This is a genomic window from Geodermatophilus sp. SYSU D01119 (assembly GCF_054049975.1).
The window spans coordinates 54,917-110,790 of record NZ_JBJGYL010000012.1 but is presented as its reverse complement, the minus strand read 5'-3'; the positions used below and the strand labels follow the sequence as shown (position 1 = coordinate 110,790).

At 76.2% G+C, this 55,874-nt stretch carries 58 protein-coding genes and 1 tRNA gene (1 of these 59 cut by a window edge); 32 read left to right on the top strand and 27 right to left on the bottom strand.

Features of this window, described 5'->3' with window-relative positions; genetic code table 11:
• Nucleotides 1–297 precede the first annotated feature (297 nt).
• The 4 genes from ACI79X_RS11900 to ACI79X_RS11885 all read left to right on the top strand — a co-directional run bounded on the left by ACI79X_RS11900 (nt 298) and on the right by ACI79X_RS11885 (nt 4,208).
• Complete coding sequence (locus tag ACI79X_RS11900; RefSeq protein ID WP_457025604.1) at nt 298–1,269, top strand: M23 family metallopeptidase; 972 nt, start codon at nt 298–300, stop codon at nt 1,267–1,269.
• Between the two features lie 102 nt (nt 1,270–1,371).
• A tRNA-Ala gene (locus ACI79X_RS11895) sits at nt 1,372–1,444 on the top strand.
• 167 nt (nt 1,445–1,611) lie between these two features.
• Entirely contained in the window at nt 1,612–2,592 is a 981-nt protein-coding gene (locus tag ACI79X_RS11890; protein WP_457025603.1) for an anti-sigma factor RsbA family regulatory protein, read from the top strand.
• Nucleotides 2,593–2,654: 62 nt separating this feature from the next.
• On the top strand, nt 2,655–4,208 hold the full coding sequence (locus ACI79X_RS11885) for a phospholipase D-like domain-containing protein (RefSeq protein WP_457025602.1): 1,554 nt from the start codon (nt 2,655–2,657) through the stop codon (nt 4,206–4,208).
• Nucleotides 4,209–4,218: 10 nt separating this feature from the next.
• On the opposite strand, the gene ACI79X_RS11880 is transcribed toward ACI79X_RS11885, so the two are convergent.
• From ACI79X_RS11880 to ACI79X_RS11870, 3 genes are all read right to left on the bottom strand, one after another.
• Nucleotides 4,219–5,520, bottom strand: coding sequence for a hypothetical protein (locus ACI79X_RS11880; protein WP_457025601.1), 1,302 nt, complete (start codon nt 5,518–5,520; stop codon nt 4,219–4,221).
• Entirely contained in the window at nt 5,517–5,795 is a 279-nt protein-coding gene (locus tag ACI79X_RS11875) for a hypothetical protein (protein ID WP_457025600.1), read from the bottom strand. Before ACI79X_RS11875 ends, ACI79X_RS11880 begins: the two co-directional genes overlap by 4 nt.
• Nucleotides 5,796–5,947: 152 nt before the next feature.
• On the bottom strand, nt 5,948–7,783 hold the full coding sequence (locus tag ACI79X_RS11870; RefSeq protein WP_457025633.1) for a hypothetical protein: 1,836 nt from the start codon (nt 7,781–7,783) through the stop codon (nt 5,948–5,950).
• An 80-nt stretch (nt 7,784–7,863) separates the two neighbouring features.
• On the opposite strand from ACI79X_RS11870, the gene ACI79X_RS11865 reads away from it, so the two are divergent.
• On the top strand, nt 7,864–8,637 hold the full coding sequence (locus ACI79X_RS11865) for a MerR family transcriptional regulator (protein ID WP_457025599.1): 774 nt from the start codon (nt 7,864–7,866) through the stop codon (nt 8,635–8,637).
• Here the strand turns inward: ACI79X_RS11865 and ACI79X_RS11860 are convergent.
• Nucleotides 8,591–8,821 (bottom strand): hypothetical protein, encoded by a 231-nt coding sequence (locus ACI79X_RS11860; RefSeq protein ID WP_457025598.1) that lies wholly within the window; start codon nt 8,819–8,821, stop codon nt 8,591–8,593. The genes ACI79X_RS11865 and ACI79X_RS11860 overlap by 47 nt on opposite strands.
• A gap of 73 nt (nt 8,822–8,894) precedes the next feature.
• On the opposite strand from ACI79X_RS11860, the gene ACI79X_RS11855 reads away from it, so the two are divergent.
• The 5 genes from ACI79X_RS11855 to ACI79X_RS11835 all read left to right on the top strand — a co-directional run bounded on the left by ACI79X_RS11855 (nt 8,895) and on the right by ACI79X_RS11835 (nt 13,156).
• The gene (locus ACI79X_RS11855) at nt 8,895–9,782 is read left to right on the top strand and encodes an arginase family protein (protein ID WP_457025597.1); all 888 of its coding nucleotides are present in this window, start codon (nt 8,895–8,897) and stop codon (nt 9,780–9,782) included.
• A gap of 40 nt (nt 9,783–9,822) precedes the next feature.
• Entirely contained in the window at nt 9,823–10,596 is a 774-nt protein-coding gene (locus ACI79X_RS11850; RefSeq protein WP_457025596.1) for an SDR family NAD(P)-dependent oxidoreductase, read from the top strand.
• A 10-nt stretch (nt 10,597–10,606) separates the two neighbouring features.
• Nucleotides 10,607–11,131 (top strand): methyltransferase domain-containing protein, encoded by a 525-nt coding sequence (locus ACI79X_RS11845; protein ID WP_457025595.1) that lies wholly within the window; start codon nt 10,607–10,609, stop codon nt 11,129–11,131.
• Nucleotides 11,132–11,166: 35 nt separating this feature from the next.
• On the top strand, nt 11,167–12,354 hold the full coding sequence (locus ACI79X_RS11840) for an acyl-CoA dehydrogenase family protein (RefSeq protein ID WP_457025594.1): 1,188 nt from the start codon (nt 11,167–11,169) through the stop codon (nt 12,352–12,354).
• A gap of 106 nt (nt 12,355–12,460) precedes the next feature.
• The gene (locus tag ACI79X_RS11835) at nt 12,461–13,156 is read left to right on the top strand and encodes a response regulator transcription factor (protein WP_457025593.1); all 696 of its coding nucleotides are present in this window, start codon (nt 12,461–12,463) and stop codon (nt 13,154–13,156) included.
• Here the strand turns inward: ACI79X_RS11835 and ACI79X_RS11830 are convergent.
• From ACI79X_RS11830 to ACI79X_RS11810, 5 genes are all read right to left on the bottom strand, one after another.
• Nucleotides 13,138–13,353 carry a hypothetical protein gene (locus ACI79X_RS11830; RefSeq protein WP_457025592.1) on the bottom strand — a complete coding sequence of 72 codons (216 nt, stop codon included), beginning with the start codon at nt 13,351–13,353 and terminating at the stop codon, nt 13,138–13,140. The two genes, ACI79X_RS11835 and ACI79X_RS11830, sit on opposite strands and share 19 nt — an antisense overlap.
• A 72-nt stretch (nt 13,354–13,425) precedes the next feature.
• The gene (locus ACI79X_RS11825; RefSeq protein ID WP_457025591.1) at nt 13,426–14,631 is read right to left on the bottom strand and encodes a sensor histidine kinase; all 1,206 of its coding nucleotides are present in this window, start codon (nt 14,629–14,631) and stop codon (nt 13,426–13,428) included.
• 142 nt (nt 14,632–14,773) lie between these two features.
• Complete coding sequence (locus ACI79X_RS11820) at nt 14,774–15,475, bottom strand: DUF3618 domain-containing protein (protein ID WP_457025590.1); 702 nt, start codon at nt 15,473–15,475, stop codon at nt 14,774–14,776.
• Between the two features lie 39 nt (nt 15,476–15,514).
• Nucleotides 15,515–16,111, bottom strand: coding sequence for a phage holin family protein (locus ACI79X_RS11815; protein ID WP_457025589.1), 597 nt, complete (start codon nt 16,109–16,111; stop codon nt 15,515–15,517).
• Between the two features lie 3 nt (nt 16,112–16,114).
• Complete coding sequence (locus ACI79X_RS11810; protein WP_457025588.1) at nt 16,115–16,993, bottom strand: hypothetical protein; 879 nt, start codon at nt 16,991–16,993, stop codon at nt 16,115–16,117.
• Between the two features lie 332 nt (nt 16,994–17,325).
• On the opposite strand from ACI79X_RS11810, the gene ACI79X_RS11805 reads away from it, so the two are divergent.
• Complete coding sequence (locus ACI79X_RS11805; protein WP_457025587.1) at nt 17,326–18,168, top strand: siderophore-interacting protein; 843 nt, start codon at nt 17,326–17,328, stop codon at nt 18,166–18,168.
• A 1-nt stretch (nt 18,169) separates the two neighbouring features.
• On the opposite strand, the gene ACI79X_RS11800 is transcribed toward ACI79X_RS11805, so the two are convergent.
• From ACI79X_RS11800 to ACI79X_RS11785, 4 genes are all read right to left on the bottom strand, one after another.
• The gene (locus ACI79X_RS11800) at nt 18,170–18,958 is read right to left on the bottom strand and encodes an enoyl-CoA hydratase/isomerase family protein (protein ID WP_457025586.1); all 789 of its coding nucleotides are present in this window, start codon (nt 18,956–18,958) and stop codon (nt 18,170–18,172) included.
• A 4-nt stretch (nt 18,959–18,962) separates the two neighbouring features.
• Nucleotides 18,963–19,889: a KPN_02809 family neutral zinc metallopeptidase gene (gene ypfJ / locus ACI79X_RS11795; RefSeq protein WP_457025585.1), complete on the bottom strand. Its 927-nt coding sequence runs from the start codon at nt 19,887–19,889 to the stop codon at nt 18,963–18,965.
• A gap of 231 nt (nt 19,890–20,120) precedes the next feature.
• Nucleotides 20,121–21,749, bottom strand: coding sequence for a helicase HerA-like domain-containing protein (locus ACI79X_RS11790; RefSeq protein WP_457025584.1), 1,629 nt, complete (start codon nt 21,747–21,749; stop codon nt 20,121–20,123).
• A 26-nt stretch (nt 21,750–21,775) separates the two neighbouring features.
• Nucleotides 21,776–22,621 (bottom strand): formate/nitrite transporter family protein, encoded by an 846-nt coding sequence (locus tag ACI79X_RS11785; RefSeq protein ID WP_457025583.1) that lies wholly within the window; start codon nt 22,619–22,621, stop codon nt 21,776–21,778.
• 125 nt (nt 22,622–22,746) lie between these two features.
• Between ACI79X_RS11785 and ACI79X_RS11780 the strand changes: the two genes are divergently transcribed.
• From ACI79X_RS11780 to ACI79X_RS11765, 4 genes are all read left to right on the top strand, one after another.
• Nucleotides 22,747–23,136, top strand: a complete 390-nt coding sequence (locus tag ACI79X_RS11780; RefSeq protein WP_457025582.1) for a hypothetical protein — start codon at nt 22,747–22,749, stop codon at nt 23,134–23,136.
• Between the two features lie 4 nt (nt 23,137–23,140).
• Nucleotides 23,141–24,364 carry a glutathionylspermidine synthase family protein gene (locus tag ACI79X_RS11775; protein ID WP_457025581.1) on the top strand — a complete coding sequence of 408 codons (1,224 nt, stop codon included), beginning with the start codon at nt 23,141–23,143 and terminating at the stop codon, nt 24,362–24,364.
• Nucleotides 24,365–24,405: 41 nt separating this feature from the next.
• On the top strand, nt 24,406–24,852 hold the full coding sequence (locus tag ACI79X_RS11770) for a nitroreductase family deazaflavin-dependent oxidoreductase (RefSeq protein ID WP_457025580.1): 447 nt from the start codon (nt 24,406–24,408) through the stop codon (nt 24,850–24,852).
• A 72-nt stretch (nt 24,853–24,924) separates the two neighbouring features.
• A complete protein-coding gene (locus ACI79X_RS11765; RefSeq protein WP_457025579.1) occupies nt 24,925–25,905 on the top strand; it encodes an ABC transporter substrate-binding protein in 981 nt (326 codons plus the stop codon).
• Here ACI79X_RS11765 and ACI79X_RS11760 read toward each other — a convergent pair.
• From ACI79X_RS11760 to ACI79X_RS11740, 5 genes are read right to left on the bottom strand one after another with little or no spacing between them, the layout of a single operon-like run.
• A complete protein-coding gene (locus tag ACI79X_RS11760) occupies nt 25,890–27,377 on the bottom strand; it encodes an FUSC family protein (protein WP_457025578.1) in 1,488 nt (495 codons plus the stop codon). The genes ACI79X_RS11765 and ACI79X_RS11760 overlap by 16 nt on opposite strands.
• Nucleotides 27,378–27,435: 58 nt before the next feature.
• A complete protein-coding gene (locus ACI79X_RS11755; RefSeq protein WP_457025577.1) occupies nt 27,436–28,407 on the bottom strand; it encodes an aldo/keto reductase in 972 nt (323 codons plus the stop codon).
• Nucleotides 28,408–28,448: 41 nt separating this feature from the next.
• On the bottom strand, nt 28,449–29,522 hold the full coding sequence (locus ACI79X_RS11750) for a winged helix DNA-binding domain-containing protein (protein ID WP_457025576.1): 1,074 nt from the start codon (nt 29,520–29,522) through the stop codon (nt 28,449–28,451).
• Nucleotides 29,523–29,563: 41 nt separating this feature from the next.
• On the bottom strand, nt 29,564–30,202 hold the full coding sequence (locus ACI79X_RS11745) for a hypothetical protein (RefSeq protein ID WP_457025575.1): 639 nt from the start codon (nt 30,200–30,202) through the stop codon (nt 29,564–29,566).
• A gap of 15 nt (nt 30,203–30,217) precedes the next feature.
• Entirely contained in the window at nt 30,218–30,748 is a 531-nt protein-coding gene (locus ACI79X_RS11740; protein ID WP_457025574.1) for a GNAT family N-acetyltransferase, read from the bottom strand.
• A 56-nt stretch (nt 30,749–30,804) separates the two neighbouring features.
• On the opposite strand from ACI79X_RS11740, the gene ACI79X_RS11735 reads away from it, so the two are divergent.
• From ACI79X_RS11735 to ACI79X_RS11715, 5 genes are all read left to right on the top strand, one after another.
• Nucleotides 30,805–31,383, top strand: a complete 579-nt coding sequence (locus ACI79X_RS11735) for a class I SAM-dependent methyltransferase (RefSeq protein WP_457025573.1) — start codon at nt 30,805–30,807, stop codon at nt 31,381–31,383.
• A 41-nt stretch (nt 31,384–31,424) separates the two neighbouring features.
• Nucleotides 31,425–31,550: a hypothetical protein gene (locus ACI79X_RS11730; RefSeq protein ID WP_457025572.1), complete on the top strand. Its 126-nt coding sequence runs from the start codon at nt 31,425–31,427 to the stop codon at nt 31,548–31,550.
• A 10-nt stretch (nt 31,551–31,560) separates the two neighbouring features.
• Nucleotides 31,561–31,986 (top strand): DUF1801 domain-containing protein, encoded by a 426-nt coding sequence (locus tag ACI79X_RS11725; RefSeq protein WP_457025571.1) that lies wholly within the window; start codon nt 31,561–31,563, stop codon nt 31,984–31,986.
• Nucleotides 31,987–32,082: 96 nt separating this feature from the next.
• Nucleotides 32,083–32,283, top strand: coding sequence for a hypothetical protein (locus ACI79X_RS11720; RefSeq protein WP_073419000.1), 201 nt, complete (start codon nt 32,083–32,085; stop codon nt 32,281–32,283).
• Nucleotides 32,284–32,340: 57 nt separating this feature from the next.
• Entirely contained in the window at nt 32,341–33,945 is a 1,605-nt protein-coding gene (locus tag ACI79X_RS11715; protein WP_457025570.1) for an ABC-F family ATP-binding cassette domain-containing protein, read from the top strand.
• Between the two features lie 57 nt (nt 33,946–34,002).
• Here ACI79X_RS11715 and ACI79X_RS11710 read toward each other — a convergent pair whose 3' ends face one another.
• A complete protein-coding gene (locus ACI79X_RS11710; protein WP_457025569.1) occupies nt 34,003–34,860 on the bottom strand; it encodes a DUF4190 domain-containing protein in 858 nt (285 codons plus the stop codon).
• A 190-nt stretch (nt 34,861–35,050) separates the two neighbouring features.
• Here ACI79X_RS11710 and ACI79X_RS11705 point away from each other — a divergent pair, with 190 nt between their 5' ends.
• Nucleotides 35,051–35,440: a hypothetical protein gene (locus tag ACI79X_RS11705; RefSeq protein ID WP_073419003.1), complete on the top strand. Its 390-nt coding sequence runs from the start codon at nt 35,051–35,053 to the stop codon at nt 35,438–35,440.
• Nucleotides 35,441–35,462: 22 nt separating this feature from the next.
• On the opposite strand, the gene ACI79X_RS11700 is transcribed toward ACI79X_RS11705, so the two are convergent.
• A complete protein-coding gene (locus tag ACI79X_RS11700) occupies nt 35,463–36,659 on the bottom strand; it encodes an amino acid deaminase/aldolase (protein ID WP_457025568.1) in 1,197 nt (398 codons plus the stop codon).
• 101 nt (nt 36,660–36,760) lie between these two features.
• On the opposite strand from ACI79X_RS11700, the gene ACI79X_RS11695 reads away from it, so the two are divergent.
• Nucleotides 36,761–38,083 (top strand): D-arabinono-1,4-lactone oxidase, encoded by a 1,323-nt coding sequence (locus tag ACI79X_RS11695; RefSeq protein WP_457025567.1) that lies wholly within the window; start codon nt 36,761–36,763, stop codon nt 38,081–38,083.
• 18 nt (nt 38,084–38,101) lie between these two features.
• Here the strand turns inward: ACI79X_RS11695 and ACI79X_RS11690 are convergent, their stop codons facing one another.
• The 3 genes from ACI79X_RS11690 to ACI79X_RS11680 all read right to left on the bottom strand — a co-directional run bounded on the left by ACI79X_RS11690 (nt 38,102) and on the right by ACI79X_RS11680 (nt 41,515).
• On the bottom strand, nt 38,102–38,995 hold the full coding sequence (locus ACI79X_RS11690; protein ID WP_457025566.1) for an aldo/keto reductase family oxidoreductase: 894 nt from the start codon (nt 38,993–38,995) through the stop codon (nt 38,102–38,104).
• Nucleotides 38,996–39,036: 41 nt separating this feature from the next.
• On the bottom strand, nt 39,037–40,251 hold the full coding sequence (locus tag ACI79X_RS11685) for an MFS transporter (RefSeq protein WP_457025565.1): 1,215 nt from the start codon (nt 40,249–40,251) through the stop codon (nt 39,037–39,039).
• A gap of 133 nt (nt 40,252–40,384) precedes the next feature.
• Nucleotides 40,385–41,515 carry an alcohol dehydrogenase catalytic domain-containing protein gene (locus ACI79X_RS11680; RefSeq protein WP_457025564.1) on the bottom strand — a complete coding sequence of 377 codons (1,131 nt, stop codon included), beginning with the start codon at nt 41,513–41,515 and terminating at the stop codon, nt 40,385–40,387.
• Nucleotides 41,516–41,864: 349 nt separating this feature from the next.
• Here ACI79X_RS11680 and ACI79X_RS11675 point away from each other — a divergent pair, with 349 nt between their 5' ends.
• The 3 genes from ACI79X_RS11675 to ACI79X_RS11665 all read left to right on the top strand — a co-directional run bounded on the left by ACI79X_RS11675 (nt 41,865) and on the right by ACI79X_RS11665 (nt 45,281).
• A complete protein-coding gene (locus ACI79X_RS11675; protein ID WP_457025563.1) occupies nt 41,865–43,175 on the top strand; it encodes a M23 family metallopeptidase in 1,311 nt (436 codons plus the stop codon).
• A 107-nt stretch (nt 43,176–43,282) separates the two neighbouring features.
• Nucleotides 43,283–44,200, top strand: a complete 918-nt coding sequence (locus tag ACI79X_RS11670) for a cation diffusion facilitator family transporter (protein WP_457025562.1) — start codon at nt 43,283–43,285, stop codon at nt 44,198–44,200.
• 85 nt (nt 44,201–44,285) lie between these two features.
• A complete protein-coding gene (locus ACI79X_RS11665; RefSeq protein ID WP_457025561.1) occupies nt 44,286–45,281 on the top strand; it encodes a cytochrome c oxidase assembly protein in 996 nt (331 codons plus the stop codon).
• Nucleotides 45,282–45,311: 30 nt separating this feature from the next.
• Here the strand turns inward: ACI79X_RS11665 and ACI79X_RS11660 are convergent, their stop codons facing one another.
• Nucleotides 45,312–46,898, bottom strand: coding sequence for an MFS transporter (locus ACI79X_RS11660; RefSeq protein WP_457025560.1), 1,587 nt, complete (start codon nt 46,896–46,898; stop codon nt 45,312–45,314).
• Between the two features lie 80 nt (nt 46,899–46,978).
• Between ACI79X_RS11660 and ACI79X_RS11655 the strand changes: the two genes are divergently transcribed.
• The 3 genes from ACI79X_RS11655 to ACI79X_RS11645 are packed head-to-tail and all read left to right on the top strand — an operon-like array spanning nt 46,979 to nt 49,574.
• Nucleotides 46,979–47,482 (top strand): metallophosphoesterase family protein, encoded by a 504-nt coding sequence (locus ACI79X_RS11655; RefSeq protein WP_457025559.1) that lies wholly within the window; start codon nt 46,979–46,981, stop codon nt 47,480–47,482.
• On the top strand, nt 47,479–48,723 hold the full coding sequence (locus ACI79X_RS11650; RefSeq protein WP_457025558.1) for an MFS transporter: 1,245 nt from the start codon (nt 47,479–47,481) through the stop codon (nt 48,721–48,723). The genes ACI79X_RS11655 and ACI79X_RS11650 overlap by 4 nt, the downstream gene beginning before the upstream one ends.
• A 26-nt stretch (nt 48,724–48,749) precedes the next feature.
• Entirely contained in the window at nt 48,750–49,574 is an 825-nt protein-coding gene (locus ACI79X_RS11645; RefSeq protein ID WP_457025632.1) for a putative RNA methyltransferase, read from the top strand.
• Between the two features lie 86 nt (nt 49,575–49,660).
• On the opposite strand, the gene ACI79X_RS11640 is transcribed toward ACI79X_RS11645, so the two are convergent.
• Nucleotides 49,661–49,942: a GlsB/YeaQ/YmgE family stress response membrane protein gene (locus ACI79X_RS11640; RefSeq protein WP_245794289.1), complete on the bottom strand. Its 282-nt coding sequence runs from the start codon at nt 49,940–49,942 to the stop codon at nt 49,661–49,663.
• Between the two features lie 201 nt (nt 49,943–50,143).
• Between ACI79X_RS11640 and ctaD the strand changes: the two genes are divergently transcribed.
• Together ctaD and serB are read left to right on the top strand one after the other, a co-directional pair.
• The gene (gene ctaD, locus ACI79X_RS11635; protein ID WP_457025557.1) at nt 50,144–51,901 is read left to right on the top strand and encodes an aa3-type cytochrome oxidase subunit I; all 1,758 of its coding nucleotides are present in this window, start codon (nt 50,144–50,146) and stop codon (nt 51,899–51,901) included.
• 165 nt (nt 51,902–52,066) lie between these two features.
• On the top strand, nt 52,067–53,326 hold the full coding sequence (serB, locus tag ACI79X_RS11630; RefSeq protein ID WP_457025556.1) for a phosphoserine phosphatase SerB: 1,260 nt from the start codon (nt 52,067–52,069) through the stop codon (nt 53,324–53,326).
• Nucleotides 53,327–53,481: 155 nt separating this feature from the next.
• Here the strand turns inward: serB and ACI79X_RS11625 are convergent, their stop codons facing one another.
• Nucleotides 53,482–54,048: an isochorismatase family protein gene (locus ACI79X_RS11625; protein ID WP_457025555.1), complete on the bottom strand. Its 567-nt coding sequence runs from the start codon at nt 54,046–54,048 to the stop codon at nt 53,482–53,484.
• Nucleotides 54,049–54,061: 13 nt separating this feature from the next.
• Nucleotides 54,062–55,345, bottom strand: coding sequence for a nicotinate phosphoribosyltransferase (locus tag ACI79X_RS11620; protein WP_457025554.1), 1,284 nt, complete (start codon nt 55,343–55,345; stop codon nt 54,062–54,064).
• Nucleotides 55,346–55,419: 74 nt separating this feature from the next.
• Between ACI79X_RS11620 and clpS the strand changes: the two genes are divergently transcribed.
• Both clpS and ACI79X_RS11610 read left to right on the top strand, forming a co-directional pair.
• Nucleotides 55,420–55,716: an ATP-dependent Clp protease adapter ClpS gene (gene clpS / locus ACI79X_RS11615; protein WP_073419019.1), complete on the top strand. Its 297-nt coding sequence runs from the start codon at nt 55,420–55,422 to the stop codon at nt 55,714–55,716.
• On the top strand, nt 55,713–55,874 hold the start of the coding sequence (locus ACI79X_RS11610; RefSeq protein ID WP_457025553.1) for a DUF2017 family protein. The gene runs 336 nt beyond the window's last position; 162 of the gene's 498 nt are visible here — the first part of the coding sequence; the start codon lies at nt 55,713–55,715; the stop codon falls past the right edge of the window. Before clpS ends, ACI79X_RS11610 begins: the two co-directional genes overlap by 4 nt.

Genomic DNA, 55,874 nt, shown 5'->3' with positions numbered 1-55,874 from the left:
CGGCCCGGCGGGAGGTCACGTCGGACCGGCGCGGGCTGTTCCACGCCGGGAGAGGTCCTGTGCCCGGACGGCCGTCCCGCCAAACACACCGGCCCCTCGTGACACAGGGCACACGGCGTGTCGCTCACGGACACGCCGCACGTGGGGTCACGAACTGGTCACGGTGTGTTTGGATCGCTGTCGACTCGATCGGGCCCGCCGGGCCACTTCCCACGAACGAGCGGGGTACGTGCATTGGCCAGTCACCGGAGCGACGCGGGTCTGCTGACCCGCCCCTCGAGCGGCTCTCCCGCGGGCGTGCCCGCTCCGCGGTCGGGCGCCCACCGGCGCCCGGCGGGCCGGCCGGTGTCCCCGCTGCGCGGCTTCCCGCCCGTGCCCGCCGCCGACGAGACCGCACCTCCGGCCGTGCTGCCCGCCCCGCGTCCGGCCGCCGACGAGCTCGACCGCGAGTTCGCGGCGCTGGTCACCACGGTGCTGCCCGTGGAGGCCGCTCCCGTCGCCGCACCCGCCGCCGAGGTCGCAGCGCCGGTCGCCGCGCCCGCGACCGAGGCCGTGCCGGCGGTCGCGCCCGTCCGACGCCCCCGTGGCCTGCGGGACCGCCGTCCCTACGCGCTGATCGCCGCGCTGGTCGCCGGTGCGATCGGGGCCGCCGTCGTCGGCGTCCCCGGCTCGTCGCAGGCTCCCGCCGAGCCCACCTCGGTGCTCGGGGCGCAGATGGAGCTCGCCACCGGCGAGGAGGTGATCGAGGCCATGCCCATGGCGTCGATCACCGAGGCCGAGGCGCAGGCCCGTCTGCAGGAGGTGGCCGCCTCCCGCGCCGAGCGCGCCGCGGCCGAGGCCGCCGCCGCGGAGGCCGCCGCCGAGGCGGCCCGGCCCAAGACGGTGCTGCCGGTCAGCGGCGCCCGGTTCACCAGCGGCTTCGGCTCCCGCTGGGGCACCTTCCACTACGGCATCGACCTCGCCGCCCCGATCGGCACGCCGGAGTACGCGGCGGCCGACGGCGTCGTACTGCGCGCGGGCGCGGCCAGCGGCTTCGGGCTCGCGGTGTACATCCTGCACGAGAACGGCGACGTGACCGTCTACGGCCACATGGAGGAGATCCTCGTCGAGGTCGGCCAGTACGTGGACGCCGGCGAGACCATCGCCCTGCTGGGTAACCGCGGCCAGTCCACCGGCCCGCACCTGCACTTCGAGGTGCACCAGGGCGGCATGGACGGCCGCCGCATCGACCCGGTCGACTGGCTGGCCGAGCGCGGCGTCGAGATCTGACCGGCCCGCACGGGCGACGCGCGGCCACCCCCTCCGCGGGCGCCCTCGGAGGGCGATGTACAGTTCTCCCTGGCTCGAACGGAAGCGGTCGGGCCGGGAAACGGGGCTGTGGCGCAGCTGGTAGCGCACCACACTGGCAGTGTGGGGGTCAGGGGTTCGAGTCCCCTCAGCTCCACCCCGATGACACAGGGCGTCCTCCTCCGGGAGGGCGCCCTGTGTCGTTCCGGGACGGCGGAGGTGGCGTGGGATGCCCCCTCCGGGGTACACCGGACCGGAACCGTCCGGATCGGACGCCGTCCCGTCCGGACCGGCGCCGCCGGCACGACCACGGGACGAGACGCGGTGCACCTGGACGAGACGGGCTCCCCGGCCGGCACGGCCGGTCGCGGAGCCGTGCCCGGGTTCCGGCACGACGCGCTGGTCCACGACTCGGTCGACGACGTCGTCACCGTCGCCGTGCCCTGGCTGCGGGAGGGGCTGGACGCCGGCGACGCCGCGGTGGTCGCCGCCGGCCCGCGGACGAGCGGCCCCCTGTGCGACGCGCTCGGTGACGACCCGCGGGTGGTCGTGGTGGAGCGGTCCGCGCTGTACCGGGCGCGCACGCCCACGGCGATCACCGCGTTCCGGCGCTACGCCGAGGAGCACGCGGCCTCCGGCCGGTGCGTCCGCGTGGTGGGCGAGGTGGACTTCGGCACGACCGTCGCCGACCGGCGCGAGTGGCAGGCCTACGAGTCGGTCATCAACCACGCCTTCGCCCCGCTTCCGCTGTGGGGCCTGTGCGTCTTCTCCGCCGACCTGCCCGCGCCGGTCCTGGAGGCCGCCCGCCGCACCCACCCGCACCTCGTGACCCCCGCGGGACGGGCCGCCAACCCCGACTACGTCGACCCGGCCGCCTACCTGCGGTCGCTGCCGGTCCCGGACGAGCCGCTCGAGCGGACGCCCCCGGTGTTCGCCGACGACGACGTGACCGACCTCGCGCCGGTGCGCCGGGCCGTCCGGGAGGTGCTCGACGGCGTGCCGGGGCCGCCGGACGACCTCGAGGACTTCCTCATGGCCGTCGACGAGATGACCTCCAACGCGGTGCGGCACGGCAGCCGCCCCGCGGCCGTGCGGCTGTGGACCGCGCCGGGCCGGCTGGTGTGCACCATCCGCGACTCCGGTGCCGGCCTCGACGACCCCTTCGCCGGCTACGGACCGGCGCACGGGGAGGACCTGTCGCACGGCGGCATGGGGCTCTGGCTGGCCCGCCAGCTGTGCGACCACGTGGCCATCCGGCACGACGGGAGCGGCACCAGCGTGCGGTTGTCCACCTCCTGGGCCTGACGCGCCGTCACCCGGTCCGGCGAGGCGCCGGGCAGGGCGCTTGCGCGGCCGGGGAGACTGCCGTGGTGATCGAGAGCGCCGACGCCGCCGGGACGACCTCCCGCGCCCCCGCCGTCCCGGCGCCCCGGACCGAGCCCCTCCCGCGTCCCACCGACGACACACTGCTCGTGCCCGGGGAGACCTGCTGGCGGATCGAGCGGGCCGACCGGCACGCCGTCTTCGTGGACGCGGCCGACTACTTCGCCACCCTCAAGCGCGCCGTGCTGGCCGCCGAGCGGCGGGTGTTGTTCATCGGCTGGGACTTCGACCCGCGGATCCGGCTGGACCCCCGCACCCCGGGACGGCCGCGCGAGGACCGCCTGGGCCACGTGCTCGAGCAGGCCGTGGCCGCCAACCCGCGGCTGGAGATCGGCGTCCTGCAGTGGGACCTCGGGATGGTCGTGGCGCTCAACCGGCGCATGGCCCCGATCGTGCTGCTCAACCGCCGCACGCCCGACCGGCTGCGGTTCGCCGTCGACACGCACCACCCGCTCGGCGGCGCGCACCACCAGAAGATCGTCGTCATCGACGACTGCCTGGCCTTCGCCGGCGGCATCGACGTCACCGCCGACCGCTGGGACACCTCCGAGCACCGCGACCGGCACCCGCTGCGCCACCGGCCGCACTCCACCCGGCTGCGCGGGCCGTGGCACGACGTCACCAGCCTGGTGTCGGGGCCGGCGGCCCGGGCGCTGGGCGACCTGGCCCGCGAGCGGTGGGAGAGCGGCACCGGCGAGCACCTGGAGCCGGTCGAGGACGTCGAGGCGTGCTGGCCCGAGGGTGCCGAGGTCTTCCTGACCGACGTCGACGTCGCCATCTCCCGCACCCGCCCCGAGCACGGGGGCACCGAGCTGGTGCACGAGATCGAGCTGCTGTGGCTGGCCGTCATCGCCGCCGCCCGGCGCACGGTCTACATCGAGACGCAGTACTTCGCCAACCGCCGCATCGCCGAGGCCATCGCCGACCGGCTCCGCGAGGAGGACGGGCCGGAGTTCGTCGTCCTCAACCCGCTGACGGCCGACAGCTGGCTGGAGGTGAAGTCGATGGACACCGCCCGCGTCAAGCTGCTCGCCCTCGTCCGCGAGGCCGACCGGTACGACCGCTTCCGGCTGCTCGTACCGGTGGCCGAGGGGCGCCGGCCGATCTACGTGCACGCCAAGGTGACCTGCCTCGACGACCGGCTGCTGCGGATCGGCTCGTCCAACCTCAACAACCGCTCGATGGGCCTGGACACCGAGTGCGACCTGTCGATCGAGGCGCGCACCGGCGACCCGCGGGAGGAGGAGCTGCGGGCGGCGGTGCTGGGCATGCGGCACCGGCTGCTCGGCGAGCACCTCGGCGTCGAGCCGGAGCGGGTGGCGGCGGCGGTCGAGGAGCACGGCGGCTCGCTGGTGCGGGCGATCGACGCGCTCATCCGGCCCACCGGCCGCTCCCTGGTGCCCTTCGAGCCGCCGGAGCTCGACGCGGTCGAGCGGTTCCTCGCCGAGACCGAGCTGCTCGACGCCGAGCACACGCCCAACCGCTGGCGGCGGGTGAAGCAGGCCTTCGCCGGCCGGCGCCGGCGGCAGCGCGGCTGAGCGGGGCCGCTCAGAAGCCGAAGAGCAGGCCGAGCCCGGCGACGGTGAACAGCACCATGACCAGCACGAGCGGGAGCTGGTCCGACGCCGGGGCCCGGGGCGCCACCCGCAGCGCCTTCTCGTGGGCGAGCAGCACGCCCACGACGTGGCCGAGCACCACCGCGCCCACCTGCACCCAGGCGATGAGGTCCGGGCCGACCGCCCGCAGGTCGACGACGTTCGCCGCCGTCCCGAACAGGTCCGCACCGGTGCCGAACGGGTCGCTGGCGAGGATCCACGTCGTCTGGCCGTCGAGGAGCAGCAGCGAGAAGTAGTGCGCCACGGTGTAGCCGACGGCGATGGGCACCACCGAGGCCGCGTAGAGCCGCGGCTGCGGGCCCAGCGGCAGCCGGCCCAGCCGCCCCGACAGCCGGGTGCCGAGCAGGTACAGGCCGGCGACGAGCGCGGTGCAGGCGGCCAGCCCGAGCGTGCCCGACAGGGTGTCGTCGGCGGCGCCGGGACCGGTCTGCCACCACACCGTCCGCGACAGCCCGTCGAATCCGGTGGAGCCGAGCAGCACCACGACGACGGCGGCGAGCCCGCGCTCGTCGGGCGTGGCCATCGCGTTCGACAGCGGCGACCGGACGACGACCACGCCGTCGTCGCGGCGGGCGAGCGCCGACAGGCGGGCGAGCAGCGTCGACCAGACCTCGAAGCCGTCACCGCGGGCGATCCACTCCTCCCCGAACCAGGCGGCCGCGGCCAGGTGGGCGGCCGCGTACGCGAGCAGGAACACCGCCACGGTGGCCGGTTCCGCGCGGCCGGGGAACACCAGCTCCAGCCAGACGAACACCAGCAGCGAGGCCGCGGCCGGCCACACCCCGAGCGCGGGCAGCCGGGCGGCGCCGCGCGGCGGCCCTGTGAGCGGGCGGAGCGCGCGGGACAGCAGCCGCAGCGGGTTGAGCACCCGCCACACCGGCCCGAGCAGCAGGCTCGCCGGCACCAGGCCCACCCAGCCGGTCACGTACAGCGCCCAGGGGGCGAGGTTGCGGTCGGTCTCCGCGGGGCCCGCGAGCGCCACGAGCAGCACGAGGACGGCGACGGCGAGCGCGGCCGCCTGCAGGCCGCGGCGCAGCGGCGCGCTGCCGGCGGCGCGCTGCACCCAGGACGGCAGCGGGTGCCCGGAGTGCGCGCCGCCGAGCCTCGGCCGCCGCCACAGGAGCAGTAGGACGGCGAAGCTGACCAGGATCGCCGCGCCCGCGCCGTAGAGGGCCAGGCCCAGCGGGAGGGGCAGGTCGGTGCGCGACCCCACCCCGTGGGCGAGGACGGTCACCCGACCTGCAGCGACAGCAGCACCGTGCCCGATCCGTGCAGCTCCGCCTCGAAGACGCCGGGGAGGTCGGCGGTGAACTCCACCGTCGCGGGCCTGCCCGGGGCCAGGTCGGCGGTGAGGTCGTAGCCGTGCAGGTGCAGCTCGTCGGCGACGTCGCTGGTGACGGTCAGCGCCACCTGCTCGCCGGCGGCCACGACGACCCGGCCGGTGTCGCCGGTGACCTGCCCGCCGGCCACCTCGACGACGATCGCGCGGACGGCGGGGGACGACGGCACGGGAGACGCCGGTGCCGGTGCCGGGGCCGAGGTCGTCGACGAGGGCGAGGGGGTCGTCGCCGACGGCGTGCCGGCCTCGGCCGGGGCCGTCCCCGCGCACCCGCTCAGAGCGAGCACGAGGACGGCCGTGGCGAGCGGGAGGGCGCGGCGCATCAGCGGCCGCCCACGCCGGTCGGGGCCGGGCGGTCGACCGGCCGCCCGGGGGAGCGCTCGCCGACGCCGCCGCGGCGGGAGTACCGCCCGACGCCCCAGGCGATGGCGCCGACGAGCGCCAGCGTGCAGGCGAGCACCACCAGGTTCGCCACGGTCCACAGCCCGCCGCCGGAGGCCTCCAGCTCGCGCTGCAGGACGTCGATCTCCGGGATGGCCGGGCGGGTGACGCCGTCGGTGGCGGCGACCTCGTCGGCCGGGATGGCCGGGTCGGCGGGCAGGTAGATCGGCACCGCGGTGAGCACCCGGCCGTCGTGGAGGCGCAGCAGCGTCTTCCAGTCGTCGTCGACCGGCACCGGCTCGGTCGTGCGGTACCGCCCCGGCCCGGTGCGCTCGAGGTCGGTGACCACCAGGCCCTGCCCCTGCCAGGCGGTGATCTGGACCCAGGCCGGGTCGTCGACCGCGTCGGCCGGGCTGAGGGTCACCGTGACGTCGGCGGTGCGCGGGTCGGCGGTGACCTCCTCGATGCCGAAGGTGGCCTGCAGGTCGTCCGGCACCGTGGCGACCAGGCCGTTGGCGACGCCGCCGGCGAGCGCGGCCAGGGCGAGCGCCAGGACGCCGCGGGCGACGGCGGGGCGGGGCAGCCGGCGCCGCAGCCCCAGCGCGAGCAGGGCGCCGAGCAGGCCGCCGGCGACCCCGCCGGTCACCGCCATGAGCGTGCCCTCGACCAGGACGTCGCCGTTCCACTCCAGGACCTGGGTGAGGCGGGTCCACAGCCCCTCGACGAGGGTGCCGGCGGTGCCGACGAGCACGCCGGCGACGGCGCCGAACGCGAGGGGGCGGCGGGCGGGCGGCCAGGCCAGCGCGAGCAGCTCGACGAGCAGTGCGGAGCCCAGGTAGAGCGGGAACTGCGGCGTGATCTCGCCGAGCACCGGGCCGACGACGACGGCGATGGTGCCGCGGACGAGGAGGAAGAACGCGGCGGCGGCCAGGGCCCCGCCGCGGCCCATCCAGAGCCGGGCGGCGACGAGCGCGGCGCCGGCGGCCGCGGCGATCATGAACGGCTCGAGGACGAGGCGGAACTGCGGGACGCCGAAGTCGAACTCGCCCTGGAACACCGACAGGCCGAGCAGCAGGCCGCCCATCGCCGAGGCCTGGCGCAGGAACCGGGCGCGGTCGCCCACCCGGCGGTCGCCGTCGTCGGTGGACAGGCTCCCGTGGCCCTCCATCTCCAGCACCAGCAGGCCGACGATCGACAGGCCCGCACCGCCGATGAGCATCAGGTGGGTGGGGCCCCACAGCGTCACGTCCTGGCCGAACAGGCGGTGCCAGACGTCGTCGAGGGGGAAGCCGAGCAGGGCGTAGAAGCCCGAGGCGGTGAGCAGGACGCCGCCGACCGGGACGTCCCAGCCGCGCAGGAAACGGACGGCGGCCGGGCCGGGGCGCCCGCCGAGCGGCATCGAGCAGGCGAGTACGCCGCCGGCGAAGACGCCGAACAGGCCGAACAGGATGAGGTAGTGCGCCGGGTTGGCCAGCGGCCCCTCGTCGCGGCCGACGCCGATGTGCAGCGCGATGTCCCAGAGCATCCCGAGCAGCGCGGCCAGCAGCGACGCGGTGGTGAGCACGGTGGGCAGCGCCACCCAGCCGGGGACGCCGGTGGCCCGGCCGAGCGCGTCGCCGGCCCGGGCGAGGACGGCGGTGCGCCGCGTGCGGTGCGCCCAGACGAGGGCGAGCAGGGCGGCCACCAGGGCGGAGCCGAGGGCGGTGGCGAGCGCGACCTCACCCAGAGCGGCCCCTCCGGCGGGGCGGTCCTCCACGGCGAGCAGCGCTGGTCCCATGGACGTCACGGCGGTATGAGACACCATCTGACGTCACATCAGCAAGTGACACATGCGGATCCCGTTACGATGCCGTCCTGATGGAGGCACAGGAATCGACCCCCGGCCCCGCCGCGGACGACGGCGACCGGGAGTTCACGGTCGACGAGCTCGCCGCGCGGGTCGGCATCACGGTGCGCAACGTGCGCGCCTACGCCGCCCGCGGCCTGCTGCCGCCGCCGCGGCTGGTCGGGCGCACCGGCTACTACGGCCCCGAGCACGTCTCCCGGCTGCTGCTGGTGCGCGAGATGCTCGCCGAGGGCTACTCGCTCGCCGTCATCGAGCGCACGCTGGCCACCGCCCCCGCGATCGGCGGCTCGGCGTCGCTGGCGCTGCACCGGGCGCTGCTCGCGCCCTGGCTGCCGCCCGAGCCCGAGGACACCACCGCCGGGGAGCTCACGGCGCGGGCCGGCGTGGCGATCGACCCGGCCACGGTCGAGGAGCTGGTCCGCCTCGGCCTGGTCGAGCGGCTCGACGGCGACCGGCTGCGGGTCACCGACCCGTCGCTGCTGACCGCGGGCCTGCAGGTCATGCAGCTCGGCGTGCCGCCGTCGGCGCTCATCACGGCGCAGGCGCGGGTGATCGAGCTGGTGCGGGAGATCGCCGGCACCTACGTCGGGATGTTCCTCGAGACCGGCTGGCGCACCCTGCTCGAGTCCGGATCGCCGCCCGAGCAGCTCGACCGGGTGCGCGACATGATGTCCCGGCTCCAGCCGGCCGCCGCCCAGGCGCTGCTGGCCAGCTTCCGCACCGAGATGGCCGCGGCCGTCAGTGCGGCGGTCGAGGCCGAGCTCCGGGCGCTCGCGGGGGACTGACGGCCCGGGCGCCCTCGAGGCGCTCGGTGCGCCCGTCGAGGTCGTCCCGCTCCCGGGCGGCCAGCCGCCGGTCGCGCACCACGGCGGCGACGACCCCCGCGACCAGGATCGCGGCGGGGACGGAGAACCCGGCGGTGGCGATGAGGCTCAGCCCGTCGGTGGCGAGGACGGTCGGACCGGACACCCCTCCATGTGACACCGACCGGTGTCACGTGTCAACCGGTCGTCCTGTCGGCAGCGGGCGGTAGGACCGCGGCATGACCCCGCGCCCGCTCGACCTGCTGGCCGCCCCCTCGAGCGCCGCGGCGCACTGGCCGGGGCAGGAGCGCTCCTGGGCGGCCCTGGCCGACGCCGGCCTGCCCGCGGCACTGGCCCGTACGCGGGAGGTGGCGGCGCGCGAGCTGTTCGCCCCGGCGCGCTGGAGGGCGGGCCGGGGCCCGGAGGGGCGCGTCCGCGACGCCGACCGGGTGGCCGCCGGCCTCACCGCCGTGCGCGACGCGGTGGCCGGCTCCCTGGCGGCCGGGCGGCTGCCGCTCGTCGTCGGCGGTGAGTGCACGACCACCGTGGGGCTCGTCGCCGGCGCCCGCGCCGCCGGGCTGCGGCCGGGCCTGGTCTACGTCGACGGCGGGGTCGACCTGCGCACCCCGGCCGACAACCCCACCGGCGTCGCGGACTCCATGGCGCTGGCGCACGTGCTCGCGCTGCCCGGGTGCGACCCCGGGCTGCTCGCCGTCGGCCCGGCCCGGCCGCTGCTCGCGGTGGACGACGTCGTGGCGGTCGGCGTGCGGGCCGCCGAGCCGGACGCCACGACGGCGGGCCGGATCGGCCTGCGCATGGTCCGGGCGCAGGCGGTCGCGGCCGACCCGGAGGGCACCGCCGCGCGGGCCGCCGCGGCCGTGCGCGGGCCCGACGGCTTCCTCGTGCACCTCGACGTCGACGTCGTCGAGTTCCTCGACCTGCCGCTGGCCGACGTGCCCGACCACGGGCAGGGACTGCCGCTCGACGTCGTCGCCGCGGTGCTGCGCCGGCTGTGCGCCGACGACGGCTTCCGCGGCCTGTGCGTCACCGAGGTCAACCCCGACCATGCGCCGGACCCGGGCGAGATCGGCCGGCTCGTGGCGGTCCTCACCGCCGCGCTGGGCTGATCCGCGGTTCCGCGCGCCCGCGGCGGGGGAGGAGCAGCCCATGGCGACCACCACGTTCGACTTCAGCGGCTCCGTCGTCCTCGTCACCGGGGGCGGCACCGGCATCGGCCTGGCCATCACCCGCGCGTTCCTCGACGCCGGGGCCACCGTCGCGGTCACCGGCCGCCGGCGGGAGAAGCTGGAGGCCGCGCTGGAGAGTGTCCCGGAGGACCGCGCCGTGGCGCTGCCGGCCGACGTGTCCGACCCCGCGCAGGTGCGGCAGCTCGTCGCCGACGTGGTCGACCGGTTCGGCCGGATCGACGTCGTGGTGAGCAACGCCGCGGCGTACGAGAGCGGCGAGATCACCGACCTCGCCGACGACGCCTGGGAGCACCTGCGCGCCACCAACGTCGACGCCTTCTTCCACCTGGCCAAGGCCGCGCTGCCGGTGCTGGCGGAGTCGGGCGGCAACCTGGTCGCCGTCTCCTCGGTCTCCGGCCTGCGCGGCGACTGGGGGCAGGCCGCCTACAACGCCTCCAAGGCGGCGGTGACCGTCTTCGTCCAGTCCCTCGCGCTGGACTGGGGCGGGCGCGGCGTGCGGCTCAACGCCGTCGCCCCCGCGTTCACGTTCACGGAGATCAACGCCGGCGTCCCGCGCGACGAGGCCTCGCTCGCGCCGCACGTCAACCGGGTGCCGCTCGGCCGCATCGGCGAGCCGGAGGACATCGCGCCCGCCGTGCTCTTCCTCGCCAGCGGGGACGCCCGCTACGTCACCGGCGCCGTGCTCGCGGTCGACGGCGGCACCAGCGCCTCCACCGGCCAGGCGCACGTGTGAGCGGGCCCCGGTGACCGCCCGCGCCTCGGACCGGCTGGCGTTCGTCGCCGGCGTGGTCGCCGCGGCGCCGGGGGAGCGGGTGCTGGAGGTCGGCTGCGGCGCCGGCGTGCTGGTCACCGAGCTGGCGGCCGCGGTCGGCGAGGGGAGCGTGGTCGCCGTCGACCGGTCGGCGCGGATGGCCGCCGCCACGGCCCGCCGCAACCGGGCGGCGGTCGAGGCGGGACGGGTGCGGGTGCACGCCGCCCCGCTCGTCGACGCCGGCCTGGACGGGGAGCGCTTCGACGCCGCGGTCGCCGTGGACGTCCGGGCGTTCTGGACGCCGCCAGCGCCGGAGTGGGACGTCCTCGCCCGCGTGCTGGCTCCCGGCGGGCGCGTGGTCCTCGGCTTCTCCGTCATGCGCCCGGAGGACCGGGACCGCGTGCCGGCGGCCGTGGCGGAGGCGGCGGGGCAGCGCCGGTTCGCCGTCACCGCGACGGCGGAGGCGCCCACCGTGCCGTTCCCGACGGCGGCGGTGCAGCTGCGCCGTCCCGGGTAGGGAGGGGAGCACCCACCGACGGGAGGACCCCTGCGATGAGCGACGACACGACCGGCGCGCTGACCGGCGACCTGTACGGCTACGAGACCCTGCTGGACGACGACGAGCGCAAGGAGCTGGCGGGCATCCGGCGCTTCCTCGACGAGGAGGTCCGCCCGCGGGTCAACGACGCCTGGGCGTCCTCGGAGTTCCCGATGGACCTCGTCCCCCGCTTCGCCGAGGAGGGGATGGTCGGCCGCAGCTACGACCTCGAGCACCGGCCGCGCGCCTCGCGGCTGTTCACCGGCTTCATCGCGCTGGAGACCGCCCGCGTCGACCCGTCGATGGCCACCTTCCTCGGCGTGCACAACGGCCTGTCGATGGGCTCGATCGTGCTGCTGGGCTCCGACGAGCAGCGCGCCCGCTGGGTGCCCGACATGGTGTCGCTGCAGACCATCGGCGCCTTCGCGCTCACCGAGCCGCACGGCGGCTCCGACGTCGCCCGCGGCCTGGAGACCACCGCCCGCCGCGACGGCGACGGGTGGGTCATCGACGGCGCCAAGCGCTGGATCGGCAACGGCACCATCGCCGACGTCGTCGTCGTGTTCGCCCGCGACGTGGCCGACGACTCGGTGAAGACCTTCGTGGTGGAGAAGGGCACGCCCGGCTTCACGCCCACGAAGATGGAGGGCAAGTACGCGCTGCGCACCGTGCAGAACGCCGACATCGTCTTCGAGGGCTGCCGCGTGCCGGCGGAGAACAAGCTCGAGCACGGCAACTCCTTCAAGGACGTCAACCGGGTGCTCAAGCTGACCCGCGGCGGCGTCGCCTGGTCGGCGGTGGGCTGCCAGATGGGCGCCTTCGAGGCGGCCATCGCCTACGCCAAGGAGCGGCAGCAGTTCGGCCGCCCGATCGCCGGCTTCCAGCTGATCCAGGACCTGCTCGCGCGCATGGCCGGCAACGTGACCGCCAGCCTCGGCATGGCGGTGCGGGTGTCCCAGCTGCAGGAGGAGGGCGTGTTCCGCGACGAGCAGGCGGCGCTGGCCAAGGCGTTCGTCACCGGCCGGGCCCGCGAGACCGTCGCCCTGGCCCGCGAGCTCTTCGGCGGGAACGGGATCCTGCTGGAGAACGACGTGGTGCGGTACTTCGCCGACGCCGAGGCCCTCTACTCCTACGAGGGCACCCGCGAGATCAACAGCCTGATCGTCGGGCGCGCGCTGACCGGCGTGAGCGCCTTCGTCTGACGCCACCCCGCGGGGTGAGGCGGGCACGGCCCGGGTGGAGTCCGGTCGGGCCACCGCCGTTGCTCCTCCCGGGGCGGCCACCGTGGCCGCCGGGACGGGAGGCGCGGTGGGCGCGCAGTCGGTGCTCGTCGTGGAGGACACCGAGGAGATCCGCGAGCTCGTGGTCACGGTGCTCGAGCGGGCCGGTCTGGACGTCCGCGCCGTCGGCACGGGCGCGGACTGCCTGGCGGAGGTGCGCCGGTCGGCGCCCGACCTCGTCGTCCTCGACCTCGGGCTGCCCGACGGCGACGGCACCGAGGTGTGCCGGCAGCTGCGCGCCGGGAGCGGCTGCTACGTCCTCATGCTGACCGCGCGGGCCGAGGAGGTCGACCTGCTCGTCGGCCTCGCCGTCGGCGCCGACGGCTACATGGCCAAGCCGTTCTCCCCGCGGGAGCTGGTGGCGCGGGTGCAGGCGCTGCTGCGCCGGCCCGCGACCGGCCCGGTGCCGCCGCAGCCCGACGACGCCGTCGTGCGGCTGGCCGACCTCGAGGTCGACGAGGACGCCCGCGAGGTGCGCGTCGACGGCGCGCTGGTCGCCCTGACCCGCACCGAGTTCGACCTGCTCGCCGCGCTCGCCGCGCGGCCGGGCCGGGTGCTGCAGCGCGAGACGCTGCTGCGCGAGGTGTGGCGCACCGACTGGGCCGGGAGCCTGCGCCTGGTCGAGGCGCACATGTCCAACCTGCGCCGCAAGCTCACCGCCGCGGGGCTGTCCGCGGCCGAGATCCGGACCGTGCGAGGAGTGGGCTACCGGCTGGTGGCCTGACCCCGCCGCGGCTCGGGCACCACGCGGGTGCCGGCGCAGCCGGTGGCGCGGGCGCGCAGCCGCCGCACGAGGACCGGGTCGGCCGTGGGCAGGTCCGGGGCGGGGGAGTCGTCGAGGAAGGCCAGCAGCCGGGCCGGCAGCTCGCCGTCGGGGCCCGGGGTCCTCCGCGCCGTGTCGCCGTCCTGCGTGGTGCTCACGATCATCAGCCTGCCACCGCCCGCGCAGGCCCCCCGCGGGACCCCCGCACGATCAGCGCAAGGGCGGTGTGCTCAGCGCGGCAGGACCAGCGTCGCGGTGGTGCCGCGGCCCTCCGTGCTGGCCAGCTCCAGCCGCCCGCCGTGTGCCGCCGCGATGGCATGCGTGATCGACAGGCCGAGCCCCGCGCCGGGCACCCCGGCGCGCACGGCGGTCGCCGCGCGGGTGAAGCGGGTGCCCAGCCCCGCCCGCTCCGCACCGGGGATGCCGACGCCGGTGTCGCGGACCTCGATGCACACCTCGCCGTCCCCGGGACCGCCCGCCGTGCCGAGCCCCAGCTCCACCCGCCCGCCGCGGGGCGTGAACTTCACCGCGTTGGAGACCAGGTTGTCGACGGCCTGGCCGAGCCGCAGCGCGTCGCCGGGCACGACCGGCCCGGACGCCGGTGCGGTCACCGCCAGCGTCACCCCGGCGCCGTCGGCGGTCACCCGCGCGGACTCGCCGGCGGCCCGCAGCAGCGCGGCCAGGTCGACCTCGCCGGGGGTCAGGGAGAACCGGCCGGCCTCGACCTGCGCGGTGAACAGCAGGTCGCCCACCAGCCGCTCGAGCCGGGAGGCGTTGCGCTGCACGACGGCCAGGGAGCGTCGGGTGCCGGCGCCGAGCCCCGGGTCGTCGAGCACGAGCTCGAGGTAGCCGAGCACCGAGGCCAGGGGCGTGCGCAGCTCGTGGCTGACCAGCGCGACGAACTGGTCCTTGAGCCGCTCGGCCGCGCGCACCTCGGTCATGTCGGTGCCGACGAAGGTCCAGCCGTCGTGCGCGCCGCCGTCGGGGGAGCGCGGGGTGACGGCCACCGAGACGGTGCGGCGGGTGCCGTCGGCGGCCACGTAGGTCCAGTCGCGGACGTCGCTGCCGGTCTCGGCCGCGGTGCGCACCAGCGCGGCGAGCCCGTCCCCGCCGAGCTCGGCGGGGTCGTGGAAGTCGGTGATCCGGCGGCGGCGCACCACCGCGGCGCGCGGGGCGCCCAGCAGCCGCTCCGCGCCGGGGTTCCACACCCGCACGACGCCGTCGAGGTCGGTGCCGACCACCGACTGGCGCGTGATCGCGTCGACGACGCCCGTCATCGTGGCGGCGCGGGCGCGCAGCATGCGGGCGGCGACCTCGAGCTCCTCGCCGCGCGCGTCGACCAGCGCAGTGAGCCTGGCCCGCTCGGCCTCGAGTCCGGCGACCCGGGCCTCGAGCGCGCGCAGCCGCGCGGCGTCGGGGGTCGTCGCCGTCGTCACGGGGGAGGGATCGGCCGGCGGAGGGCGGTGGTGCAGCCGGCCGCCGGGCCGCTACCCCCGGCGGGGGAGCCCCGGACGCGGCAGCGCCCCGCCGGGTCGGACCCGGCGGGGCGCTGCAGGGGGTGGCGCGGTGGTGCGGGTGTCAGCTGCTGCTGGCCTGGCTCTGCACCGACTCGCGGGACTGCTGGGCCTGGCCCTGGACGTCCTGCGCGGCCGACTGGCCCTCGTTCTTCACCGTCTGGGCAGCCTCCTGGGCGGTGCCCTTGACCTCCTGGACGGCCTGCTCGGCGGCCGGGCGCAGCTGCTCGCCGACCTCCTGGGCGGCCTGCTTGGCCGGGGCGAGGAGCTGGTCCTTGTGCTCGCGCAGGGCCGACTCGGCCTGCTGGGCCAGCTGCTGCTCCTTCTGCGAGGCCGGCAGCAGGCTGGAGACCAGCCAGCCGACGCCGAAGGCGATGAGCCCGGCCGCGAGCGGGTTGCCCTGCGTCTGGCGGACCACCGCGTCGGGGGCCTGCTGGACGGCGTGGGCGGCCTGCGAGGCGGCGTCCTGCACGGTGCCGGCCGCGCTGCTGGCCGCGCCCTGCACCGAGCCGACCGCGTCGTGCGCGGTGCCCTGCACCGAGCTCATCGCGTTCTGCGTGGTGCCGCGGGCCGAGGACCGGGTGTCGTGGGCCGAGCCCATGACGCGGTCCTTGACGTTGGCGAACCGGCCCTTGGCCGAGGCCATGCGCCGGTCGACGACGCGGGCCGGGTTGACCTTCTCGTTGAGGGCGTCGACGTCGTAGCTGAGCTCGCGCCGCGTCTCCTCGATCTGCCGGCGGATGACGTCCGGGTCACTGCTGGTCATGTCTGCTCCAGGGAGGGTGAGGGGCCCGCAGGGCCGGGGTCAGTGGGGCTTCAGGGCGCCGGGGACCTGCTGGAGGGTCTCCACGGTGCGTTCGGGCTTGGGGTTGACCTGCCGGAACTTCTTGCGCCCCATCACGAAGGCGACGGCGCCGATGACGCCCCAGAGCACGGCCACGATGAGGGCGGCGAGGCCGGCGTCCATGACGTTCTCCAGCGCCCACCACAGGGCGAAGGAGAGGAACAGGATCGTCATGTAGCCCGCGAAGCCCGCGGCGCCGAGCAGGCCCGCGCCCTGGCCGGCCTTCTTCGCCTCGGCCGTGACCTCGGCCTTCGCCAGGGCGATCTCCTGGCGCATCAGGACGGAGAAGTCCTTGGTGACCTCGCTGATGAGCTCGCCGACGGAGGCGCCGTCGACGTCGGGCCGGCCGGCCTCGGTCATCGGGGTGCCGCGGTCACCGGCGTGCGCCCCGTAGGAGGCGTCGGAGTAGCCGGTGTCCTGGCCGTAGGCGGTGGAGCCCTGCTGGTACCCGGCGCCCTGCTCGTAGCCGGGGGTCACGGCGTAGTTGGCCTGCGGCGGCTCCGGCGGGTAGCCGCTCTGGCCACCCACCGGCGTCGCGCCGGAGTAGGGGGAGGACATGGCTCAGACCCCCTGACCCGGGCGGCGGGTCGGGTCGTCCCAGCCGGCGGGGGCGGCCGGCGGCACGACGCTGCCCTCGGGCGGCACGGTGCCGTACGGCGGGGGCGGCAGCGGGGTGCCGGTGGTCCCGGTCGTCTCGTAGCCGGTGCTCTCGTACCCGGTGGTCGTCCCGTAGCCGGCTCCGGTGGTCTGGTAGCCGGTCGTGGTGGTGGTCTCGTAGCCGGAGTAGGCCGGCGCCGGGTCCACGTAGTTGCCCGAGCTGTAGGTCGACGTCGTCGACGACAGCCCCTGGCGCGACGAGGAGTCGTCGCTGTGCGCGGCCTTGACGCCGCTGGTCAGCCGGCCGGCGACGACGCCAGCGAGGGCGGCACCGAGCAGGAAGACGCCGGGCTTGCGGCGGGCGAAGCTGCGGACGTCCTCGAGGAGGTCGGCGGGCTCGCGGTTCTGCAGCATGTCGGCGAACTGCTGCACGCGGCCGGCGCCCTCGGTGATGAGGTCGCGGGCGGGGCCGGGGGCCGGGGCGTTGCCCTCGACCATGTTGCGCAGCTGCTCGGCGAGGCCCGCCAGGCTCTGCCCGGCCTTCTGCTGCTGCGAGACGGCCTGCTGGCGCACCTGCGTGCGGCCCTGCTCGACCAGGCTCTGCGCCTGCTGCTTGGTCTCGGCGACGACGTTCTTCGCCTGGTCGGCGGCGGTCGTGGCGACCTGGCTGCCGGCCTCCTTGGCGGTCTGGCCGACGTTGCGGGCCTCGTCCTTGGCGACGTCGGTGGTCGACGGCGAGCCGGACGTGGTCGTCGTGGTGGTCGAGGTCGTACTCGTGTCCCCGTAGCCGGTCGCGCCCGAGGAGGGCGGCGGCGGGAGGGGGGCGTCGATGGAGTGGGTCATCGTTCCTCCTGAGTGGATCTCGGTCGGCATGTCGCTACCCGGGAATTGATCACGCACACATCCCGGGTCGACGGTCGTCGCCGGAGCGCATGCGCGTGGAGCACGCCGGCGGTGGGGGCACCGCTCGGCTGGAGCCGTGGGGAAGTGCGGGTCGGACGCCGTCCGGGCAGCGGTGCGCGCCCGGGCGGCAGCGCCGGGACGGCGTCGTTCCCGCAGGCGACCGGCTACCCGGACGCGACTGTCCGGAAACGGGCTCCGGCCTGCCGGTATGCGCGGCGGGCCCATCCGGCGCCCGGAGTAAGGTGAGGCTTCCCTGACTCCGAGGAGGGCCCGTGGCCGACCCGAACGCCCGCCGCCGCCGGACGCCGCGCACCGGCACCGTCGTGCGCACCGACCGGCTCACCCCGCACGTCGTCCGCGTCGTGCTGGGCGGCGAGGGGCTCGCCGGCTTCGCGCCGCAGCACACCGACGCCTACGTGAAGCTGCTGTTCCCGCCGGCGGGCGCCGGCTACGGCGTGCCTTTCGACGTCGAGGACGTGCAGGCGCGGCTGCCCCGCGAGCAGTGGCCGGTGACCCGCACCTACACCGTGCGCTCCTGGGACGCCGATGCCGGCGAGCTGACCATCGACTTCGTCGTCCACGGCGACGAGGGCGTGGCCGGGCCGTGGGCGCTGGCCGCCCGGCCGGGGGACACCCTGCAGCTGTTCGGCCCCGGCGGCGCCTACACGCCCGACGCGGCGGCCGCCTGGCACCTGCTGGCCGGCGACGAGACCGCGCTGCCGGCGATCGCCGCCGCCCTCGAGGTGCTGCCCGCCGGCGCCCGCGCCGAGGTGTTCCTCGAGGTCGCGGGCCCGGAGGAGGAGCAGGAGCTCCCCGCCGGCGACGGCGTGCGGGTCACCTGGGTGCACCGCGCCGCCGCGCCCGGGGTGGCGCTGGTGGCCGCCGTGCTCGGCGCCGAGCTGCCCGAGGGCGACGTCCACGTGTTCGTGCACGGGGAGGCCGGCGCCGTCCGGGAGCTGCGCCGGTTCGTGCGCACCGGCCTCGGCGTCCCCCGGGAGCGGCTGTCGGTGTCGGGCTACTGGCGCATCGGCCGCACCGAGGACCGCTGGCAGGCCGAGAAGCCGGAGTGGAACGCCGCCGTCGAGGCCGAGGAGTCCGGCCTGTCGGTCGCCTGACTCACCCCCGCCAGGGGAAGCGCGGCGGTCGGCGCCCGGTGAAGGCGGCCACGCCCTCGGCGAGTTCGCCGGCCGCCGCCGTCTGCCGGTACCAGCGGCCCGCGAGCTCCTCGACCTCGTCGTCGGGCCGCCCGGCGGCCAGCGCGGCGGTGATCTCCTTGGCCGCGCGCTGGGTGAGCGCCGACCGGGCGGCGAGCACCTCGGCGAACCGGCGCACCTCGCCGGCCAGGTCGCCCGCGGGCAGCAGCCGGTCGACCAGGCCGGTGCGCAGCGCGGTGTCGGCGTCGACGAGCTCGCCGGAGTAGAGCAGGTAGCGGGCGGTGGCCGGCCCGACCAGCTGCACGAGCTGGCGGGTCGACGTCGGGGTGAAGACGATCCCCACCTTCGCCGGGGTGACTCCGAAGACGCCGGTCGGGTCGGTGAACCGCAGGTCGCAGCAGGTGGCCAGCTCCACGCCGCCGCCGATGCAGTGCCCGCGGACCATCGCGATCGTCGGCTTGGGGAAGTCGCGCAGCGCCGCCTGGGCGGTGAGGTTGTCGCGGCGCAGCCGGGCCATCGGGTCGTCGGCGTCGGGCCCGCCGAGCAGGTCGGAGATGTCGGCGCCGGCGCAGAAGCTCGGGCCGGCGCCGGTGACCACGAGGACGCGCACGTCCGGGTCGCCGGCCAGGCCGCCCAGCACGCCGGGCAGCGCCGCCCACATCGCCGCCGTCATGGCGTTGCGCTTGTCCGGCCGGTCGATGGTGAGGACGGCGACGGCGCCGTCCCGGGTCACCCGCAGGTGCTCGGTCACCGGGTCATCCCAGGTCGTCGGTGGCGAAGGTGTCGCACTGCGCGGGGTCCCCGGTCTGGTACCCCGTGAGGAACCAGCGCTGCCGCTGCTCGGAGGAGCCGTGCGTGAAGGTGTCCTGGTCGACGGTGCCGCCGCCGAGGTTCTCCTGGATGAAGTCGTCGCCGATGCGGCCCGCGGTGTCCAGGGCGGCGTCGATGTCGGCCTGCGTGATCTCGGCGATCAGCGGGGCGCCGGACTCGTCGGGCACCGTCGTCGCGTGGTTGGCCCAGGCGCCGGCGTAGCAGTCGGCCTGCAGCTCCAGCCGCACGGTGCCGCTGGTCGGGCCGGTCTCGCCCGGGGTGACCTGCCGGTTGGTGCCGAGCAGGTTCTGCACGTGGTGGCCGTACTCGTGGGCGAGCACGTAGGCGTTCGGGAACGCGCCGCCCTCGGCGCCGAACTGGCTGCGCAGCGTGTCGAAGAAGCTCAGGTCGATGTACACGAGCTGGTCGGCCGGGCAGTAGAAGGGCCCGGACCCGCTGGTGGCGCCGCCGCACTGCGTGCTGACCTGGTCGGAGAAGAAGACCGTGTCGGTGGGGACGTAGCCGTCGAGGGTCTGCGACCAGTAGTCCTGGATCGAGTCGATGTCGGCGACGACGGCGCACTCGACGGAGGTGTTGGCGTCGCCGCTGTCGTCGCAGGACTGCTCGAGGGCGCTGTTGTCGGCCGTCTCGCCCGCGCCGAGCCCGCCGGACAGCGCGCCGAGCCCGCCGGCGCCGCCGCCGCTCCCGCCGCCGCCGAGCACCTGGAACAGCACCAGGACGAGGATGCCGACCAGGCCGAGCCCGCCGCCGCCGACCGCGACGCCGCGCCCGCCGAACCCGCCGCCGCCCCCGCGGCCGCGCCGGTCCTGGATCGACGACGTGTCGAGGTCGCCGCCCTCCCTGTACCGCATGTGCCTGGGTCCTCCCGGTGTCGCGTGCCGTCCGACCGTGCCACCGGTACCCGCGCGCCGCACCCCGGCGAACCCGCCTCCGCCGGCCTGCACCCGCCCGCCCGTGGGCCCGGTGGCCGCGATCACGGAGTACCGGTGGCGACGCGCCGGGTCCGCGCGGCGTGTCGCGACGCGAGCTCCATGATCCCGGCGGAGGCGGGCGGCGCGGGCGACCCGCACCCGGGAGCCGGGTCAGCGGCGCCGGCGGGTGCCGAACAGGCCGCGGGTGAGCTCCCGGCCCAGCGCCGAGGCGGCCGAGCGGGCGAAGCTGCGGAACACCGGAGAGGCCATGACGTCGGCGAGCAGCCCGCCGTCGTCGGCCGGGCCGGCCGTCCCGGCCTCGCGACGGCGGGGCGCGGGCTCCCGGCGCGGCTCGGCCTCCCGCCCCGGCTCGGCGTCGCGGCGCCGGGCCGGGGCCTCCGGCGCGGCGGGCGGGGGCGCGAGACGCGCGGCCAGCAGCTCCCGCGCCGACTCCCGGTCGACCGGGGTGCCGTAGCGCGCCTGCAGCGGCGAGGCGGCCACCGCGGCGGCCATGACGTCGGGCGCCACGGTGCCCATCGAGGCCCGCGGCGCGCGCAGCACCGTCCGGGCCAGGGGCGTGGGCGCGCCGCGCTCGGAGAGCACCGTCACCGCCGCCTCGCCGGTGCCGAGCGAGGTGAGCAGCTCGGCGACGTCGTCGTAGACGTCGCTGCGCGGGAACGTGCGCACGGTCTTCTTCAGCGCGTCGGCGTCCTCCGGCGTGAAGGCGCGCAGTGCGTGCTGCACCCGGTTGCCGAGCTGGCCGAGCACGTCGGAGGGGACGTCGGTGGGTTGCTGGGTGACGAAGAAGACGCCGACGCCCTTGGACCGGATGAGCCGCACGGTCTGCGTGACCGCCGTCAGGAACGCCTTGCTCGCGTCGCTGAACAGCAGGTGTGCCTCGTCGAGGAAGAACACCACCTCCGGCCGCTCCAGGTCGCCGACCTCGGGCAGCTCCTCGAACAGCTCGGCGAGCAGCCACACGAGGAAGGTGGAGAACAGCGCCGGCCGGTCGGCGACGGCGGGCAGCTCGACGGCGCTGATGACGCCGCGGCCGTCGGGGGCGGTGCGGATCAGGTCGGCGGGGTCGAAGGCGGGTTCCCCGAAGAAGACGTCGCCGCCGAGGTCCTCCAGCGCCACCAGCTCGCGCAGCACCACGCCCGCCGTCGCCTTGGACAGCCCGCCCAGGCCCGCGAGCTCGGCCCTGCCCTCCGGCCGGGTCAGCCAGGTGAGCAGCGCGCGCAGGTCGGCGAGGTCGAGCAGCGGCAGGCCGGCCTCGTCGGCGTGGTGGAAGACCAGCCCGAGCGAGCTCTCCTGCGTGGCGTTGAGGCCGAGCACCTTCGCCAGCAGCGTGGGGCCGAAGTCGCTCACGGTGGCGCGCACCGGGACGCCGGTGCCCAGCCCGCCGAGCGCGAGGTACTCCACGGGGAAGCCGGCCGGCGTCCACGCGTCGCCGGTCTCGGCCGCCCGCCGGGTGACCCGCTCGCCCGCCTCCCCGGGCTCGGCGAGGCCGGCGAGGTCGCCCTTGAGGTCGGCGAGGACGACCGGGACGCCGGCGGCCGACAGCTGCTCGGCCATGAGCTGCAGGGTGCGGGTCTTGCCGGTGCCGGTGGCCCCGGCGATGAGGCCGTGCCGGTTGAGCGACGACAGCGGCAGGCGCACCTGCGCGTCCGGGTGCGTGCGTCCGCCGGCGGAGACCGCGCCCAGGTCGAGCGCGGGGCCCTCGGTGGCGTAGCCGGCGGCGATCCGGGCCGCGGCGGCGGCGCCGTCGTCGTCCGGGGGAGGTGTGCTCGTCTCGCTCACGCGGGCGACGGTAGCGACGGGCGGCCTCAGGCGCGCTCGGCCGGCTCCGCCCCGGTGGTCGGCGCCGCCTGCGGCTCGTCGCGCAGGAACAGGTACCAGTACGAGGTCCCGACGAAGACGACCGCGCCGACGAGGTTGCCGGCGCCGGCCAGCAGCCAGTTGACGACGGTGTCGCCCCAGTTCGCGCCCTCGACGCCGGCGAAGACCGCGGCGGGCAGGAAGAACATGTTGGCGACGACGTGGTCGAAGCCCATCGCGACGAAGGCCATGACCGGGAAGAAGACCGCGAGGATCTTGCCCGAGACGCTGGTGGCGGCCAGCGACATCCACACCGCCAGGCACACCAGCCAGTTGCAGCCGACCCCGCGCAGGAAGGTCTCCCACGCGGTGTGGTGGGTCTTGCCGTCGGCGATCTCGGCCAGCCGGGCGAAGGTCAGCCCCGCGCTGCCGGTGCTGTCGGGGTCGCCGATCACCCCGGTGGAGACGGCGAGGAAGTAGGCCACGAACAGCGCGCCGAGCAGGTTGCCCAGCAGCACCAGGGTGAGGTTGCGGACGACGTCGCCGATGCCGAGCTTGCCGTTCATCGCGCCGAGCGGGACCAGCATCATGTTGCCGGTGGCCAGGTCGGACCCGGCGATCAGCACCAGGACCAGGCCGAGGGTGAAGGCGGCGCCCATGAACAGCGTGGGCAGCGTGCCCCACGTCCCGGCGTCCAGGCCGGAGGAGACGGTGATCGCCACCAGCGCCCCGAAGGAGATGTAGGCGCCGGCGAGGAAGGCGCTGACCAGCACCCGGTCCCACGTCCGGTGCACCTTCTTCGCGCCGGTCGCGCTCGCGACGCGGGCGATCTCGGCGGGTTCCCTGGCGGCCATCGCGCCTCCCCGGGGCTCGGCGACGTGCCGGACGCTAGTGGAACGGGACCGTCCGTGCCGACCGGGGGACGCGCCGGTCCGGCCGGGACCTAGGGTCAGGGCGTCCACCGAGCCGGGAGGGGTCCATGGCGTTCTCGAACCGGGTGCGCAGCGCGTTGACGACGACGGTGCTCGCCACCGCCGCCACCGGGTTCCTCGCCGGCTGCGGCAGCGACGACGAGGAGGAGCAGGTCGCCTACTGCACCAACGAGGACGGCGAGATCGTCGACGAGGACTACTGCGACGACGACTACGACGGCGGCGGTGGCGGGCTGTTCTTCCTCTACCTCGGCGGCTTCCGCCCGGGCCTGCCGGTCGGCACCGTGCTGCCCTCCGGCGGCACCCGCGTCGACCCGCGCGACACCGCCGCCCGCCAGCGCTACGGCTTGCCCGGCACGGGGTCGGTGGCCAGTGGCACGCGGGTGACCGGGGGCATCGGCTCGGGCACCGGCGGCACCGGCAGCTCGGGGTCCTGAGCCGGTGCGCCGCGTCGAGGCCGGCGTCGTCCGGCCCGGCTGGGAGGCCGAGATCGAGTCCTCCGGCCTGGTCTTCAACCGCACCACCACGCCCGGCGGCGACGTGCGCAGCTACTGGCGCGAGGGTCCCCACTACGACTTCACCTCCGAGGAGGTCGCCCGCCTCGAGGGGTGGGTGTCGCAGCTGTTCGAGATGTGCGTGGCGGCCGGCGACCACGTGATCGAGAACGACCTGTTCGACCGGATGGGCATCCCGCTGATCGCCCGCTCGGGCATCCGGGCCACCTGGGAGGGCGAGCCGCCGAGCGTCTACGGCCGCTTCGACCTGCGCTACGACGGCTCGGGCCCGCCCAAGCTGCTGGAGTTCAACGCCGACACCCCGACCGGGCTGGTCGAGGCCGCGGTCGCGCAGTGGAACTGGCACCTGTTCACCGGGCAGGGCCGCGACCAGTGGAACGCCCTGCACGAGAAGCTCGTCGCCGCCTGGCAGCGCAACCTCACCCGGTGGGAGCGGCGGACCGGCGTGCGCCCGCGGGTGCACCTCGCCTGGTCGAACGGCGACGTCTCCGGGGAGGACCGGATGACCGTCGCCTACCTCATGGACACCGTCGTGCAGGCCGGCTACGAGGCCGTCGAGCTCGTCGTCGAGGACATCGCCCTGGACCCCGGCGACGGCCGCTTCTACGACCCCGCCGGCCGGCACCTCGACGTCGTCTTCAAGCTCTACCCCTGGGAGTGGCTGATCGAGGACGAGTTCGGTGCCGCCGTCCTCGCCGACGCCGCGCGGCCCGGCGGTACCACCTGGGTCGAGCCGGTCTACAAGATGCTGTGGAGCACCAAGGCGCTGCTGCCGGTGCTGTGGCGGCTCTTCGGCGGCGACCCGGTGCTCTCCCAGTTGCTGCTGCCGGCCTACTTCGCCGACGAGATGCCCTCGAGCTGGCGGGACTACGTGCGCAAGCCGCTGTGGGGCCGGGAGGGCGCCAACGTGGAGATCGTGCGCGACGGGCGGGTGGTCACCTCCCTGCCGGGGCGCTACGGCACCGAGGGCTTCGTCGTCCAGGAGTTCGCGCCGCTGCCGGACTTCGCCGGCGTCGACGGGCCGCACCACCCGGTGCTCGGCGCCTGGGTGGTCGACGGCGAGCCCGCGGGCCTCGGCATCCGCGAGAGCGACGGGCTGATCACCGACAACCTGAGCTTCTTCGTCCCGCACACCATCGACGCCCGCTGAGCCGGCGTGCCGCCCGCGCGGTCCCGACCTACGGTCGGGGCATGCCGCTGGAGGGTGAGTACGAGCCGAGTCCGCAGCAGTGGGTCCGCGAGCAGGTGGAGCGCTACGAGGCCACCGGCGGGCGCGAGGCCAACACGCTGCGCGACACCGGCCTGCCGGTCGTCATCTTCACGACCCGCGGGGCGAGCACCGGGAAGGTCCGCAAGCAGCCGCTCATGCGCGTCGAGAAGGACGGCGTCTACGCCATGGTGGGTTCGCAGGGCGGGGCGCCGAAGGACCCGGCCTGGGTGGCCAACCTGCGCAAGCACCCCGACCAGGTGACCGTGCAGGACGGCCCCGAGCCGTGGGACGGCGTCGCCCGGGAGATCACCGGCGAGGAGAAGGCCGAGTGGTGGGAGCGCGCCGTGGCCGCCTACCCGCCCTACGCCGAGTACCAGCAGAAGACCGACCGGGTCATCCCCGTCTTCCTCGTCGAGCGACGCCGCTGATCCGACTCAGGGAAGGCTGTCCTAAGTTGTCCCCCGGTGCCGGACGGTCCGGCACCGGGAGGAGGAGCGACGGTGCTCTGGGGACGGACGGCGCGCGGACGCGTGGCCGGTGCGGTGGCGACGGTGGCGGTGCTCGCCGGGTGCGGGTCGGCCGACGCCGAGGCGCAGACCGGCGCGGGATCCGGCGCGGCGCCGTCGGCGGACACCCGCACGGTGGAGCACGCCGCCGGGACGGCGGAGGTCACGGGCACGCCCGAGCGGGTCGTCGTCCTCGACACCGGTGAGCTCGACGCCGTCCTGGCGCTCGGCATCACCCCGGTCGGGGCGGTGCGCACCGACGTCAGCGACGAGCTGCCCGGGTTCGTGTCCGAGGCCGGCGTCGACCCGGCCGACATCGCCGCCGTCGGCACGATCGCCGAACCCGACCTCGAGGCGATCGCCGCGCTCGAGCCGGACCTCATCCTGTCCAATTCCGTGCGGCACGCCGACGTCTACGACCAGCTCGCGCAGATCGCCCCCACGGTGTTCGCCGAGACGATCGGGGAGAGCTGGCAGGAGAACCTGCTGCTCGCCGGCGAGGCGCTCGGCCGCGAGGAGCAGGCGCAGGACCTGCTGGACGATTTCGCCGCCCGCGCCCAGGAGGTCGGCGGCCTCTACGGCGACCCGGCGCAGACCGAGGTGAGCGTCGCCCGCTTCCTCGACGGCACGCTGATCCGCCTCTACGGCGAGGGGTCCTTCATCGGGTCGGTGCTCGCCGAGGTCGGCTTCGCCCGGCCGGAGGTGCAGCGGACGCCGGAGACCTTCGTCGAGGTCTCGCCCGAGCAGGTGACCCAGGCCGACGGCGACCTGCTGTTCCACGGCGCCTACGGGGCCGACGGCGCGACGGCGGCCGACCAGGTCACCGCCGGGCCGCTGTGGCAGTCGATCCCCGCGGTCGCCGGGGGTCGCGCCGTCGCCGTCGACGACGACCGCTGGTTCCTCGGCCTGGGCCCGCTGGGCGCCGGGCTGGTGCTCGACGACCTCGAGGAGCTGGCGCCTCAGCTGGCCGGCTGACCGGCGGCGAGCCGGCGGGCGAGCTCCGCGGCCAGCGGGCCGTCGCCGCGGGCCCGGGCGCCGAGCAGCGCCCAGCCCAGGTCGGCCACCGCGCGGGCGCGGTGCACCTCCGCGGTCACGGCGGGGGTGGGCAGCAGCTCGGCGCGGGCGCCGGCCGACACCTCGGCCAGGTGGTCGAGGGCGGCGTGCAGCCGGCGGTCGTCGGCCGCGGCACCCGCGGCGGTGACCTCGCGCACCGCCGCGGGCAGCCGCCGGCTCGACGCGCGGGGGAGCAGCGTGAGGCCCGCGGCCAGGGCGGCGACGACCCCGACGCCGGTCTCGGCCAGCCGCTCGGCCACGAGCCCGCCGGCCGTCGTCGCCGGGTTGCCCAGGTGCACCAGCAGCAGCGCCAGCGGGGTGATGAAGGAGACGGCGAGCACGTACTGCGCGGCGACGAGCAGCTCCACCGCCAGCTGCAGCAGCGCGGCCAGCGCGATCGCCGCGGGCAGCGGCAGGTCGAGCGCCACGAGCGCGCCGGCCAGCAGCACGCCGACCGCGGTGCCGAGCGCCCGCTGCAGCCCGCGGGTGCGGGTCGCCCGGGCGTCGGTGCCCAGCTGCACGCCCACCGCCGTCGTGACCGCCCAGTACGGGCTCGCCAGGCCGAGGGCGACGGCGGCGAGCCCGGCCGCGGCGCCGCCCGCGCCCAGGCGCAGCGCGGTCGCGGCGGCGGGCACGTGCCACCAGCGGGCGGGTGCGGGACCCGGCGGCGCGGACGGGCCGGCGCCGGGAGCGGCGGGGAGGGCGACCGGCAGGGTGGCCAGGAACCGCGCCTCGACGTCGTCGAGCCGCCGGCGCAGGTCCGCGCGGCCGCGCCGGCTGCCGCCGCGCACGGCGACGTCGGCCAGCCGCACGGCGCGGGCCGCGCCGGCCGGGCTGCCGCCCACCGCGGCCTCGGCCGCCTCCAGTGCGCGGCGCTCCGGGCCGGTCGGGTCCCACAGCCAGGGCAGCATGCAGCCGGCCCAGGCCAGCGCCGCGCCGGCCGCGGCGGCCAGCACGTGCGGCCCGGTCCCGCCCGGGGCGGTGCCCAGCGCGCTGGACCCGCCGGCGACGAGCACCACTCCGAGCGGGCCGGGCGGGCCCACCCGCCAGACGACGCCGGCCGCGGCCGCCGCGGCCGCGAGCGCCGCGCAGCCCAGGACCAGCGCCACCGGGTGCCCGGCGGTCAGGGCGCCGAGCGCGCTGCTCGCCACCAGCACCGCGCCGACGGCGGCCACCACGCCGGCCCGGCGGCGGTGGGGGAGGGCGTGCCCGTAGACGGCGGTGAACGACGCGAGCGCCGCCGCCGAGCCGAGGTCGACGCGGCCCAGCGCGGCCCCGGTGCCCAGCGCGACGGCCAGGCACACCGCCGCGGTGACGCCGCGCCGCCCGCCGGCCCGCCACAGCGCGCGGGGCCCGGGCACCGGCGGGCCGAGCAGCGGGCGGACGACGGACACGGCCCCCATCGTTCCCGGGGCCGCGCCCGCGACCGGCGTGGCGCGGGCGTGATCTCCGTCAGAAACCGGCGACGGCGTGCGGCGTGTACGGCTCCTCGAGGCGGGCGACCTCGTCGTCGGTGAGGCGCAGGTCCACGGCGGCCAGGGCGTCGTCGAGGTGTCCGGGCTTCGTCACCCCGACGATCGGCGCGGTCACCACCGGCTTGGCCAGCAGCCAGGCCAGCGCCACCTGCGCCCGCGGGACGCCCCGCCCGGCGGCGACCTCGGCCACCCGCTCGACGATCGCGCGGTCGCTGCGCTCGTCGTAGAGGCGGCCGCCGAACGCGTCGTTCTCCGAGCGGTGCGTCGTCTCGTCCCAGTCGCGGGTGAGCCGGCCGCGGGCCAGCGGGCTCCAGGGGATGACGCCGATGCCCTGGTCGGCGCACAGCGGGAGCATCTCCCGCTCCTCCTCGCGGTTGAGCAGGTTGTAGTGGTCCTGCATCGACACGAAGCGGTGCCAGCCGTGCTCGCCGGCGGTGTACAGCGCCTTGCTGAACTGCCAGGCCCACATGCTGCTCGCGCCGAGGTACCGGACCTTGCCGCTCCGGACGGCCGAGTCCAGCGCCTCCAGCGTCTCCTCGACCGGCGTGGCCGGGTCCCAGCGGTGGATCTGGTAGAGGTCGACGTGGTCGACCTGCAGCCGGCGCAGACTGGCCTCGAGCTCGCGCAGGACCGCCACGCGCGACAGCCCGCCGCCGTTGGGGCCCGGGCGCATCCGGCCGTGCACCTTGGTGGCCAGGACGACGTCGTCGCGGGTGGTGAACTCCCGGATGGCCCTCCCGGTGATCTCCTCGCTGGAGCCGGCCGAGTAGACGTTGGCGGTGTCGAGGAAGGTGACGCCGGCCTCGAGCGCCGACCGGATGAGCGGCATCGCCTCGTCCTCGGGGAGGCTCCACGGCGTCATCCCGCGGCCGGGCTCGCCGAAGCTCATCATCCCGAGGCAGATCCGGGAGACCTCCAGGCCGGTGGCGCCCAGGCGCGTGTAGTCCATGCCCCACCCTCGCCCGGCGGTGCGGGGGCCGCCTCCCGGCGTCAGGGGAGCGCGGCGGCGAGCTCCGGCACGCGCTCGGCGACGCCGTCGGGGAAGGCGGTGAACGGCTCGGCGGTGACCACCCGTCTCGCGCCCGTGCCGGTCCACCGCCAGGTGCCCACCGCCGTCCCGCCGACGACGACGGTGGGGCGGAAGACGCCGTTGCCGCCGGGGACGATCCGGTCGGCGTGCTCCGCGGGCACCGTGCAGGTGCGGTCGGCGTAGCCGAGCACCACCTCGTCGAAGCCGGGCAGCAGGTGCAGGCCCTCGGCCTCCGCGCGGCAGGCGGCCAGCCGGTCGGGCACCTCGGGGTCGAGGTACAGCTCGGTGCCGTCGACGTCGACCGCGGCCAGCCGGTCGCGCACGGCCGCCAGCCCGGCGCGGGCGTCGCGCACGGTGGTGCCGGCCCAGCGGACCAGGTCGGCGACGCCCGCCGGGCCGTGGCCGGTGAAGTAGCGCAGCGCGAGCTCGGCCCGGGCCTCCTCCCGGCCGGGCCGCCGCGGCGCGGGCACCCACTCGTCGAGCAGCACGAACGCCTGGTCACCGGCCTCCAGCGGGCCGAGGACGAGCGTCCCGGTCTGCGCGAGGAACCACAGCGAGTGGTAGCCCTTCTGCCCGGCGACGTCGCAGCCGCCGTCGGCGAGGGCGGCCAGCAGCTCCCTCCGCCCGAGCCGGCGCCCGCCCGACAGCGCCCCGACCGCCACCCCGCGGGCGCGCTCGAGGTCGTCGGGGGTCAGGCCGACGACCTCCCGCCGCCTGGCCGCGCCGGCGAGCACCCGCGGGCCGAGCAGGTCGAGCATCCACGGCAGGTCCTCGGCGGGCGTGAGGTGCAGGGTGCCGCGCATCGGCCACGAGCGGACGACGGACCCGTCGGCCAGCGCCGCCTCGACGCCGGCCCGCGACCGGCCGGCGGTCCGCAGCGCCACCGACGTCAGCGCGCCCGGCAGGTCCTGACCCTGGACGGCGAGCAGCCCGCGGACGGCGGCCGCGGCGTCGGGGAACGGCGGGCCGGCCACGCGCTGGGCGACCAGCCGCAGCAGCGCGACCTCGCGGGGCGGGACCGTCGGCGTGGGCATGCGCCGGATGCTGCCAGCCGGTGACGACGGCCGGCCCGCGGTCAGTCCTCGGCGCCGCGGGGGATGCCGAGCGTGGCGAGCAGGTCCTCGTGCAGCTGCATCCACACGGTGTGGCAGGACTCGACGCCGACGCCGGCGACGTACTGCCACTGCCCGCCGTCGACCCGCGCCAGCGCCGAGGTGTAGCGGGCGGCGTAGCCGTCGAAGCGCTGCAGGCGCCCGGCCAGCGCGGCGGTGGCCGCGGTGAGCTCGCGGCCGAGCGTGGAGAGGGCGCGCAGCACGCGCTCGTCCCAGCGCCGGTCGGTGTGGTCGTTGGCGGCCAGCGGGTCGGTGCGGGTGGGCCGCACCTGCCAGTCGGTGCACACCCGGCCGAAGCGGGCGTTGAGCGGCAGGAAGTCGGCGTACGCGGCGGCGGCCACGTCGCGGGCGCCGACCCGGTCGAGCTCGGCGGCCATGCGGCGCTCGTCCTCGGCCCGGCCCTCGGCGGTGACGAACCAGCCGGAGGTCCCGTCGAAGGACGCGGTGCCCACCCAGCCGCGGGCGCCGTGGTCGAGCAGGTGGTCCTCGACGTCGCCGGGGTCGAGCCCGTAGTGGGCGGCGATGCGGTCCGTGGGGGCGAACCCCAGGACACGCGGTGCGTGCAGGACGAGGTCGTCGACGGCGGAGACGGCGGCGCGCACGGGGAGGATCCTCCGTCAGCGGCGCAGGTGCAGGTAGACCATGTCCTCGGCGTCGGGTTCGGGAGTGCGCGGGGTGAACCCGGCGGCGGCCGCGGCGCGCAGGCTCGCGGTGTTGTCCGGCTCGATGCCGAGGACGAACTGCTCGACGTCGGCGGTGCCGGGCTCGGCGACCAGCGCCCGCAGGGTGGCCGCGCCGACGCCCTGCCCGCGGCGGGACGGCGCGACGACGTAGGCCGCGCCCATCGTCCGCCGGGGATCGGTCTCCAGCACGCGCCCGGCGGCCGGGTCCCACGTCGTCCAGCGGTCGTAGACGTCGCCGCCGACCTGCGCGACCAGCACGCCGTCGTCGTCGACGGCCACGAAGGTGCACGAGCGCAGCACCCGCCGGCCGCGGAACTCCTCCGTCCACCGGGTGCCGCGCACGGCGAGCTCGCGGGTGGGCCACTCGCGCCCGCCCAGCCGCCGCCGGGTCTCGGGGTCGTCGAACCACGGCTGCACGGCGAGCAGGTGCTCCGGTTCGAAGGGGACCAGCGAGACGGTGCGCACCCGACCACCCTGGCCCCGGCCCGCCCGGCGTGCACGCCGCTGCCAGACTCGCGCCCGTGCAGGCAGCGGACTGGGACGCGCGCTACGCCGAGCGGCAGCAGTGGTCGGGCGAGCCGAACCCGCTGGTGGCCGGGCTGGTGGGGGAGCTGCCGCCGGGCGACGCCGTCGACGTCGCGGCGGGGGAGGGGCGGCACGCCCTGTGGCTCGCGCGGCTGGGCTGGCGGGCCACCGCGGTCGACTTCTCCGCCACCGGGCTGGACCGCGGCCGGGCCCAGCCGGGCGCCGGCGCGGTCACCTGGGTGACCGCCGACGTCACGGCCTGGGACGCGCCGCCGTCGTCGCAGGACCTGGTGCTCGTCGCCTACCTGCACCTGCCCGACCCCGACATGACCCGGCTGCTGACCCGGGCCGTCGGCTGGCTGCGGCCCGGCGGCCGGTTCCTGCTGCTCGGCCACGACCTCGAGAACCTCACCGCCGGGGTCGGCGGCCCGCAGGACCCGGCGATCCTGCACAGCCCCGCCCGCCTGGCGCCGGTGGCCGCGCTGCTCGACGTCGAGCGCCTCGCCACGGTGCCGCGCGCCACGCCCTCCGGGACCGCACTGGACACCCTGCTGTGGGGCCGGCGGCCGGCCTGATCCGGCCCGGTCCGTCGGGAGCTGCCGGTAGCGTCGCCGGCGTGATGGGCATGGGCGGGGCCGGCGGCCCGGACGCGCAGCGGCGACGGCGGCTGGTCGCCGCGGTCGTCGTCCTGGCGATGGTCCTGACCGCGGGCGCCACCGTGCTCTCCCTCGTCCTGGACTGAGGAGGCCCGCGTGACCGACCCGATCGAGGAGTGGTTCGCCGCCGCCGGCCCGCGCGAGGCCGAGCTGCGCCGGGTGGACGCGCTGGTCCGGGAGGCCGCGCCCGGGCTCGACCGGCAGCTGGTCCCGGCCGGGTCGGGGCAGGTGCTGGGCTACGGGCTGATGCCCTACCGGCCGCGGTCGGCGCGGGAGACCACGCTGTGGCCGCTGGTGTCGCTGGCCCCGCAGAAGCGGCACCTGTCGCTCTACGTCTGCGCCGTCGTCGACGGGACGTACCTCCCCGAGGCGCGCGCCGAGCGGCTGGGCCGGGTGTCCTGCGGCAGGAGCTGCGTCCGGTTCACCTCCCTCGACCGCGTCGACGCCGGTGAGCTGGCCGCGCTGGTCCGGGACGCGGCCGCGGCCACCGCGGACGGGACCAACGGGTACTTCGCGACCTGATCACACCGGGCCCTTGGTCCCTGGTGCCGGGCCCGGCGGGCGGCGACGCTGCTCGCGATACCGAGACCGGATCGGACGAAGAGGGGCCGCTCCCGCATGACGACGACCGACGACCTCGCGCAGGACGCCTCCGTGGAGGAGGCCGTGGCCCGTCTGGTGGCGGAGTTCCGGATGCGGCCCCAGGTCGTCGGCACCGTCGTCGCCTCCTGCCGGCGCGACCTCAGCGGCGTCCCGGCCACCGCGCTGCCCGAGCTGGTGGAGCGGCTGGCCCGCACCCGGCTGGAGTCGGTCGGCTGATCGCCGCCGGAAACGGCTTGTCCGGCCCGGGAGACTGAGCGGGTGGGATCGGTCGACGTGAGCGGGGTCCGGCACACGCTGCCGGACGGCCGCGTGCTGCTGGACGACGTCTCCTTCCGGATCGGCGACGGCGCCCGCGCCGCGCTGGTCGGCGAGAACGGGGCGGGCAAGACGACGCTGCTGCGGATCATCGCGGGGGACCTGGTGCCCGAGGCGGGCGCGGTCGCCCGCAGCGGCGGCCTCGGCGTCATGCGGCAGTTCATCGGCTCGGTCCGCGACGACACGACCGTCCAGCGGTTCCTCGTCGACCTGTCCGGGCCGGCGGTGCGCGCCGCGTGGGACGCCGTCGAGGCCGCCGAGCTGGCGCTCATGGAGACCGACGACGAGGCCGCCCAGCTCGCCTACGCCGACGCGCTGGGCCAGTGGGGCGACGCCGGCGGCTACGAGGCCGAGGTCACCTGGGACACGGTCACGGTCGCGGCGCTCGGCGTCCCCTACGACCGCTGCAAGTACCGCGAGCTGTCGACGCTGTCGGGCGGGGAGCAGAAGCGGCTGGCGCTCGAGGCGCTGCTGCGCGGGCCGGAGCAGGTGCTGCTGCTCGACGAGCCGGACAACTACCTCGACGTGCCGGGCAAGCGGTGGCTGGAGGAGCGGCTGCTGGAGACCCGCAAGACCGTGCTGTTCGTCAGCCACGACCGCGAGCTGCTCTCCCGCGTCGCCGACCGGGTGGTCACGGTCGAGGGCCGGACGGCGTGGGTGCACGGCGGCGGGTGGGCCTCCTACCCCGAGGCCCGCGAGGCGCGGCACGAGCGGATGGCCGAGGTGCGCCGCCGCTGGGAGGAGGAGCACGCACGCCTCGTCGAGCTGGTCCGCACGCTGCAGCAGCAGGCGGCCAACTCCCCGGACATGGCCTCGCGGTACCGGGCGACGCAGACCCGGCTGGCACGGTTCGAGGAGTCCGGGCCGCCGCCGGACCGGCCGCCGCAGCAGAAGGTGGCGATGCGGCTGCGCGGCGGGCGCACCGGCGTCCGCGCGGTCACCGCCGAGCAGCTGGAGCTGACCGGCCTCATGCAGCCGTTCGACCTGGAGCTGTTCTACGGCGACCGGGTGGGCGTCCTCGGCGCGAACGGGGCCGGCAAGTCGCACTTCCTGCGGCTGCTCGCCGGCCAGGAGGTGGCGCACACCGGCTCGTGGCGGCTCGGGGCCCGCGTCGTCCCGGGCTTCTTCGCCCAGACGCACGCGCACCCGGAGTGGCTGGACCGGACGCCGGTGGACCTGCTGTGGCACGGCGAGCCGGGGCGGCCGGGCGTCGACCGCGGCCGCGCGATGGCGGTGCTGCGGCGGTACGGGCTCACCGACTCGGCCGACCAGCCGTTCCGCACCCTGTCGGGCGGGCAGCAGGCGCGGCTGCAGGTGTTGATGCTGGAGCTGTCGGGCGCCACGCTGCTGCTCCTCGACGAGCCGACCGACAACCTCGACGTGCTGTCGGCGGAGTCGCTGGAGGAGGCGCTGGCCGCCTTCGACGGCACGGTCCTGGCGGTCACCCACGACCGCTGGTTCGCCCGCTCCTTCGACCGCTTCCTCGTCTTCGGCTCCGACGGCCGGGTGTACGAGTCGGACGAGCCGGTCTTCGACGAGCGGCGGGTCGCCCGCGCCCGCTGAGACGGCACCGGCCGGACCCCCGTGGTGGGGGTCCGGCCGGTGCCGGGGGAGCGGGGACTACGGCAGGGCGTAGAAGACGCGGTCGTCGGAGTCGAAGCTGAGGGTCGGCTCGACCGAGAGCTGCCCGCCGGCGACGGCGGCCGGCGGCACGTCCATGCAGAACTGGAAGGTGTCCGACCCGCCCGGGTTGAGGGTCGGCGCGTCCATCGCGTCGTCGGCCAGGAGCGCCATGCACTCGGAGTCGCTGTACTGGCGGGAGTCCGACCCGTGGAAGACGGCGGTCAGGTCGAAGCCGGGCATGCCCTCCGTGTCGCCGGTGTAGGTCACGCTCAGCTGGGCGAGCACGTACTGGCCGGTGGCCGGCTCGTTGAAGTCGTTGGCGGCCTGCACGGACGCGTCGGCGTCGAGCTCGACGGCGTCCACGGTGACCAGGTAGTCGCCGACCTGCGCCGGGACGCCCAGCGGCACGACGTCGCCGGCCGGGGCCTCCGCCGGGGCGGGCTCGACGAGCTCCGCCGCGCCGCCCTCGGGCTGGGCGCCGGCCGACGGGACCGCGCTGCTGAGCTCCTGGTCGAGGCTGTCGGCGACCTCGTCGATGACGCTGGCGTAGAAGGCCTGGGTCGCGATGACCACGGCGATGGCGATCACCGAGGTGACGAGGCCGGTGATCGCGAGGCCCTTGCCGCGGTGGGTGCCGCGACGGGCGCGCAGCAGCGCGGGGATGCCGAGCGCCAGGCCGACGACGGCGACGACGGCGGCGACGTTGTTGATGATCGGCACCCAGCTGAGCAGCAGCGCGATGATCCCCAGGACCATCGACGCGACGGCCAGGCCGGCGCCCTTCTGCTGGGGGACGTACGGCGGCTGGACCGGAGCGTAGGGCTGCTGGTACGGCGCCTGCGGGGGGTGGGACACGGAGCGGCTCCTCGCGAGGACTGAGCGGTCCCGGAACGGGACCGGGTGGTTCTTCGGCCGGAACGCCCTCGGCGTGACCTGAACCGTTCGGGGGCTCCCTGCCGCCCCAGGCGCCCCATCGACACCTCCGGCGCGCGTCCCGGCTGTCAGGCCGGCGTGACAGTCAGGCTGTCCTGACGGACGATGGGTCATGGACGTCGACGACCTCGAACGCCGGCACACGCTCGCCAGCGCCGTCATCCGCTTCGACGAGCTGCGCTCCCGCGACTCGCTGGCCGATCCCGACGACCCCACCGGTCCGCGCCCGCTCACCCGCGACGAGGCGCTCGAGCTGCTCGCCCTCGGCGAGGTGATCGCCCGGCGGGCGGGTCAGGGCCGCCAGCTCACCGTCCGGACGGCGCGGTCGACCGGCGCCTCGTGGGCCCAGATCGGCCGGGCGCTCGGCGCCACCCGGCAGTCGGCGTGGGAGGCGCACAAGCGCTGGATCGACACCCAGGTCGACCACCCCGAGGGGTCCGGCGGGCTCACCGAGGAGGAGGCCGCCGAGGCCCGCGCGCTGCTGGCCAACGACGCCGACTGAACCGGGCCGGAGGTCCGCGCGCTCAGCCGAACGCCTGCCGCTCGCCGCGGTAGGTCGCGACCGCGCCGGTGAGCCGGTCGCCCGCCACCGTGTGCAGCTCCCCGACGTGTTCGCACACCTCCCCGGCCTTGGCGTGCCGGAACCAGACGCGGTCGCCGATCCCGAGCCCGGCGGTGCCCGGGCCGCGCAGCGGCGTCTGCACCTCCCCTGCGCCCTCGGTGCGGAGCAGCCGCAGCCCGGCCGGGTGCACCGGGCGCGGGGAGCGGTCGGGACCGGGCGGGCCGGACGCGATCCAGCCGCCGGCCGCCACCGTGACGATGCCGGGCGCGGGCCGGCGGGTGACCGCGAGCGCGAACAGCAGCGCCGGCTGCCCGCGGAAGGCCCGGTACCCGTCGAACAGGGTCGGCTGGTAGAGCCCCGACCCGGCGGCCACCTCGGTCACCGACGGGTCGGCCGCGGTCCGCTCCAGGCTGCCGGTGCCGCCGCCGTTGACGAACCCGAGCGGCGCGACGGCGGACACGGCGGCCACCGCGGCGGCCCGCCGTCCGGCCAGCTCGCGCACCGACAGCGCCTGCACCCCGCGCACCGCGAGCCCGCGCAGCGGCCGGCCGGGCGGGGCGTCGGGCACCCCGGCCACCTGGGCCTCGTAGGCCATCAGCCCGGCGAGCACGAAGCCCGGCCGCCCGTGCACCGCCCGCGCCAGCGCCGCGGCACCCGCCGGGTCGTGCACCGGGGAGCGGCGCACGCCCACGTGCACGCGCCCGCCGCCCGCCCGCAGCGAGGCGTCGAGGTCCAGGCAGATCCGCACCGGCGGCCGGCGGCCGGGCGGGGCCACCGCGTCGACGGCGTCGAGGTGCTCCGCCGAGTCGGCCATCAGCGTCACCCGCGACGCGAGCACCGGGTCGGCCACCAGCCGGCGCAGCGCCGCCCGGTCCACCGACGGGTAGCCCACGACGACGTCGTCGCTCACCGGGTCGTCCCCGCCGGCCAGCCACAGCGCCTCGGCCAGCGAGTAGGCGAGCACCCCGGCGAACCCCGGCCGGGCCAGCACGCGCCGCAGCACCGCCCGGCTGCGCACCGACTTGCTCGCCACCCGCACCGGCCGCCCGCCGGCCCGGCGCACCAGGTCGTCGGCGTTGGCGTCGAGCGCGTCGAGGTCGAGGACGGCGAACGGCGGGTCCAGGTGCGCGGTCAGGTCGTCGAGCCGGTCGGGGGTCACGGGGGCGCAGCCTCCCGGCAGGGCGCGCGCCGGGGCAAGCGCGGAGTCCTCGACGCGCCGCCCCGGGACGGCCACACTGCCGCGGACACCGAGGAGGCCGCGTGGCGGAGAGCTGGCGCAACTGGGCGGGCAACCAGCGGGCGGGCGGCCTGACCGTCCTCTCCCCGCGGGGCACCGGCGAGATCGCCGCCGCGGTGCGCCGGGCCGCCGCCGCGGGCCGCCGGGTCACCGCGCTGGGCAGCGGGCACTCCTTCAGCGGCATCGGCCGCCCCGAGGACGTCGCGCTCCGCCTGGACCGGCACGCCGGGCTGGTCGGCGTCGACGACACGGGCCTGGCCACGGTCCGCGCCGGTACGCCGCTGCACGTGCTCGGTGCCGAGCTCGCCGCCCGCGGCTGGGCGCTGACCAACCTCGGCGACGTCGACCGGCAGACCGTCGCGGGCGCGCTGTCCACGGGCACGCACGGCACCGGCGCGCGCTTCGGGGGGCTGGCCACCCAGCTGCGGGCGCTGGAGCTCGTGACCGCCGACGGCGAGGTGCTGCGCTGCTCGCCCGGCGAGCACCCCGGGGTCTTCTCCGCCGCCCGCGTCGGCCTCGGCGCGCTCGGGGTGCTGTCCACCGTGACCCTGCAGGCGGTGCCCGCCTTCGCGCTGCGGGCGGAGGAGGGCCCGGCCCGGCTGCCCGACCTCCTCGCGCGCTTCGACGAGGTCATGACCGGCACCGACCACGTCGAGTTCTACTGGTTCCCGCACACCGACCGGTGCCTGCTCAAGCGCAACACCCGGGTGCCGCTGGAGGAGGTCGCGCCGCTCTCCCGCGCGCGGGCGCTGTGGGACGACGAGGTGCTCGCCAACGCCGGCTTCGCCGCCGTCGTCGCCGCGGGCCGGCGGGTCCCCGCGCTGGTGCCGCCGCTGGCCCGGTTCTCCGCCCGGGCGCTGGGCGCGCGCACCTGGACCGACGCCGCGCACCGGGTGTTCGTCTCCCGGCGCCGGGTCCGGTTCCGGGAGATGGAGTACGCGCTGCCGCGGGCGGCGGCGCCCGAGGTGCTCGCCGAGCTGCGGCGGGTGGTCGACGCCGGGCCGCACCGGGTGGGCTTCCCCGTCGAGGTGCGGGTGGCCGCCGCCGACGACGTCCCGCTGTCGACGGCGTCGGGCCGCGACACCGCCTACGTCGCCGTGCACGTGCCCGCCCGCACCGAGCCCGGCGCGTACTTCCGGGCGTTCGAGGCGATCGCCGGCGCGGCCGGCGGGCGGCCGCACTGGGGCAAGGAGCACGGCCTCGACGCCGCCGACCTGGCCGGCCGCTACCCGCGGTTCGGCGAGTTCACCGCGCTGCGGGCGCGGCTCGACCCGGCCGGGGTGTTCGCCAACGCCCACCTCGACCGGGTGCTGGGCCCGGTCGCGGCGGGCGTCGGGCAGGCCTGAGCGGCCGGCCGGGGCCGGTCACAGGTCGACGTCGGGCTCCCCGCTGCCGCCGATCCGGTCGAGCTCCTCGAGCTCGGCGGGGCCGAGCACCCGCATCGCCGCCTGCAGGTTCTCCTCCAGGTGGGCCACCGACGAGGTGCCGGGGATGAGCAGGATGTTGGGGGAGCGGGCCAGCAGCCAGGCCAGCGCCACCTGCATCGGCGTGGTCTCCAGCCGCCGCGCCACCGTCTCCAGCGCCGCGGACTGCAGCGGGCTGAACCCGCCGAGCGGGAAGAACGGCACGTAGGCCACGCCCTCGCGGGCCAGCGCGTCGAGCATCGGGTCGTCGTCGCGGTGCACGAGGTTGTAGTGGTTCTGCACGCACACCACCGGCGCGATCGCGCGCGCCTCGGCGAACTGCTGCGTCGTCACGTTGGAGACGCCGAGGTGCCGGACCAGGCCCTCCTGCTGCATCTCGGCGAGCGCGCCGAACGGCTCGGCCAGCGAGCGCTCCACCGGCGCGGCGAAGCCGGGCATCCGCAGGTTGACCACGTCGAGCGCCTCGACGCCGAGGTGCTCGAGGTTGTCGTGCACCGCCCGGCGCAGCTCCTCGGGGGAGAGGGCCTCGGGCCACTCGCCCTCCGGCGTCCGCCGGGCGCCCACCTTGGTGACGATGGTGAGCTGCTCCGGATAGGGGTGCAGCGCCTCGCGGATGATCTCGTTGGTCACGTGCGGGCCGTAGTAGTCGCTGGTGTCGATGTGGTCGACGCCCAGCTCCACGGCCCGGCGCAGCACGGCGACGGCGGCGTCGCGGTCGGCGGGCGGGCCCATCACGTGCGGCCCGGACAGCTGCATGGCGCCGTAGCCGAGCCGGTTGACCGTGCGGTCCCCGAGCGCGAACTGGCCTGACCTCTCGGCGGTGGTCGTCGTCATGACGGCCCTCCTACCCGTCGCGCGCGATCCAGTCGCACGTCTCAGGCAGCGGCGTCGAGGTCGCGGGCGACGGTGTCCCGCCAGCGCCGGACGTCGGCGTCGACTCCCGCGTCCTCGCGGCGGCCCGCGCGGCGGGCGACCAGCGCGAGCCCGGCGCCGGCGAGCGCCAGGGCCGCCCCCACCCACATGGGCGCGGTGTAGCCGTGGCCGAGGGAGAGCACCAGCGCGCCGAGCGCCGCGCCGATCGCGTTGGCGAGGTTGAACGCCGCCTGGTTGGCCGCCGACACCAGGCTGCCGCCGGGCACCCGCGCGGCCTCGATGACGCCGTTCTGCACCACCGGACCCATCGCGAAGGCGACCAGGCCGAAGAGCACCAGCAGGACGACGGCGGCCGCCGGGACGCGGGCGACCAGCGCGAACACCGCGAGCAGGCCCGCGGTGACCAGCAGGCCGGCGACGACCAGGGAGAACCCGAAGCGGTCGCCGAGCCGCCCGCCGGCCAGCGTGCCGACCGTCGTCCCGACACCGAACAGCGCCAGCACCGGCGTCACCCAGGCCTCGGGCAGCCCGGCGAGGTCGGTGAGGATCGGGCTGACGTAGCTGTAGACGCAGAACAGCGCGGCGAAGCCGACCATCGTCAGGCCGAGCACCAGCCACACCTGCCGGCGGCGGAAGGCGGCCAGCTCGCTGCGCAGGTCGCTGCGCTCACCGGCGCCGGCCGGCAGCCAGGCGAGCAGCCCGGCGATGGTGAGCAGCCCGACGACGGCGATGCCGCCGAGCACCAGCCGCCAGCTCAGCTGCTGGGCGACGAGGGTGCCCAGCGGGACGCCGACGACGTTGGCCAGCGTCAGCCCGACCATCATCAGCGAGATGGCCTGGGTGGCCCGCTCGGGCGCCACGAGCCGCCGCGCGGCCACCGCCCCGACGCCGAAGAACGACCCGTGCGCGAGCGCGGTGAGCACCCGGGCGGCGACCAGCGTCTCGTAGGTCGGGGCCAGTGCCGACAGCGCGTTGCCGGCGACGAACACGGCCATCAGCGCCACGAGGGTCTGGCGGGGCGAGAACCGCACGCCGAGCGCGGTCAGGGTGGGCGCCCCGATCACCACGCCGATCGCGTAGGCGGAGATGAGCAGGCCGACCGCCGACACCGACACCCCGAGGTCCGCGGCGACCTGGGGCAGCATGCCCATGACCACGAACTCGGTGGTGCCGATGCCGAAGGCGCCGATGGCGAGCGCGAGCAGACCGCGGGGCACGAGGGGACTCCAGGGGACGACGGCGGACGGGGCGGTGCGGACGTCGTCGTCCGGGTGGTTGTCCTACCCAACGGCAAGCCACCGGCCGCGCGGGGCATGTCCCGCGCGGCCGGTGGGGGTGCTCACACCGGCATCAGGGCTGCAGCAGCACCTTGACCGCGCCGTCCTTCTTCTCCCGGAAGTCCGCGTACGCCTTCGGTGCCTGCTCGAGCGGCACCCGGTGGGTGGCGAAGTCGTCGACGCCGAGCGGGTCGCCGTCGGCCAGCAGCGGCAGGATGTCGGGCACCCACCGCCAGACGTTGGCCTGCCCCATGCGCAGCTGCACCTGCTTGTCGAACATGCGCATGAGCGGCACCGGGTCGGTGGCCCCGCCGTAGACGCCCGACAGCGACACGGTGCCGCCGCGGCGCACGGCCTCGATCGCGGTGTTGAAGGCGGCCAGCCGGTCGATGCCGGCGACCTTCATGACCTGGGCCATGAGCGCGTCGGGCAGGATCGCCGTCGCCTTCTGGGCCAGCCTCGCGCCGGGCGAGCCGTGCGCCTCCATGCCGACCGCGTCGATGACCGCATCCGCCCCGCGGCCGTCGGTCTTCTCCCGGATCTCGCCGACGACGTCGTCCTGGTCGGTGGACCGGATGACCTCGGTGCCGCGGGCGGTCGCCCGGGCGATCCGCTCGGGGACGACGTCGGAGGCGACGACGCGGAAGCCCAGGTGGGAGGCGATGCGGGTGCACATGTCGCCGATCGGGCCGAGCCCGAGCACGAGCAGCGTGCCGCCGGGCGGCGTCGCGGCGTACTGGACGGCCTGCCAGGAGGTCGGCAGCACGTCGGAGAGGTAGACGAAGCGGTCGTCCGGCGGGCCGTCCGGGACCTTGATCGGCAGCGTGTTGCCGAACGGCACCCGCAGGTACTCGGCCTGCCCGCCCGGGACCTGCCCGTAGAGCTTCGTGTAGCCGAACAGCGAGGCGCCGAAGCCCTGCTCGCGGTTCTGCGTGGTCTCGCACTGGGACTGCAGCCCCTGCGAGCACATCCAGCAGGTGCCGCAGGAGACGTTGAAGGGGACGACCACCCGGTCGCCGGGCTTCACCGCGGTCACCGCGGAGCCCACCTCGCGGACGATGCCCATGGGTTCGTGGCCCATGACGTCGCCCTCGGTCATGAAGGGCGCCATGACCTCGATCAGGTGGAGGTCGGACCCGCAGATGCCGCTCGAGGTGATCTCGACGACGACGTCGGTGTCCTCCTGGATCGTCGGATCGGGCACGGTGTCCACCTGGACGTCGGCACGTCCGTGCCACGTGACTGCTCGCACCGGTCTTCTCCTCGGGTCGTCGGCAGGGGAACGCTGTGATCGGGGGTGTCCAGGGGCGTCCTGCCCGCTGTGGGCCTCATCGCCCCTGGTTCAACGCTCAACCGGCGTGTTCGTGACAGAGCGTGATGCGCGTTGGACGCGGCGTCGAATGACATCGGTGCAGGTCTGTGGCCTGGGCCACACATCCGGCCCTGCTTACCCACCTCTGCAGATCACGAACCGGTCACGACGTGTTTACATGGGCCCCGCCCGCTCCCCCGGGCAGCGCAGTACGTCCCTGTCCCCGACGGAAGTCAGGTGCATGACCGAGCTCCACCCCGACCGCCTCCTCGACGGAGGGACGGCCCCGCAGCACGGCGCGGCCACCCCCCTCCGGCAGGCCGCGGCGGCGACGCCCGACCGGCGTCGCGCCCCGGCCGGGGCGGCCACCCGGAAGGCCCCGCAGCGACGTCAGGGGGAGACGTCGCCGACCGGAGAGCCCCGTTCGTCGACCCGTCCCGCCCGCCGGCCGAGCCCCCGTCCGCGGCCCACGCCGTACCCGCGCTCGGCCTCCGCCGCCCTCGAGGTCCGCGCGGTCGTCGTCGACGCGTGCGACGAGGCGCCGGGCGCGGTCCCCGCCGACGTCGTCGAGGAGGTCCTCGCGGCCGAGCCGGTGACCGGCGTCGCCGACGCCGCCGAGCTGGCCGAGGCCGCCGGCGCGCAGGCCCTCGAGGCCGTGGCCGCCGCCCGGCTCGCGACCCCGGAGGCGTCCGCGGGCGACTCCCCGGGCGACGCCGCGGGCGAGGCCGAGGTCCCGGGCGAGGAGACCGACGACCGGCCCGACCGGGCCCCCGTCACCGTCGTCGCCGGTCACGGCCGGCACCGCGCCCGCGGGCTGCGCCTGCCGCGCCGCCGCCCGGCCTTCTACCTCGCCGCCGCCCTCGTGGGCGCCGTCGGCGTGGGCACCTTCTCCGCCGGCGACCGGGTCGCCCAGGCCGACGGCCCCGACGGCGTCAGCGCCTCGGTGAGTGTCGCGCAGGAGCTCGGCATCGAGGGGGAGCAGCTGTCGGCCGCCGCCGAGGAGGCCACCCTCCGCTCCGACGCGGTGCTGCTCGGCGCGGTCACCGCCAGCCGGACCGCCCGCGAGGCCGAGCAGGCCACGGCCGCCCAGGTGCAGGCCGACGCCGACCGCGCCGCCGCCGAGGCCGCCGCCGCGGCCGCGGCCGAGGCCGCCCGGCCCAAGACGGTCCTGCCGGTCGACGGCGCCCGGCTCACCAGCACCTTCGGCGCCCGCTGGGGCACGCTGCACGCCGGCATCGACCTCGCCGCCCCCATGCTGACGCCGGAGTACGCCGCCGCCGACGGGGTCGTCCTCGAGGCCGGTCCGGCCAGCGGCTACGGCAACGTCATCTACATCCAGCACGAGAACGGCGACGTCACCGTCTACGGGCACATGGAGGAGATCCTCGTGCAGCCCGGGCAGGTGGTCCGCGCCGGGGACACGATCGCGCTGCTCGGCAACCGCGGGCAGTCGACCGGCCCGCACCTGCACTTCGAGGTGCACGTCGGCGGCATCGACGGGCAGAAGGTCGACCCGATCCCGTGGCTGCGGGAGCGCGGCGTCGCCATCTAGGCCGCGACGGCCGTCCGGTCCACCGCGAGCCGGCTCCCGGCCCCCTCCCGCACGCCGGGCAGGGGGCCGAGCCGTTCCCGGAGGACACTGGTCGGGGAGGTGGGCCGATGGGAGCCGGGCACGCGCACGACCACGGCACCGCCGCGGGGGCGTCCCGCGGCCGGCTGGCGGTGGTGCTGGGTCTCACGCTGGCGGTGCTGGCGGCCGAGGTCGTCGGGTCGCTGGTGTCCGGCTCGCTGGCGCTGCTCGCCGACGCCGGCCACATGGCCACCGACGCGCTCGGCGTGGGCCTCGCCCTCGGCGCGGTCACGCTGGCGCAGCGTCCCGCCCGCGGCCGGCGCACGTTCGGCTGGCAGCGGGTGGAGATCCTCGCCGCGGTGGCCAACGGCCTGCTGCTCGCCGGGGTCGCGGTGTTCGTGCTGGTCGAGGCGGTCCGCCGGATCGGCGACCCGCCGGAGATCGACTCCGGCGTGGTGCTGGCCGTCGCGGCGGCGGGCCTGGCCGCGAACCTGGCGGGCCTGGCGCTGCTGCACCGCGGCCGGGGCACCTCGCTGGCCGTCCGCGGCGCCCACCTGGAGGTGCTCGGCGACGCGCTGGGCTCGGTCGCCGTCCTCGTCGCCGGCGCGGTGGTCGCGCTCACCGGGTGGACGCCGGCCGACACCGTCGCGGCGCTGGTCGTCGGCTGCCTGGTCCTGCCGCGGGCCTGGTCGCTGCTGCGCGAGTCGCTCGACGTGCTGCTCGAGGCCGCCCCGCGCGACGTCGACCTCGACGAGGTGCGCGCGCACGTGCTCGGCGTCGAGGGCGTGCTCGGCGTCCACGACCTGCACGCCTGGACGATCACCTCGGGCCTGCCGGTGCTGTCGGCGCACGTCGTCGTCACCGACGAGGCGCTCGCCGACGGGCACGGCGGGCGGATCCTCGACTCGCTGGGCACCTGCCTGGGGGCCCACTTCGACGTCGACCACTGCACGTTCCAGCTGGAGGCCGAGGCGCACGCCGGTCACGAGGCGCCCGTCCACGACTGAGGGAGGACCCCCTCGCCCCGACCGCTCGCTCCGCTCACGGTGGGCCCCTGCGAGGGGGCCGCCCGGTGCGCGACCAGGTGGGACAGTGGGAGAGGCGATCGACGGACCGGAGGTACTGGTGGAGCACGGGCACCACTCGGGCATGTGGGTGCCCGGCGAACCACCCACGTGGGGACGGATGTTCCTGCCGCACCTCGACGCCTGGTCGGTGCTGCCGGTGCTCGCCCTGCTCGGGCTGGTCGCCTACGCCGTCGGCGTGGTCCGGGTGCGCCGCTCGGGCGTGGCCTGGCCGTGGTGGCGGGCGGCGGCGTGGGCCGCCGGGTGCCTGTCGCTGTTCGCCGTCACCGGCACCTGGCTCAACGGCTACAGCATGGTGCTGTTCAGCGTGCACATGGCGCAGCACATGGTGCTGTCGATGGTGGCGCCGCTGCTGATCCTCCTCGGCCGGCCGGTGACCCTCGCCCTGCGCGCGCTGCCGCGGGGCAGGGGGGTGGCCGGGGTGCCGCGGGCGCTGCTGCTCGACGCCCTGCACAGCCGGGTGGCCCGGTTCGTCTCGCACCCGCTGTTCACGCTGCCGCTGTTCCTGGTGAGCCTCTACGGCGTCTACTTCACGCCCGTCTTCGACGCCCTCATGGGCGACCCGTTCGGGCACCAGTTCATGCTCGCCCACTTCACCGTGACCGGGCTGCTGTTCTTCGGGCCGATCCTCGCCCAGGACCCGTGGCCCCGGCAGGTCGGTCACGCCGGGCGGATGCTCGAGCTGCTCATCCCGATGCCGCTGCACGCCTTCTTCGGCGTCGCGATCATGATGTCGACGTCGCTGGTCGTGCGGACGTTCGCCGAGCCGCCGGCCGGCTGGGTCGTCGACCCCCTCTCCGACCAGAACACGGCCGGCAGCATCGCCTGGTCCTTCGGCGAGCTGCCGACCGTGTTCGTGCTGGCCGTCGTGCTGTTCAGCTGGATGGGGTCCGAGGAGCGCCGCGGCCGCCGGATCGACCGGGCGGCCGTGCGCACCGACGACGCGGAGCTCGAGGCCTACAACGCCCGGCTCCGGGCGATGGCCGCCCGCTCCGGGAGCTGAGCGGGCGGCCGTGCGGCGTCGGCCGGGGCGTCAGCCGACGTGGACGACGGCGTCCCCGGCCGGCAGGTCGTCCTTGGTCGCCTTGATGAGCAGCGCCGCGGCGACGGCGCCGAGCACCAGCAGGGCGGCGGCCCAGGTGAAGGCGGTCGTGTAGCCCTCCACCTGCGCCTGCAGCGCGACGGCCGCGGGGTCCTGCGGCGTCGGCGAGGCCAGGACGTCGGCCGAGTAGGCGCTGATCGCGCCGACCGACAGCGAGGCCAGGACGGCGGTGCCGATCGAGGCGCCCACCTGCTGCGTGGCGTTGAGCATCGCGCTCGCGGCCCCGGCGTCGTGCTCGCCCGCGCCCACCAGCGCGAGGTTCGACAGCGGCACGAAGGTGAAGCCGAGGCCCAGGCCGAGCAGCAGCTGACCGGGGAAGGCCAGCGCCCAGAAGCCGCTGTCGACGCCGAGGAAGGACATGGTGAACAGCCCGGCCGCGGCCAGCAGCCCGCCGAGCACCATGAGCGGCTTCGGGCCGACCCGCGGCACCAGCGCGCTGGCCGCGCCGGCGGAGATGAACACGCCCAGCGTGGTGGGCAGCGAGGCGACGCCCGCGACCACCGGCTCGTAGCCCAGCACCTGCTGGAAGTACAGGCTCAGGAAGAAGAACGCGCCGATGAGCCCGGCGCCGACCAGCGTCGAGGTGAGGTAGGCGCCGCCGCGGTTGCGGTCGAGGACGATCCGCATCGGCAGCAGCGGGTTGCGGGTGCGCAGCTCCAGCAGCACGAACAGCGCCACCAGCACCAGCCCGCCGACGATGAACACCCACGCCGGGCCGTCGGTCCAGCCGCTGTCCGGGGTCACGAAGTCGCGGCCGCCCTGCGCGGCGACCTGCCCGTTGGCGGCCTGGGCCTCGGCGGCGTTGGTCTGCGACGCCTCGGCCACCCGGGTGAAGCCGTAGACGATCGCGGCGAGGCCCAGGGTGATGAGCACCGCGCCGGGGATGTCGTACTTGGTGTCCCCGGGCGCCTTGCTCTCCGGGACGATCGGGATGGCCAGGACGACGGCGAGCAGCGCCACCGGCAGGTTCACCCAGAAGCACCAGCGCCAGTCGGCGTACTCGGTGAGCACGCCGCCCAGCAGCAGGCCGACGGCCGAGCCGCCGCCGGCGATCGCGCCGTAGACGCCGAAGGCCTTGGCGCGCTCCTTCGGGTCGGTGAACAGGACGGTCAGCAGGGCCAGCGACGCCGGCGCGAGCAGCGCGCCGAAGACGCCCTGCAGCGCGCGGGCGGCGAAGAGCATGCCCTCGTTCTGGGCGAGGCCGCCCAGGGCCGAGGCGACGGCGAAGCCGACCGCCCCGACGAGGTAGGTGCGCTTGCGGCCCCAGAAGTCGGCGATGCGGCCGCCGAGGAGCAGGAAGCCGCCGAAGGTGAGGGTGTAGGCGGTGACGATCCACTGCTGCGTGGCCGCGCTGATGCCCAGGTCGGCGGACACGGCCGGCAGCGCGATGTTGACGATCGTGGCGTCGAGGATGACCAGCAGGACGGTCATCGCGATGACGCCCAGCGCCAGCCAGCGCTTCTCGTAGGGCTCCGCCGGGGTGGCCGGGTTCGCGGAGGGGGACGACGGGTGGGTCATGGAGGTCCTCGGGGACTCGTGCGGGGAGCGGCCGAGATCATCGGCCGCGAGGCAAACTAGCCCCCTGCGACCATGTCGTCGTGGCCGTTTCGCTGGTGGTGACCGCCGACACGCACCTGCCCAGGCGAGCGCGTGACCTACCTCATCCCCTGTGGGCCGCCATCGACGACGCCGACCTCGTCGTGCACGCCGGCGACTGGGTCGACGTCGCCCTGCTCGACCTGCTGGAGGCCCGCGCCCGCCGGCTGCTCGCCGTCCACGGCAACAACGACCACGGCGCGCTGCGCGAGCGGCTGCCGGAGGTCGCCCGCGCCGAGGTCGAGGGGCTGCGGATCGCCGTCGTCCACGAGACCGGCGACGCCAAGGGGCGCGAGCGCCGCTGCGCCGAGCGCTTCCCGGACACCGACGTCCTCTTCTTCGGCCACAGCCACATCCCCTGGGACAGCACGGCGAGCACCGGCCTGCGGCTGCTGAACCCCGGCTCGCCCACCGACCGCCGCCGCCAGCCGCACGGCACCTTCCTGACCGCGGTCGCCGACGCCGGGGTGCTGACCGGGGTGACCCTGCACCCCGTCCCGCGGTGACGGCGCCGGCCACCGAGCCCGCCGCCGCGCCGCCCCGCGCCCGCTGGCGCCACCTCGGCGTCGGCCTGACCGGGCTGGTCGCCGCCTGCGCGGCGCAGAACGGCCTGCCGTTCCTGACCGTCGCGCTGCGCGCCGAGGGGCTGACCCTGCCCCAGGTGGGCCTGCTGGTCAGCGCCCCGACGGCGGGGCTGGTCGGCACGCTGCTCCTCTGGGGTGCCCTGGCCGACCGGTACGGCGAGCGCCTCGTGCTCACCGCCGGGCTGGCCGTCGCGGCCGGCGCGCTCACCGGCGCGGCGCTCGCCGACGGCGCCCTCGCCACCGGCCTCTGGCTCCTGCTGGCCGGCGGCGGCAGCGCCTCGGTGCACGCCGCGAGCGGCCGCCTCGTCCTCGGCTGGTTCCCGCCGGAGCAGCGCGGCCTGGCCATGGGCATCCGCCAGGCCGGGCAGCCGCTGGGCGTGGGCCTGGCCGGGCTGCTGCTGCCGCGGCTGGCCGGCGACGGTCCCGGCGGCGCCTTCGCGCTGCTCGCGGCCGGCTGCGCGGCGACGGCGGTGCTCATCGGCGTGCTGGTGCGCGACCCGGCCCGCCCGCCGCGGGCCCCCGGCGCCCCGCGGCCGGCCTCGCCCTACCGCGGCCCGGTGCTGTGGCGGGTGCACGCGGCCAGCACGCTGCTCGTCGTGCCGCAGTTCGCCGTCGCGGGGCTCGCCTTCGACTGGCTGGTGCACGCCGGCGGCTGGGGCGCGGCCGGCGCCGGCACGCTGTTGGCCGTCTCGCAGGTCGGCGGGGTCGCCGCGCGGCTGGGCGCCGGCACCTGGTCCGACCGGGTGGGCAGCCGGCTCGGGCCGCTGCGCCGGGTGGCCGCGGCGGTCGCCGTCGTCGTGGGGGTGCTCGCCGTCGTCGCCGCGCTCACCCCCGGCGTCCTCGGTCCCGCGGTCGCGGCCGCGGCGGTGGCGCTGGCGGCGGTGGCCACGGTCAGCCCCAACGGCGTGGCCTTCACCTCGGTGGCCGAGCAGGCCGGCAGCGCCTGGGCCGGGCGGGCGCTCGGCGCGCACAACACCGTGCAGAACCTGGCGGCGGCGCTCACCGTGCCGGCCGCGGCCCTGCTCGCCGACGGCGGCCCCGGCTACTGGGCGGCGTTCGCGGTCGGGGCCGCCGCCGCGCTCGCCGCCGTCGCGGTGGTCCCCGGGCGCGCGGCCGAGACGCCGCCCCCGCCGGTCCTGCCCCCGACGGCGGCAGCCCGGTGAGCCGGCGCCCCTGGCCGGCGCGGGCGGTGGCGCTGCTGGCCTGCCCCGTGTGCGGCGCGGCGCTGGCGGCCCTGCCCGGCGACGCCGGCCTGCGCTGCCCGGCCGGCCACTCCTTCGACCGGGCGCGGCAGGGGCACGTGACGCTGCTGCCGCCGGGCCACACCCCGCCGTCGGGCGACACCGCGGAGATGGTCGCCGACCGGGCGGAGGTGCTCGCGGCCGGCACCTACGCCGGGCTGACCGCCGCGCTCGCCGCCGCGGTGGCGGCGGGGGAGGGGCCGGCCGGCTCCGTGCTCGACCTCGGCGGCGGCACCGGCCAGCACCTCGCGGGCGTGCTCGACGCGCTGCCCGGGGCGGTCGGCGTGGTCCTGGACTCCTCGCGGTACGCGGCGCGCCGGGCGGCGGGGGCCTCGCCGCGCGCGATGGCCGTCGTCGCCGACACCTGGGCGCGGCTCCCGGTGCGCGACGGCGCGGTCGACCGGGCGATGGTCGTGTTCGCGCCGCGCAACGGCCCGGAGACGGCGCGGGTGCTGCGTCCGGGCGGGCGCCTGGTGGTGGCCACCCCGGCGCCCGACCACCTCGCCGAGCTCGTGAGCCCGCTCGGGCTGCTGCGCGTCGACCCGGACAAGGCCGCGCGACTGTCGGGTTCGCTGGAGCCGCACCTGCGGCCGGCGGGGGCGGCGGCGCACCGGGAGGAGCTGGAGCTCGACCACCGCGCCGTGGCCGCCGTCGTCGGCATGGGTCCGCACGCCCGCCACCTGGCGCCGGGGGAGCTGGCCGGGCGGATGGCCGGGTTGCCGCCGCGGGTCCGGGTGACCCTCGCCGTCGACGTCACCACCTGGACCGTCTGACGCCGGACGCGCCGGAGGGGCCCGGCCGACGTGGCCGGGCCCCTCCGGGGCGACTGGGCGGGCCCCCGGCGGGGGCCCGCTCCGTGTCAGACGCGCGTGCCGCGGGCCCGTCCGCGCGTGGCGAAGACGTAGACCAGCAGCACCACGATGGCGCCGATGATCGAGCCGATGATCCCGGCGGTGCCGAGCTCGAAGCCGCGCCCGCTGAGCAGGCTGCCGAGCAGGTTCCCGACGAAGGAGCCGATGATGCCGAGGACGATCGTCATCCCGACGCTCATCGACTGCTTGCCGGGGACGACGGCACGGGCGATGAAGCCGGCGATGGCGCCGACCACGATCAGCACGATGATGTTCCAGAGGATCTCCACGGTGGACCTCCCGAGCAGGTGGCCTTGGTGGCCGGGGCCTGGGATCTCCAGAGCCGGACGGTCCTGTTCCCCTCCTGAGCAGGGCGGAAACCATCGTGATCATGATGTGACCCTGCGTCGCGGCGGAGGGGCGCCGCGCGCGGCGGCGCGCCTGCCCGGGCGGGCCGGACGTGTCCGCCGGAGTCGGTCTAAGCTGCGGCCGTGACGATCGCGCCTGCACCGATCGTGAGCCGGCCGAGCCCGGCTCGCGAGGTCCAGCGGGGTGCGCGGCTCTCGAACCTGCTGCGGACCACGGACCACAAGACCATCGGCCTGATGTACATGGCCACCTCGTTCGCCTGGTTCATCGTGGGTGGCTTCATGGCCATGCTGATCCGCGGTGAGCTGGGCCAGCCCGGGCTGCAGTTCCTCTCGCCCGAGCAGTACAACCAGCTCGTCACGATGCACGGCACGATCATGCTGCTGATGTTCGCGACGCCGCTGTTCTTCGCGTTCTCGAACCTGATCATGCCGCTGCAGATCGGCGCCCCCGACGTCGCGTTCCCGCGGCTGAACGCCTTCTCGTACTGGCTGTTCCTCTTCGGTGGCCTGATCCTCGTCTCCGGCTTCTTCACGCCGGGCGGCGCGGCCGACTTCGGCTGGTACGCCTACACCCCGCTGTCGGACGTGGTCCACAGCCCCGGTGCCGGCGCGAACCTCTGGATCGCGGGCCTGGCGGTCTCCGGCCTCGGCACCATCCTCGGCGCGGTCAACTTCACCGCCACGATCGTCTGCCTGCGGGCGCCGGGCATGACCCTGTTCCGGATGCCGATCTTCACCTGGAACACGCTGGTCACCAGCCTGCTGGTGCTGCTGGCCTTCCCGATCCTCACCGCCGCGCTGCTCGCGCTGCTGGCCGACCGCCAGCTCGGTGCCCTCGTCTTCTCCGACGAGAACGGCGGCCCGATGCTGTGGCAGCACCTCTTCTGGTTCTTCGGGCACCCCGAGGTCTACATCATCGCCCTGCCGTTCTTCGGCATCATCACCGAGGTCATCCCGGTGTTCAGCCGCAAGCCGCTGTTCGGCTACAAGGGCATGGTCGGCGCCACGCTGCTCATCGGTGGCCTGTCGCTGACGGTGTGGGCGCACCACATGTACGCCACCGGCGCGGTCCTGCTGCCGTTCTTCGCGTTCCTGACCTACCTGATCGCGGTCCCCACCGGCATCAAGTTCTTCAACTGGATCGGCACCATGTGGCGGGGCCAGCTGACGTTCGAGACGCCGATGCTGTTCTCGATCGGCTTCCTGGTGACCTTCCTCCTCGGTGGCCTGACCGGCGTGCTGCTGGCCAGCCCGCCGCTGGACTGGCACGTCAACGACAGCTACTTCGTCGTCGCCCACTTCCACTACGTCGTCTTCGGCACCGTGGTGTTCGCCGCCTACGCCGGCATCTACTTCTGGTTCCCGAAGATGGCCGGCCGGATGATGGACGAGCGGCTGGGCAAGCTGCACTTCTGGCTGACGTTCATCGGCTTCCACGCCACGTTCCTGGTCCAGCACTGGCTGGGCACCCAGGGCATGCCGCGCCGGTACGTCGACTACCTGCCCACCGACGGGTTCACGACGCTGCACGTCATCTCGACGATCGGCTCGTTCGTCCTGGGCGCCTCGACAATCCCGTTCCTCTACAACGTGGCCAAGTCGTGGAAGTACGGCCGGCTCGCGCTGCGCGACGACCCGTGGGGCCACGGCAACTCGCTCGAGTGGGCCACCTCCTCGCCGCCGCCCCGGCACAACTTCACCGAGATCCCGCGGATCCGGTCGGAGCGTCCGGCGTTCGAGGCGCACTACCCGCACCTCATCGAGCGGCTGCAGGCCGAGGCGCACGTCGGCAAGCGTCACGAGCCCTACGGCGGGGTCAGCGAGCTCGCCAACGGCACCGGCCCGCGGCAGGGTCCGAACGACCCCGACCCGTTCTGATGCGCCCGGCCGTCGCCTGACGGCCGCACCGCGATCGCACGTCACGACGACGCCCCGTCGGCTCCGGCCGGCGGGGCGTCGTCCGTCGTCCGGGCCTGCGCGGGACCACCGCCCGGGACCACGGGCCGGGACCACCGCCCGGCGGCCGCGGCCGGGTGGGGCACGATGACCGCCGTGCCGCTCGACCCCACGCCCCGCGTCCGGCCGGAGACCCACCCCGACGGACCGCGCGCGCTGCTCACGGTCACCGGCGCCGACCGGCCCGGGGTCACCGCCCGCCTGTTCGGCGCGCTGGCCGGAGGTGCGGGCGTGCCGCCGCTGGAGGTGGTCGACGTCGAGCAGGTCGTCGTGCACGGGCACCTCGTGCTCGGCGTCGTCGTCGGGGCGCTGCCCGCCGACGGGCCGGTCGACGAGGAGGACCTCCTGGCCGCGCTCGGTCGGCTGGCCGACGACGTCGCGGCCGCCACCGGCGTGCGGGTCGCGGTCGAGTCGGCGTCCGACCGGCGGGCCGCGGCGCCCGGCCGCGCCCACCACGTGACCCTGCTCGGCCGCCCGGTGCCGCCGTCGGCCGTCGCAGGGGCGGCGACCGCCATCGCCGGCGTCGGGGGCAACATCGACGCGATCCGGCGGCTGTCGGACCACCCCGTCACGGCCCTGGAGCTCGCCGTCTCCGGCGCCGAGGCCACCGCCCTGCGCACCGCTCTGGCCGCGGTCGCCACCGCGACCGGCGCCGACATCGCCGTCGAGCCGGTGGGCCTGGCGCGGCGCAGCAAGCGGCTGATCGTCCTCGACGTCGACTCCACGCTCGTGCGCGGCGAGGTCATCGACGAGCTGGCCGCCCGCGCCGGGCGGGCCGCCGAGGTCGCGCGGATCACCGCCGCGGCGATGAACGGCGAGCTCGACTTCGCCGAGTCGCTGCGCGCCCGGGTGGCCACGCTCGCCGGCCTGCCGGTCGAGGTGCTCGACGAGGTGCGCGAGCACCTGGAGCTCACCCCCGGGGCCCGCACGCTCATCCGGACGCTGCAGCGGCACGGCTTCCGCTGCGGCGTCGTCAGCGGCGGCTTCAGCCAGATCACCGACCCGCTGGCCGCCTCGCTCGGCCTCGACTTCGCCGCCGCCAACACCCTCGAGGTGGCCGACGGGCGGCTGACCGGCGGCCTGGTGGGCGAGATCGTCGACCGCGCCGGCAAGGCCCGCGCGCTGGCCCGCTTCGCCGGCGAGCACGGCATCCCGCTGGAGCAGACCGTGGCCGTCGGCGACGGCGCCAACGACCTCGACATGCTCAACGCGGCGGGCCTGGGCATCGCCTTCAACGCCAAGCCGGTCGTGCGCGAGCAGGCGCACACCGCGCTCAACCAGCCCTACCTCGACGCCGTCCTGCAGGTCCTCGGCTTCACGAGGGACGAGGTCCTGGACGCGTTGTGAACTGTGCTCTCCGTCGGCCTACCGGCCTCCACCGCGGCCACGTGCCGTCCCCCGGCTGAGCTGAGCCCCGCCACGTCGTCCCGTCCGGGAGCCTCCGGCCCCGCGACCGGTCCGCCGTCCTCCGCAGGGCGGCTCGCCTCGCCAGGCGGCCTGCCTCACCCGCGGTGCACGCTGCCCTCCAGCTCGACGCCGGCGGTGCGGAGCTGGTCGAGGGCCGCCGCGGTGGAGCCCTCGGCGACGCCGGCTGTCAGGTGCAGCAGCACCCGGGTGGCGAAGCCCTCGGCGACGGCGTCGAGCGCGGTGGCCCGCACGCAGTGGTCGGTGGCGATGCCGACCACGTCGACGGCGTCCACCCCGTGCCCGCGCAGCCACTCGGCGAGCGGCACCCCGTCGGCGCGGCCCTCGAAGCCGGAGTAGGCGGCGGCGTACTCGCCCTTGTCGAAGACCGCCTCGATCGGCTCCCGGTCCAGCGCCGGGTGCAGCTCCACCCCGCCGGTGCCGACGACGCAGTGCGCCGGCCACGTCTCCAGGTAGTCCGGCTGCTCGGCGAAGTGGCCGCCCGGGTCGACGTGGTGGTCGCGGGTGGCCACCACGTGGTCGTAACCGCCCGAGCGCACGTGCCCGGTGATGGCCGCCGCCACCGCCGCGCCGCCGGCCACCGCCAGGCTGCCTCCCTCGCAGAAGTCGTTCTGCACGTCCACGACCACCAGTGCGCGCGTCACCGCGGGACCTCCCTCATGCCGTCACCGTCTCCAGGGCCGGTTCCCCGCGGGACAGCGCCCATGCCTCCGCCGGCAGCGCCTCCCGCACCCGCCGGTGGTGCCCGGCGGCCGCGGCGAGCGCCTGCGCGGGCGAGGCCGGGGACACCACCTCCCCGCCGCGCACGAGCGGCACCACCAGCGACCGGTCGCCGTCGCGCGGCTCGACGGGCCCGGCGGTGACCACCTCGGCGACGGCGGTGCCGTCGGCATCGTGCCGGCGGACGGCGGACTTGCGCCCGCCCGTGGAGTTCTTCCCCTCCGAGCGCTTGGCCACCGGCACGCCGTCGCGCTCGACCAGCTTGTAGACCATGCCGGCCGTCGGGGCGCCCGAGCCGGTGACCAGGGAGGTGCCGACGCCGTAGCCGTCGACCGGCGCGGCCATCAGCCCCGAGATGGCGAACTCGTCGAGGTCGCTCGTCACGATGATCTTCGTCTTGGCGGCGCCGAGCTCGTCGAGCTGGCGGCGGGCGGCGGTGGCCAGCGTGGGCAGGTCGCCGGAGTCCAGCCGGATGGCGCCGAGTTCCGGCCCGGCAACCTCGACGGCGGTGCGGATGCCCTGGACGACGTCGTAGGTGTCCACCAGCAGCGTGGTGCCGACGCCGAGGGTGTCGACCTGCGCGCGGAAGGCGGCGGCCTCGTCGTCGTGCAGGAGCGTGAAGGCGTGCGCGCTGGTGCCCGTCGTCGGGACGCCGTAGCGCCGCCCGGCCTCCAGGTTGGAGCTGGCCACGAACCCGACCAGGTGCGCCGCCCGGGCGGCGGCCACGGCGGCCTGCTCGTGGGTGCGCCGCGAGCCCATCTCGATGCACGGCCGCTCGCACGCCGCGCCGACCATCCGGGCGGCCGCCGAGGCGATGGCGCTGTCGTGGTTGAGCACCGACAGCACCAGGGTCTCCAGCAGCACCCCCTGCGCGAAGGGCGCGCGCACGGTGAGCACGGGGGAGTGGGGGAAGAAGAACTCTCCTTCGGCGTAGCCCTCGACGTCGCCGGTGAAGCGGAAGTCGGCCAGCCAGTCCAGCAGCCGGGCGTCGGTGAGCCCCTGCTCGCGCAGCGTGGCCAGCTCCTCGTCGCCGAAGCGGAAGGCGGGTAGCGCCTCCAGCAGGCGGCCGGTGCCGGCCACCACGCCGTAGCGGCGGCCGTGCGGCAGCCGGCGGGCGAAGACCTCGAAGACGCAGTCGCGGTCGGCGGTGCCGTCGGCGAGCGCGGCGGCGACCATCGTGAGCTCGTACCGGTCGGTGAGGAGGGCGGGACCCGTCGGCATGATCCCGACCCTAGGTCGCACCGCCGCGACCGCACCCGGGGGACCGGGGGAGCCCGCCGTCCTAGAGTGGTCGCGTGGCCGGACCGCTCGCTCCGACACGGACGCCCGATCCCACGGTGGAGGAGGTCGAGGACCTCGACCGCCCGTGGGTGACCATCGTCTGGAACGACCCCGTCAATCTCATGACCTACGTGACGCACGTGCTGCGGGAGCTGTTCGGCTACGACGAGCCGACGGCGACGACGCTGATGCTGCAGGTGCACAACGACGGCAAGGCCGTGGTCAGCTCCGGCCCGCGCGAGCGGATGGAACACGACACCAGCCGGCTGCACGCCTACGGCCTGTGGGCCACCTACCAGAAGGACGCATGAGGCCGTTCCGCCGCAGGGGTGCTGACGTCGTCGCCCGCCTCGAGCCCGCCGAGTCCGGGGTGCTCGGGATGCTGCTCGACCAGCTCGAGCAGCTGTTGACCGCCGACGCCGACGACGTCGACGGCGACCCGGTGCTGGCCCGGCTGCTGCCGGCGGGG

Bases quoted from the DNA above. Each gene is read 5' to 3' on its own strand.
- ACI79X_RS11870 (WP_457025633.1), bottom strand. From the start codon at position 7,783: ATGGGACCAGCGCTGCTCGCCGTGGAGGACCGCCCCGCCGGAGGGGCC.
- ACI79X_RS11865 (WP_457025599.1), top strand. From the start codon at position 7,864: ATGGAGGCACAGGAATCGACCCCCGGCCCCGCCGCGGACGACGGCGAC.
- ACI79X_RS11855 (WP_457025597.1), top strand. From the start codon at position 8,895: ATGACCCCGCGCCCGCTCGACCTGCTGGCCGCCCCCTCGAGCGCCGCG.
- ACI79X_RS11850 (WP_457025596.1), top strand. From the start codon at position 9,823: ATGGCGACCACCACGTTCGACTTCAGCGGCTCCGTCGTCCTCGTCACC.
- ACI79X_RS11840 (WP_457025594.1), top strand. From the start codon at position 11,167: ATGAGCGACGACACGACCGGCGCGCTGACCGGCGACCTGTACGGCTAC.
- ACI79X_RS11820 (WP_457025590.1), bottom strand. From the start codon at position 15,475: ATGACCAGCAGTGACCCGGACGTCATCCGCCGGCAGATCGAGGAGACG.
- ACI79X_RS11815 (WP_457025589.1), bottom strand. From the start codon at position 16,111: ATGTCCTCCCCCTACTCCGGCGCGACGCCGGTGGGTGGCCAGAGCGGC.
- ACI79X_RS11810 (WP_457025588.1), bottom strand. From the start codon at position 16,993: ATGACCCACTCCATCGACGCCCCCCTCCCGCCGCCGCCCTCCTCGGGC.
- ypfJ (WP_457025585.1), bottom strand. From the start codon at position 19,889: ATGCGGTACAGGGAGGGCGGCGACCTCGACACGTCGTCGATCCAGGAC.
- ACI79X_RS11785 (WP_457025583.1), bottom strand. From the start codon at position 22,621: ATGGCCGCCAGGGAACCCGCCGAGATCGCCCGCGTCGCGAGCGCGACC.
- ACI79X_RS11780 (WP_457025582.1), top strand. From the start codon at position 22,747: ATGGCGTTCTCGAACCGGGTGCGCAGCGCGTTGACGACGACGGTGCTC.
- ACI79X_RS11770 (WP_457025580.1), top strand. From the start codon at position 24,406: ATGCCGCTGGAGGGTGAGTACGAGCCGAGTCCGCAGCAGTGGGTCCGC.
- ACI79X_RS11755 (WP_457025577.1), bottom strand. From the start codon at position 28,407: ATGGACTACACGCGCCTGGGCGCCACCGGCCTGGAGGTCTCCCGGATC.
- ACI79X_RS11750 (WP_457025576.1), bottom strand. From the start codon at position 29,522: ATGCCCACGCCGACGGTCCCGCCCCGCGAGGTCGCGCTGCTGCGGCTG.
- ACI79X_RS11720 (WP_073419000.1), top strand. From the start codon at position 32,083: ATGACGACGACCGACGACCTCGCGCAGGACGCCTCCGTGGAGGAGGCC.
- ACI79X_RS11705 (WP_073419003.1), top strand. From the start codon at position 35,051: ATGGACGTCGACGACCTCGAACGCCGGCACACGCTCGCCAGCGCCGTC.
- ACI79X_RS11690 (WP_457025566.1), bottom strand. From the start codon at position 38,995: ATGACGACGACCACCGCCGAGAGGTCAGGCCAGTTCGCGCTCGGGGAC.
- ACI79X_RS11675 (WP_457025563.1), top strand. From the start codon at position 41,865: ATGACCGAGCTCCACCCCGACCGCCTCCTCGACGGAGGGACGGCCCCG.
- ACI79X_RS11670 (WP_457025562.1), top strand. From the start codon at position 43,283: ATGGGAGCCGGGCACGCGCACGACCACGGCACCGCCGCGGGGGCGTCC.
- ACI79X_RS11660 (WP_457025560.1), bottom strand. From the start codon at position 46,898: ATGACCCACCCGTCGTCCCCCTCCGCGAACCCGGCCACCCCGGCGGAG.
- serB (WP_457025556.1), top strand. From the start codon at position 52,067: ATGACCGCCGTGCCGCTCGACCCCACGCCCCGCGTCCGGCCGGAGACC.
- ACI79X_RS11620 (WP_457025554.1), bottom strand. From the start codon at position 55,345: ATGCCGACGGGTCCCGCCCTCCTCACCGACCGGTACGAGCTCACGATG.